Origin of the sequence: Escherichia sp. XD33 (assembly GCF_019375075.1) — a bacterium.
GTDB classification, from domain to species: Bacteria; Pseudomonadota; Gammaproteobacteria; order Enterobacterales; family Enterobacteriaceae; genus Enterobacter; species Enterobacter flexneri_A.
The window spans coordinates 230687-288357 of sequence record NZ_JAENDM010000001.1 but is presented as its reverse complement, the minus strand read 5'-3'; the positions used below and the strand labels follow the sequence as shown (position 1 = coordinate 288357).

Sequence of the window (57671 nt, the reverse complement as noted above, 5' to 3'; positions counted from 1 at the left end):
CGATATCCTGCAAACGTTGTTCTTAAATATGTTCTACGGCGGTAAGATGAAAGGTATGCCTCCGAAACTGATGAGCGATGATGGCAAACATATCGTTATTCGTCCGCTGGCCTACTGCCGCGAGAAAGATATTCAGCGATTTGCCGATGCAAAAGCGTTCCCGATTATTCCGTGCAACCTGTGCGGTTCACAGCCTAACCTGCAACGTCAGGTGATTGCTGACATGTTGCGTGACTGGGATAAACGTTATCCAGGGCGTATCGAGACGATGTTCAGCGCGATGCAGAATGTGGTGCCGTCGCATCTGTGCGATACCAACCTGTTCGATTTCAAAGGCATCACCCACGGTTCTGAAGTGGTTAACGGGGGTGATCTGGCGTTTGATCGCGAAGAGATCCCACTACAACCGACGGGCTGGCAGCCAGAAGAAGATGAAAATCAGTTGGATGAGTTACGGCTGAATGTGGTTGAAGTGAAATAACCAGGATAGCGCCCGATGCGCAAGCGTATCGGGCTACTCTTATGGAGGCCGGATAAGACGCGGCCAGCGTCGCATCCGGCAATCCCGAATAAGATGTTTACTCTTGCACCCGGCAATTCAACATTTCATTATTTTAATAACCGCACCCGGCACGTTTTTCCTTTAATCTTCCCGCCCTGTAACTGTTTCCATGCTTTATGAGCAACAGCCTGACGGACCGCGACATAGACATGCGCCGGATGCACGGCGATTTTGCCAATATCTGCGCCATCAAGCCCGATATCTCCTGTCAGTGCACCTAATACATCACCCGGGCGCATTTTGGCTTTTTTCCCGCCATCGATACACAACGTTGCCATTTCTGCTTCCAGCGTCGCAATGGAACTATTAGCTGGCGGCGTTTGCCAGTTAAGTTTTATCTGCAACATGTCAGAAATGATATTGGCCCGCTGTGCTTCTTCCGGAGCACAGAAACTGATCGCCAGACCGCTATTTCCTGCACGAGCTGTACGACCGATGCGATGTACATGAACTTCAGGGTCCCACGCCAGCTCAAAGTTCACCACCAGCTCAAGCGATTTAATATCCAGACCACGCGCAGCAACATCAGTCGCGACCAGTACACGGGCGCTACCGTTAGCAAAACGTACCAGGGTCTGATCGCGATCGCGTTGCTCCAAATCGCCGTGTAATGACAATGCACTTTGCCCTTCTTCATTCAGCGCGTCGCAGACAGCCTGGCAATCTTTTTTGGTATTGCAAAACACCACGCAAGAGGATGGCTGATGCAAGCTTAATAACCGTTGCAACAGAGGAATTTTGCCTTTGCTGGATGTCTCATAAAATTGTTGTTCAATGGGTGGCAAAGCATCTGTTGAGTCAATTTCAATCGCCAAAGGATCGCGTTGCACTCGTCCGCTGATTGCAGCGATGGCTTCCGGCCAGGTTGCCGAAAACAGAAGCGTCTGTCGAGATGCAGGCGCAAAACGGATGACATCATCAATGGCATCGCTAAATCCCATATCCAGCATGCGGTCGGCCTCATCCATCACCAGCGTATTCAACGCATCCAGTGATACCGTGCCTTTTTGCAGGTGATCCAGCAAACGCCCCGGCGTTGCCACGATAATATGCGGCGCATGTTGCAACGAATCACGCTGCATACCGAACGGTTGACCACCGCACAACGTCAAAATTTTGGTATTTGGCAGAAAACGCGCCAGCCGACGCAATTCACCTGCCACCTGATCCGCCAGTTCACGCGTAGGACACAGCACTAAAGCCTGGGTTTGAAATAGCGACGCATCAATTTGCTGTAACAAGCCGAGGCCAAAAGCCGCCGTTTTGCCGCTGCCGGTTTTCGCCTGCACGCGAACATCTTTTCCGGCAAGGATCGCCGGAAGCGCGGCGGCCTGCACCGGCGTCATGGTTAAATAACCCAACTCATTAAGGTTCGTGAGTTGGGCGGGAGGCAAAACATTCAGGGTAGAAAAAGCGGTCACAATCTATTCTCATGGTCATCGACGCAAAGTTAGCAGGCGCGTATCCTCGCAGATCTACGCTCACGATGCGACAATTTAATCGGTTCTTCATCGGGTGGTGGGTCAGGCATGGGTTGCGGGCGAGGGATCGGATCGGGCACTGGAACAGGATCGCCAGGAATCGGTTCAGGGACAGGAATTTGCAAATAAATAAGTGTCGTCATATTTCCCTCTGGTCATTGGGTGGACTCTTAAAGGGTAGACGCTGATAAATAACAGGCAAAAAAAAGCCGACTCATCAAAGTCGGCGTCGTACGAATCAATTGTGCTATGCAGTAATTCAAAAAAGGAAGTAAGACAATATGGAGCGCAACGCCCATCGCTTGACGTTGCATTCACCTGCAAGAGAGATATTGCCCTGAATGGGTAGAGAGTTTATTGACTTCGCTCAAACTTTGCGGCGTTTTTGTATACAGACAGCCGGAAAAATTGCTTTTGTTACAACCATTTACTACGATGCAACCATAAAGCAACACCACCAATAAGAACAACTAACAGAATACAAAAAATTGAAAATCCGAATTGCCACCCGCCGCCAGGGATCCCACCAAGGTTGACGCCAAATAACCCGGTCAGAAAGGTACTGGGTAAAAAGACCATTGCCATCAACGACATTGTATAGGTACGACGAGCTAAATTTTCCTGCATCACCTGAGCGATTTCATCCGCCATCACGCCAGTCCGTGCTATACAGGCGTCGATTTCGTCAAGGCCGCGCCCAAGGCGATCGGCAATATCCTGCATCCGACGGCGTTGGTCATCGCTCATCCACGGCAAACGTTCACTGGCAAGACGAGCATAAACATCACGTTGCGGTGCCATATAGCGACGCATCACAATTAATTGTTTGCGCAGCAGAGCCAGGAATCCACGCGGTGGAATTTGCTGATCAAGGAGATTATCTTCAAGGTCGATAATTTTATCGTGCAGCTGCTCGATAAATTCACTGGAATGATCGGTCAACGCATCGCACACATCCACCAGCCATCCCCCGCAATCGGTCGGACCCGTGCCCTCTTCCAGATCGCTCACCACATCGTCCAGCGCCAGCACTTTGCGTTGTCGGGTCGAAACAATTAACCGCCCGTCCATATATACACGCATGGCGACCAGTTGATCGGGGCGTTCATCGGTGCTGCCGTTTATACAGCGCAATGTAATCAGCGTGCCTTCACCGAGACGGCTGACTCGGGGACGCGTGCTCTCGCCCGCCAGCGCATCACGTACGTTATTGGGAAGCAGCGGTGTTGTCGCCAGCCATTGGGCGCTATCATGGTGTACATAATTAAGGTGGAGCCAACAGGGATGCGCTTCATCAATCACATCTGTATTTTCCAGCGGTTTAACGCCGCCTCTACCATCCAGCATCCAGGCAAATACTGCATCCGGGACATTAACGTCCGATCCCTTAATCGCTTCCACAGTGCCTCCATCATCAACGCATTATTTTGTAGTCTAGCCTTCTGGCCCTGTTACGCAACATCTCATCACCCCATTACCCTGAAATGATTAATAAAATTCTGTCTAAATTGAATACAAAAAGCAAAATGCTTTTCCGTATACAAACCGTGTGAAGTGTTAAATAGCGTCTATCATTATCAGAATTATCTGATCATATGACGTGGCTTTTTTGCGATCGGATAGCAACAAAAATTGATAAAAATAACGGGATCTCAATGATTACGCACAACTTCAATACCCTGGACTTACTCACCAGTCCTGTCTGGATCGTTTCGCCCTTTGAGGAACAGTTAATTTATGCCAATAGCGCGGCGAAACTGTTGATGCAAGACCTCACGTTTAGTCAGCTACGAACCGGACCCTATTCCGTCTCCTCACAAAAAGAACTGCCGAAATACCTCTCCGATCTGCAAAACCAACACGATATTATCGAAATCCTCACTGTTCAGCGTAAAGAAGAGGAAACAGCATTGAGCTGTCGGCTTGTTTTGCGAAAGCTGACAGAAACAGAACCGGTGATTATTTTCGAAGGTATCGAAGCGCCGGCAACGCTGGGTTTAAAAGCCAGTCGCTCGGCAAATTATCAGCGCAAAAAACAAGGTTTTTATGCGCGCTTTTTTCTGACTAACTCTGCACCAATGTTGTTGATTGACCCGTCACGAGATGGACAAATCGTCGATGCTAACCTCGCCGCGCTCAATTTCTATGGTTATAACCATGAAACGATGTGCCAGAAACATACCTGGGAAATAAATATGCTCGGGCGTCGCGTCATGCCTATCATGCATGAAATCTCGCATTTACCCGGTGGTCATAAACCTTTGAATTTTGTTCATAAACTGGCGGATGGTTCGACTCGTCATGTGCAGACCTATGCCGGACCGATTGAAATTTATGGCGACAAGCTCATGTTATGTATTGTGCATGATATTACTGAGCAAAAACGGCTGGAGGAGCAGCTGGAACATGCTGCTCACCATGACGCGATGACCGGATTACTGAATCGGCGACAGTTTTATCACATTACGGAACCAGGCCAAATGCAGCATCTCGCCATCGCTCAGGATTACAGCTTGTTGCTCATCGACACCGATCGTTTTAAACACATTAACGATCTCTATGGGCATTCTAAAGGTGATGAGGTGTTATGCGCCCTCGCCCGCACCCTCGAAAGTTGCGCTCGCAAAGGCGATTTGGTGTTTCGTTGGGGAGGCGAAGAGTTTGTCTTATTGCTACCAAGAACCCCACTGGATACCGCGCTTTCGCTGGCTGAAACTATCCGCGTAAGCGTGGCAAAAGTGAGTATTTCGGGCTTACCACGCTTTACCGTCAGCATTGGTGTGGCGCATCACGAAGGAAATGAAAGCATCGATGAACTGTTTAAACGCGTTGATGATGCTTTGTATCGGGCGAAAAATGATGGACGCAACCGCGTGCTGGCGGCATAAGCCGCGGATGCGTCTCGAGATCAACGACTGCGCTTAGCGTGGCGCTCCCAGTTTTCTTGCTTCGCCTGCGCCGTTTTACGTAGTGCGACGTAACACGCCCCGCTGCCGCCATGATGCGGTAGCGCGGTGCAATATGCCTGAACATCATCAAATTCGGTCAGCCAGCGCGCCACATAGCTGCGGACAATATTGGCATGCGATTTATCATCCCGCCCTTTACCATGAATAATCAGCACGTTACGCAAACCATCCGCCAGGGCTTGTTGAATAAAACTGAACACCATTTTGCGGCACTCTTCCACCGGCTGGCGCAAAAGATTCAGGCTCGCCTGTTGCGGATATTTACCACTGCGCAGCTTATCCAGCACCCCATGTTGCAACCCTTCCCGCCGAAACTCCAGCGGCTGACTTAGTGGGATGATGTCGAGAAATCCGGTGGTGAGGAAATTATCAAGCTGCAGCGTGTCGATACGCTGCGGCGCACGTTGGTTACGCGTTGGATGCCAGTGGACATCGGTAGCACGTTTCAGCGGCTGGACATCTTCCATGGCGTCAAGAAACAGCGATTTGTCGTCAAGGTTCATGTTACATCCTCCCGCAATTAAGAGCGCGATATGATAACCAGACCGGGTCGGTCCAACAACGTATTACCCAAATTTCCAGTAATAAGTTCCAAATATTGCCGATATTTTAAGCAAAATACTTATGCATGATTATTCATTCACGATATTAATAATGTAACTTATATTTTCGTGAAATCTGTCACTGAAGAAAATTGGCAACTAAAGGTTAAAACCGTTATAACACAGTCACCGGCGCAGAGGAGACAATGCCGGATTTAAGACGCGGATGCACTGCTGTGTGTACTGTAGAGTCTGGCGGATGTCGACAGACTCTATTTTTTTATGCAGTTTTAACTTTGCAGATAGCCGCATTCTCGCCGGAATTGCGTGATTAATGACGCGGTCAGTGGTGTCTGGCGACTATCACGCCGCTGAATCAAATAATAGGCCGCTTTCGGTAAAATTTCGCTAACCGGCAACATCACCAGCCCCTGTCCGTGCAAGGGATCGCAGCCCATTTCTTCAGGCAGTATGCTGAGAAAATCGCTTTTTGCCACCAGACTGATACAGGCTGAGAACGTCTCGCAGACTACACCGACCTGTGGCGTTTGCGCCTGATCGTCAAGCAATTCACTCAACTGTTTGTAGTAACTGCCGTGTGGCGTCGGCATTGTCCAGCTGTAATCCAGTAACTGTTTGATCGAACGGGCACCAATGGCGGGGTGTCCCGGGCGGCAAAAGATCGCGAATTGCTTTTCCAGTAATTTCTCAAAAGTAAATTCGTGGTCGTACGGTCCCTGATAATAGGTATTGATGGTGAAATCCAATTCTCCCTGACGCAATTCATTAATCATCGACACCAGTTGCTCTTCCATAATGCGTACTTTTACCTGCGGATGCTGCTGATGAAAACGAGATATGACAGCTGGCATCAGACTGCGGGAAATACTGGCCCCCATGCCGATATTAATCTGCCCTGCCAGTTGCCCTTGTCGTTGGCGAATATCCTCTTGGGCTGCGCGCAGCTCTTCAAGAATAAGACTGGCGTGCTGATAAAAACTTTCACCGGCATCAGTTAACGTCACGCCTTTACTACGGCGAAAAAAGAGTTGCGCCGCTAACCCTTCTTCCAGCTCCTGAATAGATTTACTCAGTGCCGGTTGCGACATATTCAACATTCGGCTCGCTCCGCGAATGCTGCCCTGACGAGCCACTTCAACAAAAGCCCGAATTTGATGAATTTTTACCTGAAAAGCCATGACGCCACCGATAACCGTTATTTATCAGACCAAAGAAACTGGCATCTACTTTAATGCAGATGATTGTGTCAGGGTAATTTATGAACGGTTAAAACTGTGAAAAATCAGTTAGTGATAAGTAAAAACTATCGCTACGTGAACCGGGTCACACTTTTTACTGATGACGGGAAAGGTTATGGAGTCTTTGAATCAATTTGTTAATTCGCTTGCCCCAAAATTATCGCACTGGCGACGTGATTTTCATCACTATGCAGAGTCTGGCTGGGTGGAATTCCGCACTGCCACCCTTGTTGCGGAAGAATTGCAGCAGCTCGGCTATTCACTGGCGCTGGGCCGCGAAGTAGTTAATGAAAGTAGCCGGATGGGACTACCTGATGAACTCACTCTACAACGCGAATTCGAGCGCGCTCGTCAACAGGGTGCGCTAGCACAATGGATTGCGGTTTTTGAAGGTGGTTTCACGGGTATCGTCGCCACCCTGGATACCGGTCGCCCCGGTCCGGTGATGGCTTTCCGTGTCGATATGGACGCGCTGGATCTCAGTGAAGAGCAGGATGTCAGCCATCGCCCCTACCGCGACGGTTTTGCGTCATGTAACGCCGGAATGATGCATGCCTGTGGTCATGATGGACATACCGCCATTGGGCTTGGGCTGGCGCATACCCTTAAACAATTCGAGTCCGGACTACATGGCGTCATCAAACTGATTTTTCAGCCTGCAGAGGAAGGTACGCGTGGCGCGCGGGCGATGGTCGATGCAGGTGTCGTAGATGATGTTGATTATTTTACTGCCGTGCACATTGGCACTGGCGTACCTGCGGGCACCGTGGTGTGCGGCAGTGATAATTTTATGGCAACCACCAAATTTGACGCGCACTTCACCGGTACCGCCGCTCACGCAGGCGCAAAACCAGAAGACGGTCACAATGCCTTGTTGGCGGCAGCACAAGCCACTCTTGCACTGCATGCAATCGCCCCGCACAGCGAAGGAGCTTCCAGAGTAAACGTGGGCGTTATGCAGGCAGGAAGCGGTCGTAACGTTGTTCCTGCCTCGGCGTTGCTGAAAGTGGAAACACGCGGGGCCAGCGACGTCATTAATCAATATGTTTTTGACCGTGCACAACAAGCGATTCAGGGCGCAGCAACCATGTATGGTGTCGGCGTTGAAACTCGTCTGATGGGTGCAGCTACCGCCAGTTCTCCTTCGCCGCAATGGGTCGCATGGTTGCAAAGTCAGGCGGCTCAGGTCGCGGGGGTCAATCAGGCCATTGAACGTGTTGAAGCGCCTGCGGGTTCCGAAGATGCCACATTAATGATGGCCCGCGTGCAGCAACATCAAGGGCAAGCCTCCTACGTGGTGTTTGGCACACAGCTGGCGGCAGGTCATCACAACGAAAAATTCGATTTTGACGAGCAGGTTCTCGCTATTGCCGTCGAAACGCTGGCGCGCACCGCGCTCAATTTTCCCTGGACGCGAGGTATCTGATGCAGGAAATCTATCGTTTTATCGACGATGCGATTGAAGCCGATCGCCAACGTTATACCGATATTGCCGATCAAATCTGGGATCATCCAGAAACACGTTTTGAAGAGTTCTGGTCAGCGGAGCATCTGGCTTCGGCGCTGGAATCTGCAGGCTTCACCGTTACCCGCAACGTAGGCAATATCCCAAATGCCTTTATTGCTTCGTTTGGTCAAGGCAAACCGGTTATCGCCCTGCTGGGAGAATATGACGCCCTGGCAGGTTTAAGTCAGCAAGCTGGTTGCGCGCAACCTATATCCGCGACGCCCGGTGAAAATGGTCACGGTTGCGGACACAATTTGCTGGGAACCGCCGCCTTTGCCGCTGCAATAGCCGTCAAGAAATGGCTGGAACAATATGGGCAAGGCGGCACAGTGCGCTTTTATGGTTGTCCTGGCGAAGAAGGCGGCTCGGGTAAAACGTTCATGGTCCGCGAGGGGGTATTTGATGATGTGGATGCGGCACTCACCTGGCACCCGGAAGCCTTTGCCGGCATGTTCAATACCCGCACGCTGGCAAACATTCAGGCATCATGGCGCTTTAAAGGGATCGCAGCACATGCCGCGAATTCCCCTCATTTGGGACGCAGCGCCCTTGATGCCGTAACGTTGATGACCACTGGCACCAACTTCCTCAACGAACATATTATTGAAAAAGCGCGCGTACACTATGCCATCACAAATAGCGGCGGGATCTCACCCAACGTGGTCCAGGCGCAGGCAGAAGTGCTTTATCTTATCCGCGCCCCCGAAATGACCGACGTGCAGCATATTTATGATCGGGTCGCCAAAATCGCCGAAGGTGCGGCATTGATGACCGAAACCACGGTTGAATGCCGCTTCGACAAAGCCTGTTCCAGTTATCTCCCGAATCGCACCTTAGAAAATGCCATGTACCGAGCCCTATCCCATTTTGGTACCCCGGAATGGAACTCCGAAGAACTGGCTTTTGCGAAACAAATTCAGGCTACGCTCACCTCCAACGATCGGCAAAACAGTCTGAATAATATCGCCGCAACCGGTGGCGAAAACGGCAAGGTTTTTGCACTACGTCATCGTGAAACGGTACTGGCGAATGAAGTCGCTCCATATGCCGCCACCGATAACGTGCTTGCAGCATCGACAGATGTCGGCGACGTCAGTTGGAAACTGCCTGTTGCCCAGTGTTTCAGCCCCTGTTTTGCCGTCGGTACACCGCTACATACGTGGCAACTGGTTAGCCAGGGGCGAACATCTATTGCTCATAAAGGAATGCTGCTCGCGGCGAAAACTATGGCTGCAACCACAGTCAATCTCTTCATTGATTCAGGGCTATTGCAAGAATGCCAACAAGAGCATCAGCAAGTTACGGACACGCAACCGTATCACTGCCCTATCCCGAAAAACGTGACACCGTCACCTTTAAAATAACAACAACACAAACACAACAACCGAGGAATGTCCATGAGTATGTCATCCATACCGTCATCCTCCCAATCCGGGAAGCTCTATGGCTGGGTCGAAAGAATTGGTAACAAGGTTCCCCATCCTTTTTTGCTCTTTATCTATTTGATTATCGTACTCATGGTGACGACGGCAATTTTGTCGGCCTTTGGCGTCAGTGCGAAAAACCCGACCGATGGTACGCCGGTCGTGGTGAAAAACCTGCTCAGTGTGGAAGGATTACACTGGTTTTTACCCAATGTTATTAAAAACTTTAGCGGTTTTGCCCCACTTGGCGCGATCCTGGCGCTGGTTTTAGGTGCCGGTCTGGCGGAGCGCGTCGGCTTACTGCCAGCGCTAATGGTTAAAATGGCATCGCATGTTAATGCCCGCTACGCCAGTTATATGGTGCTGTTTATTGCTTTTTTCAGCCACATTTCTTCCGATGCGGCGTTAGTGATCATGCCACCGATGGGTGCGCTGATTTTTCTGGCGGTGGGCAGACATCCAGTTGCAGGTTTACTGGCCGCCATTGCAGGCGTAGGTTGCGGCTTTACGGCTAATTTACTGATTGTCACAACCGACGTGTTGCTGTCGGGGATCAGCACGGAAGCGGCGGCTGCGTTCAATCCGCAAATGCACGTCAGTGTAATTGATAACTGGTATTTTATGGCCAGCTCCGTAGTCGTACTGACGATTGTTGGCGGCCTGATAACCGACAAAATCATCGAACCACGGTTAGGTCAATGGCAGGGAAACAGCGATGAGAAACTGCAGACATTGACCGAAAGTCAGCGTTTTGGTTTACGCATAGCAGGTGTCGTATCGCTACTTTTTATTGCTGCGATTGCGCTGATGGTGATCCCGGAAAACGGGATATTGCGCGATCCGATTAATCACACCGTGATGCCATCACCCTTTATTAAAGGTATCGTGCCACTGATCATTCTTTTTTTCTTTGTGGTCTCGCTGGCTTATGGCATCGCTACTCGCACAATTCGACGTCAGGCGGATTTACCGCATTTAATGATTGAACCGATGAAAGAGATGGCGGGATTTATCGTGATGGTTTTTCCCCTCGCCCAGTTTGTCGCCATGTTTAACTGGAGCAACATGGGGAAATTCATCGCCGTGGGGCTGACCGATATACTGGAAAGTTCAGGGCTTAGCGGCATCCCGGCGTTTGTCGGTCTGGCGTTGCTTTCCTCTTTCTTATGCATGTTTATCGCCAGCGGTTCCGCAATCTGGTCGATTCTGGCCCCCATTTTCGTACCAATGTTTATGCTACTTGGCTTTCACCCGGCATTTGCGCAAATCCTCTTTCGTATTGCCGACTCATCCGTATTGCCTTTAGCGCCAGTATCTCCTTTTGTTCCACTGTTTCTTGGATTCCTGCAACGCTACAAACCAGACGCGAAACTGGGTACTTACTATTCGTTAGTCTTGCCCTATCCGCTTATCTTTTTGGTGGTATGGCTGCTGATGTTGCTGGCGTGGTATCTTGTTGGTCTGCCGATAGGTCCGGGGATTTACCCACGTTTGTCTTAAGAGAGAACGGATGCTGAGATTACTTGAAGAAAAAATTGCCACGCCACTGGGTCCACTGTGGGTGATTTGCGATGAGCAATTTCGCCTGCGGGCGGTTGAATGGGAAGAGTACAGCGAACGCATGGTGCAGCTGCTGAACATCCATTATCGCAAAGAAGGCTATGAGCGCATTTCTGCCACCAACCCAGGCGGTTTAAGCGACAAGCTTCGTGATTATTTTGCCGGTAATCTTAGCATTATTGATACGCTTCCCACTGCCACAGGGGGGACGCCATTTCAGCGCGAAGTCTGGAAAACACTACGCACTATCCCCTGCGGGCAGGTAATGCATTACGGCCAACTGGCTGAACAATTGGGCCGCCCTGGCGCGGCGCGTGCCGTTGGTGCGGCAAACGGATCGAATCCCATCAGCATTGTAGTACCTTGCCATCGGGTTATTGGCCGAAACGGCACCATGACCGGATATGCAGGCGGAGTTCAGCGAAAAGAGTGGTTATTGCGCCACGAAGGTTATCTTTTGCTGTAAACATTAAACAATTTGTGCCAGCTTGTTCACACTTTTATGTAAAGTTACCCTTAACAACTTAAGGTTTTTCAAATAGATAGACATATATTTACATCTAATATCGGAATTCTCTGCTGTTAAGGTTTGCTTAGACTTACTTGCTCCCTAAAAAGATGTTAAAATTGACAAATATCAATTACGGCTTGAGCAGACCTATGATCCCGGAAAAGCGAATTATACGGCGCATTCAGTCTGGCGGTTGTGCTATCCATTGCCAGGATTGCAGCATCAGCCAGCTTTGCATCCCGTTCACACTCAACGAACATGAGCTTGATCAGCTTGATAATATCATTGAGCGGAAGAAGCCTATTCAGAAAGGCCAGACGCTGTTTAAGGCTGGTGATGAACTTAAATCGCTTTATGCCATCCGCTCCGGTACGATTAAAAGTTATACCATCACTGAGCAAGGCGACGAGCAAATCACTGGTTTCCATTTAGCAGGCGACCTGGTGGGATTTGACGCCATCGGCAGCGGCCATCACCCGAGCTTCGCGCAGGCGCTGGAAACCTCGATGGTATGTGAAATCCCGTTCGAAACGCTGGACGATTTGTCCGGTAAAATGCCGAATCTGCGTCAGCAGATGATGCGTCTGATGAGCGGTGAAATCAAAGGCGATCAGGACATGATCCTGCTGTTGTCGAAGAAAAATGCCGAGGAACGTCTGGCTGCATTCATCTACAACCTGTCCCGTCGTTTTGCCCAACGCGGCTTCTCCCCTCGTGAATTCCGCCTGACGATGACTCGTGGCGATATCGGTAACTATCTGGGCCTGACGGTAGAAACCATCAGCCGTCTGCTGGGTCGCTTCCAGAAAAGCGGCATGCTGGCAGTCAAAGGTAAATACATCACCATCGAAAATAACGATGCGCTGGCCCAGCTTGCTGGTCATACGCGTAACGTTGCCTGATTTTTCCGCATAACTCACTATCCTTCTGTCATATCATTAAATTTTTCTGATTTATTGATCTGGCAGAAGGTTCATCACTGTTTCATTCACCAGATATGGGTTAATCTTTTAATTACAAACTGCGTTGACAGTTGTTGTAAGGAGACCCTGTATGGCTATGTATCAGAACATGCTCGTTGTTATCGATCCTAACCAGGACGACCAACCAGCATTGCGGCGAGCTGTTTATTTACATCAACGGATTGGTGGCAAAATTAAAGCCTTTTTGCCGATCTATGACTTCTCATACGAAATGACCACCCTGCTCTCCCCGGACGAACGTACCGCTATGCGTCAGGGCGTCATCAGCCAGCGTACAGCCTGGATCCACGAGCAGGCAAAATATTATCTCAATGCTGGCGTTCCCATTGAAATTAAAGTGGTCTGGCATAACCGTCCTTTCGAAGCCATCATTCAGGAAGTGATCAGCGGCGGGCACGATTTGGTGCTAAAAATGGCGCACCAACATGACCGTCTGGAAGCGGTGATTTTTACGCCAACGGACTGGCATCTGTTACGCAAATGCCCAAGCCCGGTGTGGATGGTGAAAGACCAGCCGTGGCCGGAAGGAGGTAAGGCGCTGGTGGCGGTGAATCTCGCCAGTGAAGAGCCGTATCATAATGCGCTCAATGAAAAACTGGTCAAAGAGACGATCGAACTGGCAGAACAAGTCAACCATACCGAAGTTCATCTGGTTGGCGCTTACCCAGTAACGCCAATTAATATCGCGATTGAACTGCCGAAATTTGATCCGAGCGTTTATAACGATGCCATTCGTGGGCAACATTTGCTGGCAATGAAAGCCCTGCGGCAGAAATTCGGCATTAATGAAAACATGACGCACGTAGAAAAAGGTCTGCCAGAAGAGGTGATTCCTGATTTGGCGGAGCACTTACAGGCGGGGATTGTGGTTCTGGGCACGGTAGGACGCACCGGTATTTCAGCAGCATTTCTCGGCAACACGGCGGAACAGGTGATTGATCATCTTCGCTGCGACCTGCTGGTCATTAAACCTGACCAGTATCAGACACCCGTTGAACTGGATGACGAAGAAGACGATTAACGACTCTTCAATAACTGACAAGGCCCGAGTTATCGGGCCTATTTTTTACTTACTGCTCTTCGCCGCCAAGGAAATAAATTCCCAACGGGATTGCCAGCAACACAGTAAAGACCAGGCTATAAACAAAAATCATCGATGACTGAATCACATACATTGATGTCGTCCACTCAGACAGCGGAATATTGTACTGTTCTATAACGCCGCCGATGGTCGCGCGAGTCACAACCGACGCCGCAATAATGAAAACCGCCAACAAACCAAAGAGAAATTTCTTCCCTTTCGCTGACTTCAGTTTCGCCATAATCATGATGTAATCCTTGTGCAGACAAATTTCTTGTTACCTAAACGTAACAATACCATGACATTTCACCGTTGTCTGCTCTGAAAACCTCACCTCTTAGCTGGATTTACAATCAACGCATTGATTAGTTAGCTAATGTTGCTACTTCCTTCCCTGACTATTGATGATCTGAATGAATTGTCGCGGTAAAATAGCCCCGCCAGGGGTTTCCGGCATGACGACAATTATCTGGAGGAGCCTGATAAAACAATGATCGCTGAACTGTTTACAAATAATGCGCTTAATCTGGTCATTATTTTCGGTAGCTGCGCAGCATTGATTCTGATGAGCTTTTGGTTTCGCCGTGGAAATCGTAAAAGAAAAGGATTTTTATTCCATGCGGTGCAATTTTTAATCTACACCATAATTATCAGTGCTGTTGGTAGCATTATTGATTATGTTATAGAAAACTATAAACTCAAATTTATCACCCCAGGCGTTATCGATTTTATCTGTACGTCCCTGATTGCGGTTATTCTGACGATTAAGCTATTTCTGCTGATTAATCAGTTTGAAAAACAGCAGATTAAAAAAGGTCGCGATATCACCAGTGCGCGGATTATGTCGCGTATCATCAAAATCACCATTATTGTGGTGCTTGTTCTGCTTTATGGCGAACATTTCGGCATGAGCCTTTCTGGCTTGCTGACCTTTGGTGGTATTGGTGGTCTGGCTGTCGGTATGGCCGGTAAAGATATTCTGAGTAACTTCTTTTCCGGGATTATGCTCTATTTCGACCGTCCTTTCAGTATTGGCGACTGGATCCGTTCACCGGACAGAAATATCGAAGGTACAGTAGCGGAAATTGGCTGGCGAATTACCAAAATTACGACCTTTGATAATCGTCCATTGTACGTACCGAACTCGCTGTTTTCGTCGATCAGCGTAGAAAACCCAGGACGAATGACCAACCGCCGCATTACCACGACCATTGGTTTACGTTATGAGGATGCGGCAAAAGTGGGCGTTATTGTCGAAGCTGTACGTGAGATGCTGAAAAATCACCCGGCCATCGACCAGCGACAAACCTTACTGGTTTATTTCAACCAGTTTGCTGACTCTTCATTGAATATTATGGTTTATTGCTTTACCAAAACCACGGTATGGGCTGAATGGCTTGCTGCACAGCAAGACGTTTATTTGAAGATTATCGATATTGTACAGTCACACGGCGCGGACTTTGCCTTCCCCAGCCAGACGCTGTATATGGATAACATTACACCGCCGGAACAGGGTCGCTAAATCAGACATCACTGGCGTTATGCACAAGGGTAACGCCAGTTCCCATCACATCAATGCTTCACAATATACATAGTCCGACTGTACGCCACATCTTCAGGATTATTAATGGGATAACCTTTCAGCCACGGCTTGATTAATCGTCCATTGGTATATTGATAAATTGGTGCAATCGGTGCTTGCTCCATGAGGATTTTTTCTGCCGCGTTGTAATCGGCATTACGCGCTTTAACGGTATTTTCCGTCGATGCCTGGGCCAGAACTTTGTCATATGCCGGATTGTTAAAGCGTGAAATATTTCCTGAATGCGTTGACGTTAATAATGTCAGGAAAGTGGAGGGTTCATTATAATCCCCCACCCACGAGGCGCGGATAACATCAAAATTGCCGGTGTTACGGCTATCGATATAGGTTTTCCATTCCTGATTTTGCAATTTAACATCTACGCCAAGGTTCTTTTTCCACATCGATGCTACAGCAATCGCAATTTTTTGATGGTTTTCTGAAGTGTTATACAAAAGCGTCAGCTTCAGCGGTTTTTGCGGACCATAACCAGCTGCGCTCAACAAAGTTTTTGCCTGCGCATTCAGTTCTTCCTGACTCATTTGTTCAAACGGCGAAGGTTCCGGCGTAAATCCCGCGGTAACATCTGGTGTAAAATGCCACGCTGGCTTTTCGCCCGTCCCTAATACTTTTTCGGTCATCAGGCGGCGATCTATCGTCATACTTAATGCCAGACGAACGCGCTGATCTGCCGTCGGCCCTTTTTGCGTGTTAAACGCATAATAATAGGTCCCGAGCTGCGGCGGCGTATAAACCTGCCCCGGAATATCCTTCAACAGCTTCTGATACATATTTTTCGGGAAGGATTCGGTGATATCAATATCCCCCGCGAGGTAACGCTTAGTGGCTGCGGATTCCTGATTAATTGGCAGGAAGGTCACTTTTTGCAGTACCGTTTTGGCGTTATCCCAATAATGGGTATTCGGTACCACGACCAGTTTTTCATTGACTACGCGCTCTTTAAGAACATAAGCGCCATTGCCGATCAGATTTCCGGGTTTCGTCCACTCTTTACCGCTTTCTACGTTGGCTTTTTGCACCGGGAAGAAGGCAAAGTTAGCGGTTAAATTCACAAACCACGGCAACGGTTTATCAAGCTGAATTTTCAAAGTATGGGCATCAACTGCGGTGACGCCAAGCTGGTCAGGCGTAGCTTTACCATCAATAATCGCCTGTGCGTTGTTGATTCCCGCCAGCGCGGCAAACCATGCAAATGGCGACAATGTTTTTGGGTCCACCAGACGTTGCCAGCTGTAGACAAAATCTTGCGCCGTTACCGGTGTGCCATCCGCCCATTTTGCGTTATCGCGCAGGGTAAAAGTCCAGATACGGTTGTCATTACTTTTCCACTGAGTCGCAACGCCGGGGACAATCTCCCCTTTTTCGTTCTGATTCACCAGACCTTCAAACAGATCGCGAATGACCTGAATCTCTGGCAGGCCCACGGCTTTAGCGGGATCCAGCGACGCAGGCTCATCTTTAATGTGGCGCACCAGCTCCTGCTTCTCTGCCAGTACTGTGCCGCTCGGAACTTCTGCAGCATACGAAAGAGAAATGCTGCTGACCAACAGCGCACAACACGTGACTGAAACAGAGTGCTTCATAAGTTTCCCTCTAACCGACATTAAAATTGATGCGTAATTATTTGTTTCGCCTTAAAGAAATGCAAACAACTTCCATCAAAAAAGTGACAAAGGAAGCATCAAATGTTTTAAGTATCAATATATCAAATCAGATTTAGTGTAAATAATAGTCTCCAAAATGCGGTAAAGCACATAGAACTCCGAACACTACGTTCGGGCTTCGCACGTTCAAACCCGTTTTCGGTATCATAATCAGCATCTGTCGCCATTGTACGAAGAATAAAAAATGACCAAAACGTTGAAAGGAACTGAGAATACGTTAAGAGAAGAATTAAATTAATGTATCAGCAAGTAGTGCTAAACAGCACCTTTATACTTCAGCCTATCTATAAATAATGAGAATGCCGAGCCAGCATGTCGACGGTGTGGATAGTACAGGTGATAACCGGGTAAATCTGGTGTGAATTTATCCAAAACACGTATCAGTTTTTTTTCTTTAATAGCCCGCTCAACCTGATCATAAGGTAGATACGCCAATCCATGCCCATCAATTGCAGCATCAATGATCAGGTCTATCGTATTCAGTAAAAGCTGACCTTCCATGCGAACACGAACTTCACGTCCACCGCGTATTAATCTCCAGCGATTTGCTGTACCCGATGTGGGAAGATACAAATTAATTGCCTGATGATCTATTAATTGTGACACTGACGTTGGAACACTTCGGCGAGAAAAATAATCCGGTGAGCCAACAATAGCCATTGGTATATCTGGCCCGATTCGAATGGCGATCATATCTTTATCCATCTCCCCACCCAGACGGACGCCTGCATCAAAACGTTCAGAAACGACATCGGTCAAACCATAATCAATGGTGAGCTGAATATCAATTTCAGGATGCGATTTCAGGAATGTGCGCATTGCTGGTAACAATATCGTTTTTGCTGCATGTTCTACAGTAGTAATACGTATTGTCCCGGATGGGCGGTTCTGCAGATCGCTCAGGGATGCCATGGCTGAATCTATGTCATGCAACATAGGGCCAAGAACAGACAAAAGATGCTCGCCCGCTTCAGTTGGAACAACGCTGCGCGTGGTTCGCGTCAGAAGCCGCAATCCCAATCGTTCTTCTATACGACGCACTATCTGGCTTAAAGCTGACTGCGCCATGCTCAGGCGGGCTGCTGCACGAGTGAAGCTACGCTCCTCTGCAACGACGACAAACGCCATCAGATCAGCGATTTCTTCACGCTTCATTCAGTATCTCCATGCAATCTATTAATCATTTAAATGATAGGTCTAATCATGATTTTGGGTCTAATCAACTTAATGATCAATATCTATAGTGATATCACCAACCGTTAAAACGAACCGACAACTCCATGAGGAACGGAATGATGAATAATAAAGTCAGCTTCACTAACAGCAATAATCCAACCATCTCTTTGTCTGCAGTGATCTATTTCCCTCCAAAATTTGATGAAACCCGTCAGTATCAGGCAATTGTGTTATCTCACCCAGGTGGGGGCGTTAAAGAACAAACGGCCGGAACCTATGCCAAAAAACTGGCGGAAAAGGGATTTGTCACTATTGCTTATGACGCATCTTATCAAGGTGAAAGTGGCGGCGAGCCGCGTCAGTTAGAAAACCCATACATTCGTACTGAAGACATCAGTGCCGTGATTGATTACCTGACAACGCTTTCTTATGTCGACAATACCCGAATTGGTGCGATGGGAATTTGTGCCGGTGCAGGATATACAGCCAATGCTGCAATTCAGGATCGCCGCATCAAGGCCATCGGTACCGTTAGTGCGGTCAATATTGGTTCGATATTCCGTAATGGTTGGGAAAACAATGTGAAATCTATTGATGCCCTGCCATACGTTGAAGCGGGTTCAAACGCCAGAACCAGCGATATTAGCAGCGGAGAATACGCCATTATGCCACTGGCACCAATGAAGGAGTCCGATGCGCCGAACGAAGAACTGCGTCAGGCCTGGGAGTATTACCACACCCCTCGCGCGCAGTATCCAACAGCACCGGGTTACGCTACTTTGCGCAGCCTTAACCAGATTATTACCTATGATGCTTACCATATGGCGGAAGTGTACCTGACTCAGCCGACGCAGATTGTGGCGGGCAGCCAGGCAGGGAGCAAATGGATGAGTGACGACCTGTACGATCGAGCATCAAGCCAGGATAAACGCTATCACATTGTTGAAGGCGCAAACCATATGGATCTTTATGACGGCAAAGCCTATGTGGCTGAAGCAATTTCAGTATTAGCTCCGTTCTTTGAGGAAACTCTGTAATGAAACATATTCAAATCCGCAATAGTGATATGGCCTGGCATATTGCTGCCAATAATCTGGGATAATTTTCATGAAAAATGTACTGATTCTTGGTGCTGGCGGTCAGATAGCCCGCCATGTGATTAATCAACTGGCAGATAAGCAAACCATTAAACAAACTTTATTTGCCCGTCAGCCAGCAAAAATCCACAAACCCTATCCAACTAATAAAATGCAAACAACTTCCGGCAAAAAAGTGATACAAGATCGATGACATAGCGTTGAAGAAAAGGATTTGATAATCCGCAAAATTTGCACAACACTGCCTGTAATACTTCCTGAACCAGAGACGATCATGACCGTAACCCGCCCACGCGCCGAACGCGGCGCATTTCCGCCCGGAACAGAACATTACGGACGTTCATTATTGGGCGCGCCGTTAATCTGGTTTCCTGCCCCTGCAGCCAGCCGCGAAAGTGGTTTGATTCTGGCTGGCACTCACGGTGATGAAAACTCTTCGGTCGTCACGCTCTCCTGTGCTCTGCTGACGTTGACACCTTCTTTGCGCCGTCATCATGTGGTGCTGTGTGTGAATCCTGACGGCTGCCAGTTGGGGTTACGGGCCAATGCTAATGGTGTGGATTTAAACAGAAACTTTCCGGCGGCGAACTGGAAGGAAGGTGAAACCGTTTATCGCTGGAACAGCGCCGCTGAAGAACGCGATGTCGTATTACTGACAGGTGACAAACCTGGCTCCGAACCTGAAACCCAGGCGCTGTGCCAGCTTATACACCGCATTCAACCTGCCTGGGTGGTCTCATTCCACGATCCACTGGCCTGTATTGAAGATCCCAGACACAGCGAATTAGGCGAATGGCTGGCTCAGGCGTTTGAATTGCCTCTGGTAACCAGCGTCGGTTATGAAACGCCTGGCTCTTTCGGCAGTTGGTGTGCAGATCTGAACTTGCATTGCATCACCGCAGAGTTTCCGCCCATCTCCTCCGACGAAGCCAGCGAAAAATATCTCTTTGCGATGGCAAACTTGCTGCGCTGGCATCCTAAAGATGCAATTCGCCCGTCGTGAACTGAAGCGCCGGTTCCACATCTACCGCCAGCCAGGTCGGTCCGTCAAGATCGGCGAAACTGACCTGCGGCACCAGCGGTAAAGCGGCGCTAATGGCACGAGAGGTACACAACATGCAGCCCAGCATCAGACTGAAACCTTGTGCACGCGCTTCAGTCGCCAGCGCCAGCGCTTCCGTCAGACCCCCGGTTTTATCGAGCTTAATATTAACCATCTCATAGCGCCCTTTCAGCGCCTTCAAATTGCTACGAGTATGACAACTTTCATCAGCACAAATCGGCAACGGATGAATAAAATTCTCCAGCGCCGCATCGTCCTGCGCAGGAAGCGGTTGTTCAAGCATCGCAACGCCTAAATCCGCCAATAGCTGGCAACGCGCCGCCAACCCTTCTGCACGCCAGGATTCATTTGCATCAACGATCAGCGTCGCATCGGGCACAGCTGTGCGAATTGCCACCATCCGCTCACTGATAAGATGGTTATCCAGCTTCACTTTCAGTAATTTCGCGCCTGCCTGCCAGAGTGTTGATGCACTATTGGCCATCTGATCAGGCGTACCGATGACAACCGTCTGTGCAGTGATAACTGTCTCGGGAAGCGTTATGCCGATCAAATCAGCCAGCGATTGCTGCTGTCTTCGCGCGGCCAGATCCCACAATGCACAATCCAGCGCATTACGTGCTGCGCCGGCAGGGAGAATTTTTTGCAACTCCTCCCGTGTCAGCCCTTTCTCTAGTTGCGGCACGACGCTCATAATTTGCGCCATTACCGAGGCATCACTTTCCCCATAACGCGGATACGGCGTGCATTCGCCGGTGCCTTTAATACCCTCTTCTTCCAGTTCAACCACCACCACGCGCGCTTCACTGCGACTTCCCCGGGCAATCACAAACGGGGTATGTAAGGGCCAGGCTTCCTCGAATACCTTAACGGTTCTCATCTTTACTCCTTGTTGTCGCGGTGGTCTGCGGATTAAGCGCAAATAGCGTTTGCTGTGTTATTGACAGTTAGCATAAACTAGGTGTGACGTTAAATATATGTAAACAGGAAAGATAATCATGTCACAAACCGTTCATTTCCAGGGCAACCCGGTTACAGTCGCCAATTCCATCCCGCAGGCGGGTAGCAAAGCGCAGACTTTTACTCTCGTGGCAAAAGATCTGTCTGACGTCACCCTCGGTCAGTTTGCGGGTAAACGCAAAGTGCTGAACATTTTCCCGAGTATTGATACCGGTGTTTGCGCCGCATCAGTACGTAAGTTTAACCAACTGGCAACCGAGATCGACAACACCGTTGTGCTGTGTATCTCTGCCGATCTGCCGTTCGCCCAGTCTCGTTTCTGCGGCGCAGAAGGTCTGAACAACGTTATCACCCTCTCCACTTTCCGTAACGCTGAATTTCTGCAAGCCTACGGTGTGGCAATTGCTGATGGCCCACTGAAAGGTCTGGCAGCGCGTGCCGTTGTGGTTATTGACGAAAATGACAATGTGATTTTCAGCCAGCTGGTGGATGAAATCACCACCGAGCCGGATTACGAAGCAGCTCTGGCTGTACTGAAAGCATAATTTAATATGCCTGATGGTGTTGCACCATCAGGCATATTCGCGCTTACTCTTCGTTCTTCTTCTGACTCAGACCATATTCCCGCAACTTATTGGCAATCGCGGTATGTGAAACGCCGAGACGTTTTGCCAGTTTGCGCGTGCTGGGATAATTGCGATAAAGCTGGGTTAATACCGAGCGTTCAAAACGGCTGGTGATTTCGTCCAGCGAACCTTCCATCGCATCTTCGCCCACGGCTACCGTTGCGGCGTCATAATCCGGCAACAAAATATCCTGTGGACGCAGCTCATAACCGTCCAGTTGTGTCAGTGCGCGATAGATAGCGTTCTTTAACTGCCGCACATTTCCCGGCCACGCATAACGCGTAAGTACAGTATTCAGGTCAGCGGCCAGTTTCGGACGCGGCACGCCCTGCTCGTCGGCAAAGCGGGCGACGAACAGCTCAGTTAACGGCATGATGTCCTGCGGACAGTCACGTAGCGGCGGCAGATTGAGCGTCAACACGTTCAGACGATAATAGAGATCTTCACGGAACATGCCTTTTTGCACCAGTTCGACCAGATTCTTCTGCGTAGCGCAAATCACCCGCACATCGACATGCACCTCATGGTCTTCGCCAACCCGACGGAAAGTGCCATCATTAAGGAAACGCAGTAATTTCGCCTGCATCCGTGGTGACATTTCCCCTATTTCATCCAACAGCACCGAACCACCGTTCGCCTGCTCAAAGAATCCTTTCTTCCCTTCCGGAGCATGACCAAACAGTTCACTCTCGACCGCATCTTCCGGTATAGACGCACAGTTCAGCGCCAGGTAAGGTTTGCCCGCTCTGGGGCTTGCCTGATGGCAGGCGTAGGCAAAGAGATCTTTACCTGTACCTGTGTCACCCGTAATCAGCAGCGGCGCGCTTAGCATCGCCAGTTTCTGCGCCTGTTCGACAACATGCTTCATTTTCGGGCTGACGGCGACAATTTGACTGAAGGCGCTGACGTCCTGGGCGGCGACATTTTGCAACTGGCGGCCCATACGAATCGTTGATCGCAACATCACCACCGCACCGGTCAGGACGTGTTGATCATTTTCATCCTGAAGATAAACAGGCGTAATCTCCATCAGGAAATTCTGCCCATTAATAACGACATGCTCGTTATGCGAATCTTGCGGTTCGCTTTCCAGCCAACGTAAAAAATTAAAGCCGTTAATCAATTGTGCGGCGGTATGGTTGCGCAGGCGATCCAATTTTTGCCCAAAAAGCTGACAGCTCGCCGGGTTCGCCATATCTACTTTGCTTTTCATATCGACAGAGAGCACAGGTTCAGGCAACGCCTCCAGTAACGCGCTCAACGCCAGATGCTCACGTTCGGAAGGCATCCACGGGACAGTACGCACATCGGTAACACCCGCAATACGGCGTATTTCGGCCATCAGACTGCTGAAACTCTCAAACTCCAGTTCAGCAAAATTGAGGTAGATTCGCCCAATGGGATCAATCTCAATACCGCGTAAATCAATGCCTCTTAGCACGAGTAGATCGAGTAATTCGCGGGTCAGACCGAGTCGGTCTTCACAAAAGACTTCCAGACGCATGGGAACCTTCACCTGAAAAAAGAACAATTAATATGATGATATGACACTATTTGGATAGCAGGAAGGTTTCTGTCAACAATCATTGACACAAAGACGGAAAAACGGGCACTTCGGCGTAAAGATATCCGGTCAGCACCCGATATTGCATTATTTTTCGCTGGGCGTTTTGCCTTTTTGCAGCGTTTCTTTCACCTGACCGATAAGCTGACGACGGAAATCCCCGAGGCGAGGTTTGTCATCGTCAATCCACGGCAGCGGGCGGCAAAGCTCCATAGCTTTAATCCCGAGTCGTGCCGTGAGAAGTCCTGCACCAATCCCCTGAGCTGCGCGGGTAGACAAACGAGCAGCGAGATCTTGCGACATCCAGTCCATCCCCACTTCGCGCACCAGTTCGCTGGCTCCGGCAAAAGCGATATTCAGCAATACCAGCTTAAACAGACGCAAACGGCTGTAATACCCCAGTTCAATGCCATACAGCGTGGCGATGCGATTAATTAAACGCAGATTGCGCCAGGCGATAAACGCCATATCGACCAACGCCAGCGGGCTGACCGCAATCATCAACGTTGATTCCGCCGCCGAACGGCTGATTTCGCGCCGCGCCTGGGCATCTAAAACTGGCTGGACCAAATGCGCATACAGGCTGACCACTTCACGGTCGTTTTGCGTTTCATGGATTGAGGCATACCAGCGTTGCAGCGCCGGATGCGACTGATCAATACCCGCCTGCTGCGCCAGTTTTTCGCAAAATGCGCGGCCTTTGCCCGTGCCGTGGCTATGCAATAAATCACGCGCTTCGTCGCGTTCATGGGCGCGCTGTCGCAAGCGCCATAAGCGCCGCCACTCTGTTACCACAGAACCTACGCCAGCGCCGATAATCAATGCCCCAGCGGCACATCCACCCAGCGCCACCCAGTCCTGGGTTTGCCAGGCATTCATTGTCCACTGTACACCCTGCCCGACAACGCTTGCGCCAAACAGAGCCAGCCCGCCCATCACCATTTTGCGCCACAGGCTGCGTTTCGGACGTAACGCTGCGTCCATTACCGCTTCGACTTGCCCCTCTTCTTCCTGCGCTTCGTCGAGCGTGGCCGGGGCAAAATTTTGCGCCTGATTTTCGTCAAAGGTCTGCTGCGCCCTGAATTTAGGATTCTGATCGACCTCCAGAGGACCGTCAAAATCAATACGTGGTTTTAACGGTTCGGTCATCGCAATTTATCTCCTATTAAAAATTCCAGCGCAGCATCAAGACGAATATGCGGTAGTGGTTTGTCGACATCCATCACCTGCGGACGAAATGCCTCAAACTGGAAGCCTTGCTTATCCCAGAACGCCTGACCAGGCAAACGTGCGGGAACTTCGCCAGGATAAACAGTGAGCGGTGCGCCATCGCTAAGTCGATTACCACGCAGCGCCGGGATTTTCTCACCGTTAACATCAATAATGCCGCTGGTGGTCGCCTGAACTGACGCCAGCCCCAGGCAGTCCATGCTGATCCCTTCGAACGCCGCATTTTGCCAGGCATCCTGAATCAGTTGTTGCAGTAATGAAACCATATTAGCGTGCTGATCGATGGTCACATGGTCCGCTTTAGTGGCAGCAAACAATAGCTTATCGATAACCGGCGAAAACAAACGCCGGAACAGGGTACGCTGCCCGTAGTGAAAACTTTGCATCAGCTGCGTCAGTGCCAGACGCATATCATTAAATGCCTGTGGCCCACTGTTGAGAGGTTGCAGGCAATCCACCAGCACAATCTGGCGGTCAAAGCGCAGAAAATGATTCTTATAGAACCCCTTCACCACCTTCTCGCAGTAATAATTAAAGCGCTCGCGCAGCATTCCGGCATTGGTATGCTTATCGGCCTGCGCCAGTTTGGACTCGCCCCAGGTATCGACATCCGGCCACGGGAAGAATTGCAGCGCGGGCGCACCTGCCATATCTCCCGGCAAGACAAAGCGCCCAGGCTGAATAAAGTGCAGCCCCTGCTGTTTACAGTGGTGGAGATAATCGGTCCACGCGGCGGCAATGTCCGCCAGCCGGTTTTCGTCGGCAGGCGCTAGCGGGTCCAGCCCTTCGCTCATCATTCGCCATTTCGCCGACCATTCTCCGCGCTGACCATTGAGTAAGCCCGTCATCTGGCGCGACCAGCTTAAATAGTCCTGCGCCAGCATCGGCAGGTCGAGCAACCATTCGCCGGGATAATCCACAATTTCCAGATACAGCGTGGAGGTATCCTTAAAGTGGCGTAGCAGCGAATCATTCGATTTAAAACGTAGCGCCAGGCGGATTTCACTGACGCCGCGCGTTGGCGTTGGCCAGGCGGGTGGATCGCCATATAACTGCGCCAGCCCTTCGTCATAGGTGAAGCGCGGAATGCCAAAGTCACGCTGGGGAATGCGTTTCACGCCCAGCAGGCGCTCTTCACGCACCGCACTTAACAGCGGCAAACGTGCTCCGGCGTGAATATTAAGCAACTGATTAACCATCGCGGTGATAAACGCTGTTTTGCCGCTGCGGCTAAGTCCGGTTACAGCGAGGCGCAGATGTCTGTCGACACCCCGATTCACCAGCGCATTGAGTTCATTTTTAAGTCGCTTCATTGCTGTCCTGTGCTGCTCTGAAGACCAGAAAAAAAATCATTCGTAAGGATATGAATGTGGGGGCCAGGCCATTGATTATCAACTGCCCGTGTTGTCATCGACCGGCGAACTCCATAAGATGTGCAGCATTCACGTTCGGACGGAGTTCCTGACCTATGTCCCCTACTATTTATGATATTGCCAGGGTTGCAGGCGTATCAAAATCCACCGTATCACGCGTGCTGAATAAGCAAACTAATATCTCCCCGGAAGCGCGCGAAAAAGTGTTACGGGCCATTGAAGAATTACAGTATCAGCCAAACAAGCTGGCCCGCGCGCTGACCTCTTCGGGTTTTGATGCCATTATGGTGATTTCTACCCGTTCGACCAAAACTACGGCGGGTAATCCGTTTTTCTCTGAAGTTTTGCATGCCATCACCGCCAAAGCTGAAGAAGAAGGTTTCGACGTGATATTACAAACGTCGCACAATCCGGCAGAAGATCTGCAAAAATGCGAAAGCAAAATTAAGCAGAAAATGATTAAAGGCATTATTATGCTCAGTTCGCCAGCGGATGAGTCATTTTTTGCCCAACTCGATAAATATGATATTCCGGTGGTGGTGATTGGCAAAGTTGAAGGTCAATATGCCCATGTTTATTCTGTCGATACCGATAATTTTGGCGACAGCATTGCGTTGACCGATGCATTAATTGAAAGTGGGCATCAAAATATTGCCTGCCTGCATGCTCCGCTTGATGTCCATGTTTCGGTTGATCGCGTTAATGGTTATAAGCAGAGCCTGGCTGCGCATAATATTGCAGTGCGTGATGAATGGATTGTTGATGGCGGTTATACCCATGAAACTGCATTAAAAGCAGCACGGCAATTATTAAGCCAGTCACCGTTGCCTGAGGCGGTGTTTGCCACTGACAGCCTGAAATTAATGAGCATTTATCGTGCGGCAGCAGAGAAAAATATTGCTATTCCGCAGCAGTTAGCGGTGGTGGGTTATAGCAATGAAACGCTGTCATTTATTTTAACGCCTGCACCGGGCGGCATCGATGTTCCGACGCAGGAGTTAGGTCAACAAAGCTGCGAGTTATTATTCCGCTTAATTTCTGGAAAACCGTCACCACAGAATATTACCGTTGCCACGCATATGACGCTGAAATAAATACCAGCTACCTTGCCTGAATGCCGGATGCGATGCTAGCGCATCTTATCCGGCCTACATTTATAGATCGGATAAAGTACTCGCGCCGCATCCGGCAATTTAGCCCATTATCAGAACGAGTAATTTACGCCGACACCTGCATAATGGAATTTATCACTGTCGCCTTCGTCGTGATCCTGCCACTCAAACGCGTATTCCAGCGAAACGGAAAGTCCGTTCTGGAAATCATAACCGTAAAATAAACCTACACGGTTAAAATCATGGCCTTCACGTTCAATATCATCCTGCCAGTCCCAGTTACTCCAGCGATCCAGCCCAATGCGCGTATACGGCGTCACCGAGTGGTTGCCGAGCGTCAGCGGCAAATAGGCGCGAATTTCTTGCGTGGAAAACTCACCGTTATTGCGGCTGTCGTCCATATTGAAGCCGCGCTCGAGATAATAGTTCACTCGCAAGGCAACCGTTTCGTTGAAGGTATATTGCAGACCTGTTTCCGTTTCGACACGGGTATCAGCGTAACCGGTAGTGTTCAGATCGTTGGCAAATTTATACATCGACAACCAACCGTTGAAACGTAAATCGTCAGTCAGTTTCACATCCCAGTCTGGCGCGATTTTCCAGCGCTGCATATTCGCCGTGTCTTTACCCGGTTCATCAACGTAGTGATAACCATAATTACGGAAACCGCCGGTCAGGCCGAAACTGAAATCATCGTTTTCGAGGAACTGATAATGCACCTCCAGCTCCGGGCGATCAAACCACGTTCCACGTTTACCCGCGCTATAATCTACCGGCCCTTCCTGATAATAGGCCAGAGCAATTCTCCACGGCCCGTTGGCGGCATTAAAATAGACTGAAGGCTCCGCCAGCCCATCCATATCTTCGCCATAACCCTCGACGTTTTCTATTTCGTACATCGCGCCGATATTAAAGTGCCAGTCGTTCCTTTCCTCGGCCTGTGCGCAGGCCATTCCCGCACACATCACCAGTGCGGTACAGGGTAATAACTTTTTCATTATTGTTCCTTGTATTATCCTGGGGGAATGCCTTCCCCCTGTATTTAGCGAATTGCTATTTCCGTTTCTGCATCAAAGAAATGACATTTCGTCATATCAAAATGAATAGTGATATTTTCTCCTGCATGATAATCATTTAACGCACCAGCACGGACCACTAACTCGTGCCCCCCAACCGTGGTGTAGAGCATAAATTCCGCACCGGTTAATTCTGCCACGCTAATTTTGGCGGAAATGTTATTTTCCTCTTGCGCGTCCGGATGAATATCTTCCGGTCGTATTCCCATCACGATGGGCTTATGCAAACTTTCCTGTGTTTTCAGAACCGCTAATTTCTCTTCGGGAATGGTTAATTTAAGCGTTTCCGTAACGAATTTATCGCCATCGATCGTGCCGCGAATAAAATTCATCGCTGGTGATCCAATAAATCCGGAAACAAACATATTCGCGGGTTGGTTATAAACGGTTTTCGGCGCACCTACTTGCTGAACAATCCCGTCTTTCATAATCACAATCCGCGTCGCCATGGTCATCGCTTCGGTCTGATCGTGGGTCACGTAGATCATGGTGGTGTTCAGTTTCTGATGCAGCTTGCTGATCTCTGCGCGCATTTGCACGCGCAGCTTGGCATCAAGGTTAGAGAGCGGTTCATCCATTAAAAACACGCCCGCTTCGCGTACAATCGCCCGCCCAAGCGCCACTCGCTGACGTTGCCCGCCGGAAAGCGCCCCCGGCTTACGTTTCAGGTACTCACGCAGGCCGAGAATTTGCGCCGCCCAGTTCACCCGCTCATCAATCACCTCTTTGGCGATTTTTTGCATCTTCAGACCAAACGCCATGTTGTCGTAAACCGTCATATGCGGATACAACGCGTAGTTCTGGAACACCATCGCTATATTGCGTGCTTTGGCTGGAACGTCATTCATTCGTTTGCCGTCGATCAACAGATCGCCGCCGCTGATCTCCTCAAGCCCGGCAATCATGCGCAGGGTGGTCGACTTACCGCAGCCCGACGGGCCGACAAACACGATGAACTCTTTATCGGCAATTTCCAGGTTGAAGTCCTTCACCACATGCACCTGGTTATCGTAGATTTTTTGAATATGTTGTAACGAAAGCTGAGCCATGTTGATTCCTTTGCTATACGTTTTGCCAGAAGGCCGATAACCGCGGCCAGGTGAGTGATTCCGTTGAAGGCAACAGTAATTGCGCCCCGGTTAAGCCCGCGCCGATCCCCACCGAGCGCATACCGCTGGCGTTAATGGCGTCAATGCCCGCCTGCGCATCTTCAATGCCGATACATGCCTGCGGCGGCACGCCCAGCCCTGCACAGGCGGCGAGAAAGATTTCCGGGTCCGGTTTCGAGTTTTTAAGTTGGGAAGCATCCGCGCAGAAGGTGAAAAACTCGCGCAGCTCCAGCGCCGCTAAAATCGTCGGCGCATTCAGGGAGACAGAAGCCAGCCCAACCGAGATCTGCTGTGCACGGAGATCTGCCAGCAAAGAGCGAATGCCGGGTAGAACAGCGTTGACCGTCAACTCGCGTAGTGAGTGGACATAGAGCAGATTTTTGCGATACGCCAGTTGCGCCCTCTCCTGCGAGTTAAAGTCGCCCTCTTTGCCCCCGTGTTGCAGAATGCGCCGCAGAGACTCATCGCGGCTGATCCCTTTTAGGGATTCGTTAAACTGCGCATCAATGCTGATGCCAATTTCAGCGGCAATCTGCTGCCACGCCTGGAAATGCAGATGCGCGGTATCGGTGATTACACCATCCAGATCGAAAATTACCCCTTGCAGTTTCATTCATCCTCCTGATGTTTGGTAGCGGTCCCATTGAAGGGCAAAATAAAATCACCCAAACAGAAAACAGATTCTTCAGCCACGGTTATAAGCTGACCGTTCAAACGCAGTGAAACGGGCGCAGAAGTTCGAATCGCAATACGCTGCGCGTCAAGAGTGACCTGTAATTCGCAGCCCTGCCAGAACAGAGGGAAAGACAACTGTTGCCACTGCTCAGGTAACGCCGGATTGAGATGCAATTCACCGTCACGCACGCTCACCCCGGCAAAACCCTGAATCGCCCCCAGCCAGATAGCGCCAGTTGCGGCAGCATGGATACCATCATCACAACTATGCGGATCAGCACCAAGATCGATTTCAGTCCCCTCGCGCCAGAACTGATAACTTTGGGTCAGCAGGCCACAGCGTGCGGCAACAATGCCGTGGATTGCTTTACTTAATGACGAGTCGTGAATAGTGCGCGGTTCATAAAATTGCAGATTGGCAAGACACGATGCCGCTGAGAACTGCTCCGGCAGCATGTAATTGAGCATCACCACATCAGCTTGTTTGAGGATCTGCATCTCGTTCACTTCTGCGCGTGAATAATCCAGCAGTATGGTTTGCTTCCCCGCCGCCGCTTTGTATTTCGCCAGATTAATCGCCGGCTTAGCCATAAACGAATCATCCTGCGGCAAAACGCCGTCGGGCTGAATTTCTGGCATCCATAGCTCTTTGAGGAACATTTCGGCGCGATGGATAAACGCATCGTCGCTACAGCCGAACTGGCGGGCAATATTCAGCGCCTGTTGAACGTTGTAGCGGGCCATATAGCTGGTGTATGCATTATTATTGACATGTTCGGTATATTCGTCTGGCCCAATAACATCATGAATTTCCAGATGATCGTTAACTCTCACCGCGCGGCTAATCCAGAACTTTGCCGTCTCCAGAAGTAGCGCCATGCCTTCATGAGCAATGAAACTTTCATCCCCCGTTGTCTGCCAGTATTGAATAACCGCCCAGGCGATATCGGCGACCAGATGATGTTCCGCCTGCGCCGAGGCCACTTTTTGCCGCAGCCCGGTGCGAATGTTAATGGCGGCAAATTCCGGCGTCTCTTCTTCGCCGCTGCGCGCGCTTTCCCACGGAAATAGCGCGCCCTGCCAGCCGTTGCGTCGTGCTTTCTCCTGCGCGCCTGGCAAGTTGTGCCAGCGATAACGCAGTAAACTTCGGGCAACCGTTGGATCGCTAAACAGATGGAACGGCAGCAAAAATACTTCTGTATCCCAGAAAACGTGGCCTTTGTAGCCTTCTCCGGTTAAGCCTTTTGCCGCAATACTGCTGCGCTCGTCGTGAGCAGGCGTCATGATGCGCAGATGATAAAGCGCATAATCTAACGCTTGCTGATCGTGCGCATCGCCGCCGTTTACCGTGATACGACGTTTCTGCCACCATTGACGCCAGTTTTCTGTTGATGCTGCAAGAAGTTGGTCGTAACTCTGTTGCGCACACATTTCAAGCTGGCGAAGCGACGCGCTGCCCCACTCGTCTAAAGCAGCTTGCCTGTCATCCCGCCAGTCGATCCACACCAGTTTTTGCAACGTCACTGTCTCGCCCGCATGAAGCTGCGCACTGGTATGTTGCAGTAAACGGCGCTCTTTGGCGGTATAGCATTGCTGCACATCACCGCTCACCTTACAGCAACAGCTGATGGCCACATCACTGCGTCCATCCTGGGTGGTGTAGATCCCCTGCATCAGATGCTGACCAAACACCCGCACCTGGGTTTCGTCGAGATGTTGGCGACCGTGGTTGGTTTGCGTGGCGTCAATGCCTGTTGAAATCAGCACTGACGTGTCGGCGTCCAGTGGAGTAATAGTGATTTCCAGCGCAATGAGCGGGAGTTGGTCTGCCGAAACAAAGCGACGACTGGCGATGGTGTAACCTGCGCCGTTGCTGGTACGCCAGACAACATTGCGGCGTAATTCTCCACTGGCAAAGTCAAGCTCACGCTGCCAGGCTTCGTGGGATAACGAGAAAACCTCACCATTTATGGCAATCTCCATCCCCACCACATCAGGCAAGTTCACCAGTTCGTTGATTTCACCTTTACCCGCCCGATGATAAAGCCCCGCCAGATACATGCCGCGCGTCTGGCGCGTGTAATCTTCTTCATGGCTGGCGCGAAGCCCAAGATAGCCGTTCCCCTGCGCCATCAGCGATGCATACTTGTTCAGGGTATGCTGGCTGAAATGGGGTTCTGATAACGTTACTGGCCTGGTCATAATTCCACACGCGTCCCTGTTTCTGCGGATTGATACAACGCCGCCACCAGTTGCTGGATGATGTACCCCTGCTCGGCGTCGGCTATCATCACGGGCTTGCCCTGTACGTGATTGATAAAGGCTTCCATGCTGCGCAAATGGCGGTTGTCGTCTGCCATTTCCCGTTGCATCAGCGTCATTAATTCACCGTTGTTATCGGTGTAGATATGTGCTGGAAACAGCGTCGCACCAGCTTTATCACCACAAAAGCTGACGTTCATAATCGACTGTTCGCGGATGTTGAGTGCAAATGACGTTTCCAGCCACAGAATGCCGCCGTTATGAAATTCAATGGTGCCAAACAGCGAATCTTCGACGCTGTAAGTTGCCGGATCCCACTCACCAAATTGACCACAGCTCTTTTGCGTGCCGATCTTTTGAAAGCTATGCGCATTCACGCTTTTCACCGCCGGAAAGCCCAGCACATACATCGCAGCATCCAGCATATGAATGCCGATGTCGATCAGCGGGCCACCACCCTGCAGTTCTTTATTGGTAAAGACACCCCAGCCGGGAACGCCGCAGCGACGCAGGGCGCGGGCGGTGGTAACGTAAATCTCTCCCAAAACGCCGTTGGTCACCTGTTCACGCAGCTGTTGCGTATCGAGCGCAAAACGATGGTGAAAGTCGTAGGCCAGCACCTTGCCCAGTTTGCGCGCGGTATCGCACATTTCCCGCGCCTGTTCTGGCGTCATGGCGGGCGGTTTTTCGCACATCACATGGCAGCCCGCTTCCAGTGCCATCAGGGTATGTTCGTAATGAAAACGGTTAGGTGAGCAGACGCTAACCACATCAGGTTTCACCGCCAGCAGCATGGCCTGCGGATCGTCCCACACGGATGCATTCCCGTATTTTTCTGCCAGCGCCTGCGCCTGGGAAAGGCGGCTGTCACAGACAGCCACCAGTTCCAGATCGTTGCGGGTGCAGTAGTACGAAGCATGAACCTTATCCGCCACCTGGCCTGCGCCTATTATCGCGACCCGCAGCGGAGAGCTTGTCATTGCACTTTTCACAAAGACCTCTTAGCAGGTACGCAACCAGGCCAACGAATCACGGTACGCCTGGGCAGGATCTTCCGCCCGGATACGCCCTTCGTACACTACATAGCCCTGATAGTTATCCGCGCGCAGCTGTTCAAACAGCGCGTGGAAATCCAGGGTGCCGCTGCCCGGCTGGTAGCGATGGTTATCCGCAATATGCACATGACCGAGCAGGTCGCGGTTGTCATGCAGCGCCTGCGCCAGGTTATCTTCTTCGATATTCATGTGATAGAAATCGCCGATAATCTGTACATGTTTAAGATCGTTTTCGACGATGTAACGGCGGGCATCGGCGAGGGTGTTGATCATATGATCCTGATAGCGGTTTAACGGTTCGAGATACACCACGGTTCCGGTACGCGCGGCGACCTGTTCCAGTACGCGCAGGGAATCACTCACCATTTTGCGGTCGCCGTCCAGGCTACGCGGCGAGGTCATCGGCGGTAAGCGGAAGGTAAACATGCCCCACGCAGCCGGAACGACGATGCCTTTACCGCCCACTTCTGCCAGCGCTTCGAGAATGCGCTCGATCTGCTTTAAGCCATTAAGACGACGCTCTTCGATAAAGTCTCCAATCCATCCGTCATAGCCACCGCAGGCGGTGGTCACCGGTAAACCGGTTTCTTTGATCGCCGCTTTGACTTCTTCGATGTTGTTAACCAGCAGTTTGCCGTCAATCTCAAAACCATCGAAGCCCATCTCTTTGATATAACGAAATTTCTCCAGAATGTTTTCCGGAAAGAACGCCTGATTCTGTGTGCCGATTTTCATTTTTTTCATTCCTTTGAATTAAAACGTAACGCCCATTTTGATGCTCTGTTCCGGATGCTGGTCGACATACTGCATATAGCTTTCCGGGCTATTGGCAAAGGTCACCACCGGGTCGATTAAATCTTCGCAATTGAGATAACCGTTCATCAGCAGTTCCCAACAGGTTTCTTCAATACGCTTGCGGCTCCAGCGCGGATAATCCGGGTTCGGTTCGCTGCACGCGCGAGAGAAGACAATTTTGGCGTTATTGAAATGCGCTTCGCGTCCGAGGTTAAAACCTTCGGCAAACGGCTTGGCAAACGCGACATAGGAGATGGTGCCGCCATAAGCCAGACCGCGGAGCGCCGATTGCAGCGCGTCGGCGTAGCCGCTGGTTTCGATAATCACATCGGCACCCTGCTTGCCGGTCAGCGTTTTGATCTCTTTACCTACATCAGTGCCGATGGGGTTAAGGCAGAAATCCGCGCCGTGGCGACGGGCAATATCACAGCGATGGGCGATAGGATCGACGCCAATCACCACAGAAGCGCCAGCGCGTTTAGCCAGTTGGATGGCAATTTGACCGATTGCGCCAAGCCCTACCACCACCACAAAATCCCCTACGCGCACGTTGGCATCGCGCACGCCGCTCATGGCAAACTGCGCCGGGTCGTAGCAGACGGCGTTTTTCCAGGAGCTGCCTTGCGGCATTTTGCGCAGCTTGTAGTTATTCACTGCGTTAATGATGACCGTCTCGGAGAGCGGGCCGTAGCCGCATACGCTGTCGCCCACCGCGTAGTCGGTAACGTCGCTGCCGCACTCGATAATGTCGCCAACCACCATGTTGCCAAGCTGGAATTTGCCAAACTCAATGCCGCGCGGCGCATCTGCCGGACGCGGAGTGAACATCTGCCATTCGCCGTTAAAGTCTTCATCAATAAACGGGCTGGCGGCGCGGAAGTCGACCACTTCCGTTCCGTGTTTCGGTGCGCCGAAACGCACGCGGATCTTCACTTCATTAGCTAAAATCGCCCGATCTTCATACTCAACCAGCGCAGCAACACGCGGTGCTGTGGCTACTAACTTTTTCATTTAAAACTCCTTGTAAAGAAACTGGCCGCTTTAGCCCTTCACGCCACCGGCGGTCAAACCACTCTTAATAAAACGTTCCGAAAGCGCATACATAATCACCACCGGCAATGCGGTCACCAGTGAGGCCGCCATCATCCGTCCCCAGATGTAATCTGGCGTACTGAACAGCGCGTTCAGGCCCACCGGTAAGGTGAAATTGCTGGCGCTGGAGAGGAAAATCGACGCAAACAGATAGTCGTTCCACGCCACCATAAAGCAGTAGACGAACACGGATATCAGCCCGGACATCGCCAACGGCACGGTGATGCGGAAGATAATTTGCAGACGGTTGAGGCCATCCATCATCGCCGCTTCTTCGATCTCATCGGGGATGGTGTCGAAGTAGCTTTTCAGCATAAACACGGCGGTGGGCAGAGTTTGCGTCACCATGGTGATGATCAGCGCCATCTCAGTGTCGTAAATGCCAAGCGCGGTGATGATTTTGAAAAGCGGCACCACCAGCAAAATGCCAGAGAACATATACACCGTGTAAAAGCTGGCGTTGATGGTCATCCGACCTTTAAAGCGCAGGCGGGAAAGCGCGTAAGCCCCAAGAATGCCGAGGAATACCGCCACCACGGATGAAACCACAGACACCACCAGACTGTTACGGAAGTAGTCGACAAACGGGAAAATCATCGGGTTAAAAATGTCGACGTAATGCTCCAGCGTCCACTGCTGCGGCAGCAGCGTAGGATGCAGTGAGATCGCCTCTTTCGCGCCCTTGAACGAGGTCATCAGCATCACAAAAAATGGAAACAGCGTGATGATGAGAAACAGCGCCAGCCCGCAGTAAAAACCGATGCGACTGAGTGTGCGTTTATTTGTTGCCATTGAGGTTCACCCGTTTCCTGGTCAGCAGAATGACAGCGAAAATAATGATGAAGAGCACCACCGAGATCGCCGCCGCTTTTCCTAAATCATTAAAGGCAAAGGCGGTTTTGTAGAGATATACACCGAGAATATCGACCTTGGTCGTCAGCAAATAAACATCCGCGAACATGTAGAACATCCAGATGGTGCGCAGTGTCACCACCGTCGCCAGGACCGGCATAATTGCGGGCAGCGTGACGATACGAAACCGTTGCCAGGCATTAGCGCCATCCATCTCTGCCGCTTCGTACAGCGATTTGTCGATGGTCTGCAAAATCGCCAGAAACGAGATAAAGGCATACGGGAAGTAGCGCCAGATGGCGAACAGCACCACCAGCACAAAGCTACTGCCCGGATTATCGAACCACAGCGGTGCCTGCTCATAGAGATGCAGAAGATCGACGCCGAGGTAGTTAACAATGCCGTAGCCGTTGTTGAACATGTATTTCCAGGCGAACACCAGCGAAATGGACGGCGTTACGTAGGAGAGGATCACCAGCGAACGCGCGGTTTTGCGCAGGCGGAACTCGCGGTTGAAAAACATCGCCACCGCCAGCCCGAGCACGGTGCTGCCCGCCACCACCAGCGCGGTATACCAGACCGTCATCCACAGCGAATGCCAGAAGTCGGGATCGGAGAGGATACGCACATAGTTGCTCACCCCAACAAACGTTGACTCGATGTTGGGATTGAGCGGCAGACGTAAAAAACTGATTTCGATATTCGACACCATCGGCCACGCCACCAGACCGCCCAGCAGTAATAAGCTGGGCGCGAGAAGCAGCAGCGCAAAGGGCATATCGGAACGACCTGAAAAAAGCCTGTTCATTGCGGATTCCTGTCCTGGGTTTAGTGCTGTTCGATCAGTTCATCCAGTTTTTTCTGGCTCGCTTGCAGCGTAGTAGAGAGATCGGCTTTACCCACGGTGACGTTATGCACCATTGAACTCACCACGCCAGAACCCGTCACATCACCCATGCGGGTAAAGTTTTTATCCCCTACTGCGCCAAAAACCTGAATATTTGGCAGTTCACCGATTAGCTGATTCGGTAGTTCACCCAGCGCCTTAATAACGTCGTTGTCTTTCCAGGTGGCGGTAGTCACCACCGCTTTATTCACCGGCAGCGCAGCACCTGGCGACATCATCACCCAGTCGGCAATGTTGTCTGCCTGCTCCATAAAGGTGACAAATTTTTCTGCTGCTTCCGTCTCTTCGGTCTTTTGCCCGGCGGTAATGGTCAGCGAGGTCAACATGCCGTAGACCGCAGAGTTTTTCTCGGTTGGCACCACGAAACCGACGTTTTTCGGGTCGCCTTCTTTAATCACAGCCGGAAGGATATAGGTGGAGTAAATCGCCATCGGCGCGGTGCCGTTCATAAAGGCGTCTTTCACTTCCATGATGTCGTTAGAACCCGGCATAGTGTTGGCAGCAAGGTCGCGGTAATAGGTCAGTGCCTGCATCATCTCTGGTGTATCAAGGGTGATTTTGCCTTCGGCGTTAAAGACGTTAGCCTGGTTGGATAACGCAAACTGGGAGAAGGATTGTTCCGTCAACACGCTTTCTGCTGTAGGCAGCGCAATGCCGTATTTTTTATTCGCCGGGTCATTCAGTTTCTGTGCAACGTCCAGCAGCTGTTGCCAGTTTTTCGGCTCCTCAAGCCCCGCTTTTGCCAGCACATCTTTGCGATACCAGATACCGCCAATCCAGGCGCTGACAGGAACACCGGTCCATGCGCTACCATCTTCGGTACGCACAATACGCAGTACGCCATCGTAAAACGCGCCTTCACCAACGTTGCTGATGACTGTGGCAACCGCTTTGCGATCGATAAGCTGCTCTTTGTCCATCACTTTGGCGTAGTCATGGCTGGTTTCGATCACTTCCGGCAGCGAACCGCTACGTGAAAGAGTAATGACTTTAGTGTTATAGGCATCTTCTTCCACGGGCACTTGCTTAACGGTGATGCCAGGGTTTTCTTTTTCAAAACGGGCAATCAATTTACTGATAACGGCCTGGCGCTCCTGCTCCACCGAAGAATGCATAAATTCGATGGATACATTCGTTTTATTTTCTTCTTTACAGCCTGAAATCAGGGCGCATGAAACCAGTGCTGATAACAGCACGATTTTTGATTTAATCATGAGATGTTCCTTTTTATTTAATCCACATAACCTGCCAGGGGCGCAGCGTTATTTCATTACCCAATATATCAACTTCACTAATCAGATCCCGACCATGCAGATTAGTAATATTTACATGCTGAATATTTTTACTGACATTAAACAATCCAGTCAGACAATTACCATCAGCGTTACTTCTTTGAATACGCATTACGGATGAATTAATCGTATCAATGGTAAAATTATTATCCGGATGAAACTCGTTATGGCTGCGACGAAGTGTAATTAAACGCGACAACTCATGATATACCGCATGCCTTAATGTAGCTTCATCGTTCAGTTCTCGGGTTATCTCTTTACTGTGATATTTTTTACGGTTAATCGCACGGTTATATCCGAGTTTTTCGACACCTGCGTAATCATTACGCGAGCCAAGAATACTTTGAATATATATCGCTGGCACACCGGGGAAACTTAACAAAATCGCATGGGCAAGGATAAACCTGGCGCAACGTTCTTCATCGCTACTCTCACGGCGGCTTAACGCATCCATATAGGTCACATTTATTTCATACGGACTGCGTGTACCGTCGGGATTATTTTTCCAGTTTACTAATGCACCTTCCTGCTGTAACGCCTCGACCAGCTCTAATATTTCGCTTTCAGGCAACAAGCCCCGTAGCGGGTTTAGCCCGATGCCATCGTGAGAGGCGAGGAAGTTAAACCAGGTGGTGTTGCTGGAAGGTAGTGTCAGGTTTTGCGCCCACGCACAAAGCGCCTCAACGTTCTGTTTTTGCACCGCATGCAGCACCAGTGGCGGCAGCGAGAACTGGTACACCATATGTGCTTCGTCATCGCCTGCGCCAAAGTAAGCAATGTTGTCTTTATGCGGAACATTGGTCTCGGTAATGATCACTGTACCTGGCGCAACGTTATCAATAATCGACCGTAACAGTTTGATAATCAGATGTGTTTTTTCCAGATGGATGCAGCTTGTTCCCGGCTCTTTCCACATAAAGCCAACGGCATCCAGGCGGACATACTCAGCACCTTTCGCAAGGTAACAGAGTAAAACATCCACCATCGCCAGCAACACTTCAGGGCTACGGTAATTCAGGTCAATTTGATCGTCACTAAAGGTGGTCCATAAATGGCGCGTTGAATGATCGCGCATCTGGAATGGCGTTAATAACGGTAACGCACGCGGGCGAGTGACGGCGCTGAGATCGGTTTGCGGGTCAACGGCAATAAAAAAATCTTCAAAACCTGGATGCTGTTGTAAATAGTTTTTAAACCATTCACTTTTTGCCGACATATGGTTGCAGACAAAATCAAACATTAAATGACTGCATTCACCGAGTTGCTGAATATCCTGCCACTCCCCCGCTTCACTGGCGACCTGATGATAATCAATTACCGAAAAGCCATCATCAGATGACCATGGATAAGACGGCAACAAATGAACATGTGAAAAAATGCTTTGCAGCCATTGATGGTAAAACTGATTAAATGTGGGTAATGGTTTTAAATCATTGCTGTGAAATTGATCGGCATAGGTAATTAACACGACATCACTTTCATCCCAGTGTTTTTTACGTCGCTGTGTAATTAATCGTTTCGCACTCTCAAGACGCGTTACAAGTTTCTGTAAATGAGTTGCGGTAAATGTTCCACCGTAGATTTCGTCCAGGTAATCCGTAATTTTCTGTTTCATGTTGCCTTTCCGTGGTAGCGGTCCCATGAAACGAGAGACTACTCCGCAGAAAATAAACTGTCAATTGAGCACAAGGGTTTTAGTCACGCAGGAAATCATTTTTTACCAGGGAAAAAGCGTATTTGTGAGCTGACGCAAATAATCTATGGGGATGTAAATAAGGTGTGACAGAAAAAAAAACGGCGCATAAGCGCCGCTCATGGTGAATTCTTTTAACCTTTGACCTTCGGCATTGCGATGTCTTTCAGGCCACCGGCGTTCTCAACGTGGGTATATCCCATCTCGCTAAGGATCTCTTTTGCTTGCCCTGACTGGCGTCCGGCATTGCAATACACTTTCACGGTGTCGTTTTTATCCGGAACGGCGGTGGCAATGCGCTCTTTCACTTCCTTCAGGGGAATATTGATGGCCCCCTGAACGTGCTCTTGCTGATACTGCTCTGGAACACGAACATCGATCCAGTGTTCAGCGGCGAAAACGGGCAGTGAAAACACCAGTGCCAGAGCAAGTAAGCCTTTTTTAAACATGTAAGCGTCCTTCTATGGATGAAAATTGCCATCCATTATACGCCTGAGATTTAACAATTTTTGCGAAACTCCCCTCACCTTTTATAACGCTGTGCCAGTTTATTAGCAGCCCGACTTAACAGCGGTTCCAGCGCCACAGCCAGCAACATTTTCAGCGGTCGGCGAGCAACTGATTTTATCGCCCAGCCCGCCACACCCGCCGGGCCATAGCGCAGTGCGGTAAGAAGTACCAGCTTGCCTGCTAATTTGAAACCAGGCTTTACCTTTTGCCCGGCCTGTTGCCAGCGAGTATTCATAACTTTCCTCACAGTTGACGGAAACGGCTACGTAACGTGAAAGTATCGGAAGTGACATAACGTTCCATCTCGCGTAAACGCGTTTCACTTGCCGCCAGTTCACGGTCGACTTCATCCAGCAATTCGCTGCTGGAAGGTAGCTGCTCACCAAAGGCCATGTTGTCCGGCATTGGATCAAGCGCAAATGACAAAATGATGTAAGCAACCAGGGTAAACAGCGCCAGACCGAAGAAAATCGACAGCACCACCAGGATACGCACCAGTTTTACCGGTACATCAAAATAGTTGGCAATCCCGGCGCAGACGCCGCGGACCATGCCCTGCTGTGGAATACGCCATAATTTTTTATTGAGATTAATGCCCGCCATTAGCGATCCCTCCAGTTCGGATGTTCTGCATCAAGAATAGATTCCAGCGCCTGAATACGTTCGCGCATCCGTTTTGCTTCATCAGCCAGTTGCGCTAATCGCTGCTGCTCACTTTGCGACAATTCACTGCGACCAGAACGATTGCTGTAATGCAGCCATAACCAGATCGGTAAAACAAACAGCACAAAAATGGTTAACGGAATAGCCAGAAATAGCGCGCTCATAAGTACTCCTTAGACGATGAGCGGCGGCGCGTTCGGACGCCGCCTGGATGTTATTATTGATTGTCTTGCTTCATTTTGGCTTTTAATTGTGCCAGTTGTTCGCTGATTGCATCATCGGCTTTCAGTTCGGCAAACTGATCGTCCAGCGATTTTTGTTTACCGAAGCTGTGGCTTTCTGCTTCCGCTTCCATCTGGTCAATACGACGTTCGAAAGATTCGAAACGAGCCATTGCTTCATCCAGTTTGCCACTGTCCAGCTGACGACGCACATCGCGCGACGAGTTTGCCGCCTGATGACGTAACATCAATGCCTGCTGGCGAGCGCGTGTTTCGCTCAATTTGTTTTCCAGCTCGCCAATCTCTTTCTTCATGCGTGCCAGCGTATCGTCCACCAGCGTCACTTCATGTTCCAGGGACTTAATCAGATCGGTCAGTTTCTGTTTTTCAATTAACGCTGCACGTGCCAGATCCTCTCTCTCTTTCAGCAGCGCCAGTTCGGCTTTTTCCTGCCATTCAACCTCACGCGCCGACGCTTGTTCAATACGGCGAGTCAGCTGTTTCTTTTCTGCCAACGCGCGCGCCGAAGTAGAACGTACTTCAACCAGTGTATCTTCCATCTCCTGGATCATCAGACGAACCAGTTTCTGTGGATCTTCCGCTTTCTCTAACAGAGCGTTGATGTTGGCATTCACGATGTCGGCAAAGCGAGAAAAAATACCCATAATGTTGTCCTCTTGATTTCTGCGTTCAGGATTGTCCTGCTGAACTGTTAATACAATTTGCGTGCCAATTTTTTATCTTTTTGATTTATAAAGATCTGATTGAAGAACCAACAGCAACATGCCAGGATGAGTTAGCGAATTACACTAACAAGTGGCGAATTTCATCATGGCAGAATACAAAGATAATTTACTTGGTGAGGCGAACAGCTTTCTCGAAGTGCTGGAACAGGTTTCGCATCTCGCACCGCTGGACAAACCGGTGCTCATCATCGGCGAACGCGGCACCGGTAAAGAGCTGATTGCCAGCCGCCTGCATTATCTCTCCTCCCGTTGGCAAGGGCCGTTTATTTCCCTTAACTGCGCGGCGTTAAATGAAAATCTGCTGGATTCCGAACTGTTTGGTCACGAAGCGGGGGCGTTTACCGGTGCGCAAAAACGTCATCCAGGGAGATTTGAACGTGCCGACGGCGGTACGCTATTTCTTGATGAACTCGCTACGGCACCGATGATGGTGCAGGAGAAATTATTGCGCGTGATTGAGTACGGTGAACTGGAGCGCGTTGGCGGCAGCCAGCCATTGCAGGTGAATGTGCGGTTGGTATGCGCGACGAATGCCGATCTCCCGGCGATGGTCAATGAAGGCACTTTTCGCGCTGACCTGCTCGACCGACTGGCTTTTGATGTTGTACAACTGCCACCACTGCGCGAGCGCGAAAGCGACATAATGTTGATGGCAGAATACTTTGCCATCCAGATGTGTCGGGAAATCAAGCTGCCTCTGTTCCCGGGGTTTACGGAGCGCGCCAGAGAAACATTGCTGAATTATCGTTGGCCGGGAAATATTCGTGAATTGAAAAACGTGGTGGAACGTTCAGTGTATCGCCACGGCACCAGCGATTATCCGCTTGATGACATCATTATTGATCCCTTTAAACGGCGTCCGCCTGAAGACGCTATCGCCGTTTCAGAAACCACCTCGCTTCCAACACTGCCGCTGGATTTACGTGAGTTTCAGATGCAGCAGGAAAAAGAGTTGCTGCAACTCAGTTTGCAACAAGGGAAATATAACCAGAAGCGCGCGGCTGAATTACTGGGGTTAACTTATCATCAGTTCCGCGCGTTGTTGAAAAAGCACCAGATTTAGCGAAGTTGAGCAATACAACTTGCCGGATGCGGCGTGAATGCTTTATTCGGCATACATAATCAATACGTCGTTTGCAGGCCTGATAAGCGCAGCGCATCAGACATTATTGCGTTGGGCTATTAATCGCTCAGCGCATCCTGCAAAATTTTCATTGCCGCATCGAATTGCGCATCCGGGATGGTCAGCGGATACAGGAAGCGAATCACGTTGCCGTATGCGCCACAGGTCAGCAGGAGCAGCCCCTGCGCCAGCGCGCGTTGCTGGATTTTCTGTGCAATCGCCGCTGACGGCTCGCCCGTTTGCGGATCGTTAAACTCTACCGCAATCATCGACCCCAGGCCGCGTACCGCAGCAATGGCCGGAACGCTTTCTTTGGCATCAATCAACGTGTTTTTGAGACGCTGGCCCAGTTGATTCGCGCGTTCGCAGAGTGATTCATTGTCGATAATATTGAGCACCGCGTGCGCGGCAGCCACCGCCAGCGGGTTACCGGCGTAGGTGCCGCCAAGCCCGCCCGGCGCGGGTGCGTCCATAATATTCGCGTTACCGACCACGCCCGAAAGCGGCATCCCGCCCGCGAGGCTTTTCGCCATCGTCATTAAATCCGGCTTATCGGCGTAATGATCCATGGCAAACAGCTTACCGGTACGCGCAAAGCCGCTTTGCACTTCATCAGCAATCATCACAATACCGTGCTCGTCGCACAGGCGGCGAATAGCGGCAACCAGCTCTTTTGGCGCAACGTTGAAACCGCCCTCGCCCTGCACCGGTTCGAAAATAATCGCCGCCACCTGCTTCGCTTCGATGTCTGATTTAAACAAGCGTTCGATGGCGTCGAGGGAGTCCTGTGTTGAAATGCCGTGTAAATCTGACGGATAAGGTACGTGATACACCGAACCAGGGAACGGGCCGAAGCCGATTTTGTACGGCGCAACTTTTCCGGTCAGCGCCATGGTCATATACGTACGACCGTGAAAGCCGCCGCTAAACGCAATCACGCCAGGGCGTCCGGTATGGGCGCGAGCAATTTTCACCGCGTTTTCCACCGCTTCCGCACCGGTGGTGAAGAACGCGGTTTTGGCCTGCCCGCTCACCGGGGCAAGGGCGTTGATTTTCTCCGCCAGGGTGACGTAGCTTTCATACGGCACAATCTGATACGCGGTGTGGGTAAACTGTTGCAGTTGCTGCTCCACCGCCGCGACCAGATCAGGGTGGCGATGCCCGGTATTCAGCACCGCAATGCCTGCGGCGAAATCGATGTACTCGTTGCCCTCAACATCCTTCAGCGTAGCGTTTTCAGCCGACTGGGCGAAGAAGTTACACATCACGCCAACCCCGCGCGGGGTGGCAGAAAGACGACGCTGATGGAATTCATTGTTGCTCATGTTTCACACCTTTTGACTCTTCACTGTTAATCGGAAATTAAACGCCCAGACGATCGCGCAGGCTGTAATACGCCGCGCCCATCGCGGTAAACGGTACGCGCAGCGTGCGCCCGCCGGGGAACGGGTAATGCGGCAGATTGGCGAAGGCATCGAAACGTTCGGCGTCGCCGCGCAGCAGTTCGGCAATCAAACGTCCGGCGAGATGAGTACAGGTGACGCCGTGGCCGCTGTAGCCCTGCATGTAATAGATGTTGGTATCGAGGCGACCAAACTGCGGCATACGCGACAGGGTCAGCAGGAAGTTGCCCGTCCAGCGATAGTCGATTTTCACGCCCTTCAACTGCGGGAAGGTTTTCAGCAGTTTCGGCACCACAAGACGCTCAACGTCATCCGGGTCGCGCGCGCCATACACTACGCCGCCGCCGTACAGCAGGCGGTTATCGGCGGTAAGACGGTAGTAATCAAGCAGATAATTACAGTCTTCCACGCAGTAGTTTTTCGGGATCAGCGAACGGGCTAAATCTTCCGACAGCCGCTCGGTGGTGATCACCTGCGTACCGCATGGCATGCTGCGTTTCGCCAGCTCCGGCTCCACTTTATCGCCCAGGTACGCATTCCCGGCGACAATCACATACTTCGCCGTCACCTGACCTTTGGCAGTACGCACCACGGCGGGCGTGGTGTGCTGGATCTGCGTGACCGCAGAAAGCTCATACACGCGCCCGCCGTTCAGGCGGATGGCATCGGCTTCACCAATGGCGAGGTTTAGCGGGTGAATATGCCCACCGCTGTGATCCAGCAGCGCACCAGTGTAGCGATCGCTGGCTACTTCACGGCGAATGGCGTTAGCGTCCAGCAGCTCCAGCTGTTTATTGCCGTAGCGTTCCCAGTTCTCTTTCTGCTCTTCGAGTGTGGCGAGCTGTTTATCATTCATCGCCACAAACAGGCCGCCGGGGCGGTAGTCGCAGTCAATCTGATAGCGTTTGATACGTTCGCGGATGATCTCGCCACCCTCGAACATCATGCTGCCGAGCATACGGGCGGTGTCCATGCCGTAGCTTTTTTCGATCACGTCGATGTCGCGGCTGTAGGAGTTCACAAGTTGCCCGCCATTGCGCCCGCTTGCGCCAAAGCCGATGCGTGAGGCTTCGAGAACCACTACGTCAAAGCCCGCTTCCGCCAGATGCAGCGCGGAGGAGAGCCCGGTATAGCCGCCGCCAACCACGCAAACGTCGCAGGTGATTGACTCATTCAGTGTGTCGAATGGTGCATATTTATTCGCACTGGCGGCGTAGTAACTGCTGGTATGTTCGGTCATTTCAGGCCTCCAGGCTTATCCAGATGGTTTTCAGTTCAGTGAATTTTTCAAGGGCATGCAGGGATTTGTCGCGACCGTTGCCGCTCTGCTTATAGCCGCCAAACGGCACGGTCATATCGCCGTCGTTGTAGTTATTGACGAAGACGGAACCGGCTTTCAGGCGTCGGCTCATGCGGTGCGCGCGGGAGAGGTCGCGCGTCCATACCGCCGCGCCAAGGCCGTACTGGCTGTCGTTGGCAAGCTGTAGCGCCTGTTCTTCTGATGTGAAACGCGTGACCACCAGCACCGGACCGAAAATCTCTTCGCGACTTAAGGACGCATTCGGGTCCACATCCACAAAGATGGTCGGGCCGATGGCGGCAGCCAGCCCGGCGTTACGGCCATCCAACAACAGTTGCCCTTTGCTTTCGCCTTCCCGAATAAAGCTATGGACCGAGTCGGCGTGGGCGCAGTCGATTAAGGTGCCCATGGTGGTTGCGGGATCAAGTGGATGGCCCGGCTGCCAGTTTTGCGCCTGCTGTTTTAACAGGGCTAAGAATTCATCGGCGATGCTCTCTTCCAGCAACAGGCGCGTTCCGGCGATGCACACCTGTCCCTGGTTGTAGAAAATGCCTGCTGCGGTGGCGCTTGCCGCCTGTTGCAAATCCGGGCAGTCAGCGAAAACGATGTTGGCGCTTTTGCCGCCCGCTTCCAGCCAGACGCGTTTCATGTTGCTGTCGCCCGCATCTTTCAGCAGCTGTTTCCCGGTACGGGTTGAACCGGTAAAGGCAATGGCGTCGATATCGTTATGACGCGACAGCGCCTGCCCGGCTTCATGACCAAAACCCGTCACCACGTTCAACACACCATCCGGCAAGCCTGCTTCTTTCGCCAGCCCCGCGAGACGAATCGCACTGAGCGGTGATTTTTCAGACGGTTTTAGAATCACGCTGTTTCCCGCCGCCAGCGCCGGGCCGAGTTTCCAGCAAGTCAGCAACAGCGGGAAGTTCCACGGCACGATGGCGGCAATCACGCCGACCGGTTCACGCACGATCATCGCCAGCTCATGGCTACTGGTGGTCGCCACTTCGCCATACACTTTGTCGATCGCTTCGGCGTACCAGCGAATGGCGCGCGCCGCGCCGGGAATATCATCACGCAGACTGTGACGAATCGGTTTGCCGGTGTCGAGAGTTTCCAGCAGTGCCAGCTCTTCGGCGTGGGCTTCCATTAAATCGGCGAGTTTATTCAGTACCGCTTTACGTTTAGCCGGAGAAGAGAGTGACCAGTCGCCGCGTTCAAATACGCCGCGTGCTGCGCTCATCGCACGGTCGATATCGACGCTCTTGCCGCGGGCAATTTTCGCCAGCGGTGCCTGGGTGACCGGATCAACGGTTTCAAAGGTTTCATTTTCCGCCGCAGCAGTATATTCACCGTTAATAAATAAGCGGTTTTCAATGGCGAGACTTAACGCTTTATCCTGCCAGTAAGCCAGATGATGAAAATTCATTATGACTCCTGTTTCACGTCTATCAGATATATGCAGTTTGTGAACGTCAGGGCGCAGAGATCCCCGGGCCGTATGCCCGTTTATTTCTGGCGACATTCTTTATATACACTTCATCCTTCAAGCCGCCTCTGCCTTGGCTGCGTTCGCTCCCCCGAATCACTTACCTGAGTAAGCTCATCGGGATTCGCTCACTTGCCGCCTTGATGCAACTTGAATGATTTTGTGTATAGATTGCCGGGCGCATTGCGCTTACCCGGCTTACAGAACAAAAAGATTAAAACGTGGTGGGCGTATGGGCGCTGATAATTCGGCAAATACCTGCCGACGTATTACTGAAACTGTGCGGGATGCCGGTATTAATGGCATAACTTTGCCCCGCGACGAGGTGGTAATCCTGACCATTAATCGTCAGAACAATTTCACCTTCCAGTACAGTGCCTATTTCCTCACCCTGATGCTTAATTCTTTCCCCAGTGGTTGTGCCCGGCTGGTACGTTTCAAAGATCATCGCCAGCGTGCGATTCGGGTTACCGTTATGAACCAGCTTCATTGACACACCCTGACTACCCATCTCAATTAAGTCGTCCTGATTAATGACGACCTGCGGCTCATCAGGTTTTTCCGGCTCGGAAAAGAATTCCGAGAGTGACAGACCATACACCTTCAGCAGCTTTTGCAGCGTACTGATGGCAGGGCTGACTTTATCTTGTTCTATCGTACTGATAGCACTGTGAGTCAGCCCGGAGAGTTCGGCGGCACGACGTTGTGAAAGCCCCTGCTGCTGGCGGATTTCCGACAAGCGTTTTCCTGGCGCCAGTCCCTCATCACTCATATTTGCATTTCCTTAAACTGTAGTGGTCAGAGTCGCTGTTTTTCAGCGATATGGTGCTGACAAGCGGTGATAAAGCCCTCGAACAATATACGCGAAAGCGCGTACTCGCTACTGTTCCATTCCGGGTGCCACTGTACGCCCAGCGCAAAAGGATGATTGATGACGCTAACCGCCTCAACTAAGCCATCCGGCGAGCGAGCTTCAACACGCAACCGTGGGCTAACGACCTTCGCCCCTTGTCCATGTAGAGAGTTTACCCAAAAGTTGCTACATTCAGGTAACAACGCAGACAGTAATCCCCCCTCTTCAACCTGAACTTCATGCGACGGTGCATATTGCTGTTCCACCGGCAGTTCGGGATCTTCCCGATGTTCCAGCAATTCAGGCTGTTCGCACAGCTTGCGATGCAACGAACCACCGGTTGCCACCACCAGTTCTTGTAAACCCCGGCAGATGGCGAAAATGGGGATGCGCCTTTCGAGTGCGGCATTAATTATCGCCATGCTCAGAAGATCACGCCCGGGATCGGCGTCAGGCTCATCGCCGTTTTCACCATATAGGTGCGGCTGCACATTGCTGGGACTACCAGGAAGATAAATGCCATCGAGTTTCGGCAAAAGTTGTTCAAGTAACGACGGTTCCGCCAGCGCATGTGGTAGCGCAATTGGCAAGCCGCCTGCGTGGATGATGGCATTCAGGTACTTTTCTTGCAGAGTCTGGGTCGCATGACCCTTAAGCCTGTTCCTGCACATTATGACACCGATAACCGGATTGTTCATTATATTTTCCATGCTCAATCTCACAAAGTGGACTAAATTATCGCCATTACTGCGCTTTAAATGACCTTTATGTTCAATATTTTTTCAATCTAGCAGTGGGTTTTCATTTTTGCAAACTCAATTTAACATTTGACAAACATTTAGTTTGCATACAGATTCGAATGGTGGTCATTATATTTTACGCTTTGATAACGAGCGGAAAACAAACCAAAGGCGAAGAATCATGGAAACCAATATCGTTGAAGTAGAGAACTTTGTTCAGCAGTCAGAAGAGAGGCGGGGTAGCGCCTTTACGCAGGAAGTGAAACGCTACCTGGAGCGCTACCCGAATACGCAATATGTTGATGTTTTACTTACTGATTTGAATGGTTGCTTCCGTGGAAAACGTATCCCTGTTGCAAGCCTGAAGAAGTTGGAGAAAGGGTGTTATTTCCCGGCCTCGGTGTTTGCAATGGATATTCTGGGCAACGTAGTAGAAGAAGCGGGTCTGGGTCAGGAAATGGGCGAGCCGGATCGTACTTGTGTTCCTGTTCTCGGTTCCTTAACCCCTTCTGCCGCCGATCCAGAGTTTATCGGTCAGATGCTCCTGACCATGGTCGATGAAGATGGCGCTCCCTTTGACGTTGAGCCGCGGAACGTTCTTAACCGCCTGTGGCAGCAGCTACGCCAGCGCGGATTGTTCCCGGTTGTAGCGGTAGAGCTGGAGTTCTATTTACTGGATCGTCAGCGCGACGCTGAAGGGTATCTGCAACCGCCCTGCGCGCCCGGCACCGATGACCGCAATACACAAAGCCAGGTTTACTCCGTTGATAACCTCAACCACTTCGCCGACGTGCTCAATGATATTGATGAACTGGCGCAGTTACAGTTAATTCCCGCCGACGGTGCGGTCGCCGAAGCCTCGCCGGGTCAGTTTGAAATCAACCTTTACCATACCGATAACGTGCTGGAAGCCTGCGATGATGCGCTGGCGCTAAAACGCCTGGTGCGTCTGATGGCAGAAAAGCATAAGATGCACGCCACTTTTATGGCGAAGCCGTATGAAGAGCACGCGGGCAGCGGGATGCATATCCATATCAGTATGCAAAATAATCGTGGCGAGAACGTGCTTTCTGACGCGGAAGGCGAAGATTCGCCGCTGCTGAAAAAAATGCTCGCCGGAATGATCGATCTGATGCCGTCATCAATGGCGTTGCTGGCACCAAACGTGAACTCGTATCGCCGCTTCCAGCCGGGGATGTATGTACCGACGCAGGCGTCGTGGGGCCATAACAACCGCACCGTCGCCCTGCGTATTCCATGCGGCGATCGTCATAATCACCGCGTGGAATATCGCGTGGCGGGTGCCGATGCCAACCCATATCTGGTGATGGCAGCGATTTTTGCCGGTATTTTGCACGGTCTTGATAACGAGCTGCCGTTGCAGGAAGAAGTCGAAGGCAACGGGCTGGAACAGGATGGCTTACCCTTCCCGATTCGCCAGAGCGATGCCCTGGGTGAGTTTATCGAGAATGATCACCTGCGCCGCTATTTAGGCGAACGGTTTTGCCATGTCTATCACGCCTGTAAAAATGATGAGCTGTTGCAGTTTGAGCGCCTCATCACAGAAACAGAAATTGAGTGGATGTTGAAAAACGCGTAATACCCCTTGCGGGGTTGTTTCATCGGCCTGAGCGGAGCCAGGCCTGACATTTGCTGGTAATCCAGACATTTTCCGGATGTCGCGTTATGGAGCGCAGGCGGCAACGGGCTTCCGTTAACGATTAAGACTGTGACGAGGAAATGAGATGATGCCGATGATTAAATCCCCGCATGGCGAGGGAGGCTGCGTATGCGCCCCTCCTGCGACTGACTGGACTCCGCCCCCTTTGCTTCCCTTGCTAAACAGGTTTGATTTCAGGTCGACACGACCGCAAACCTTATTACGCAGGGGAGGCAGCAATTATGGCTATTAATTCACCACTGAATATTGCTGCGCAACCCGGCAAAACCCGTCTGCGAAAATCACTGAAATTGTGGCAGGTGGTAATGATGGGTCTGGCCTATCTCACGCCGATGACTGTGTTCGATACTTTTGGCATTGTGTCAGGCATTAGCGACGGTCACGTTCCGGCGTCCTATTTGCTGGCGCTGGCGGGCGTGCTGTTTACCGCTATCAGCTACGGCAAACTGGTTCGCCAGTTTCCGGAGGCCGGTTCGGCCTATACCTACGCGCAAAAGTCGATTAACCCGCACGTCGGATTTATGGTCGGCTGGTCATCACTGCTGGATTATCTCTTTTTGCCGATGATCAACGTTTTGTTGGCGAAAATCTATCTCTCCGCCCTCTTCCCGGAAGTGCCGCCGTGGGTGTGGGTGGTAACCTTCGTCGCCATTTTAACCGCCGCGAATCTGAAGAGCGTCAACCTGGTCGCTAACTTCAATACCCTGTTTGTGTTGGTGCAAATCTCCATCATGGTGGTGTTTATCTTCCTGGTGGTTCAGGGACTGCATAAAGGAGAAGGCGTTGGCACGGTCTGGTCGTTACAGCCGTTTATCAGCGAGAACGCGCATCTGATTCCGATTATTACCGGGGCGACGATCGTCTGCTTCTCTTTCCTTGGTTTCGATGCAGTGACCACACTTTCGGAAGAGACACCAGACGCCGCACGCGTGATCCCGAAAGCCATCTTCCTGACGGCGGTCTATGGTGGCGTTATCTTTATCGCGGCGTCGTTCTTTATGCAGCTGTTCTTCCCCGATATCAGCCGCTTTAAAGACCCGGACGCCGCACTGCCTGAAATTGCACTCTACGTCGGCGGTAAGCTGTTCCAGTCGATTTTCCTTTGCACCACGTTTGTGAACACGTTAGCGTCTGGCCTGGCCTCACATGCCAGCGTGTCACGTCTGCTGTATGTGATGGGGCGCGACAATGTGTTTCCGGAGCGCGTGTTTGGCTATGTGCATCCGAAATGGCGGACTCCGGCACTGAACGTCATTATGGTCGGGATTGTCGCGATGTCGGCGCTGTTCTTCGATTTAGTTACCGCCACAGCGTTAATTAACTTCGGCGCGTTGGTAGCGTTTACCTTCGTTAACCTGTCGGTGTTCAACCACTTCTGGCGGCGCAAAGGAATGAATAAAAGCTGGAAGGAACACTTCCACTATTTATTAATGCCGCTGGTTGGCGCGCTGACGGTGGGCGTGCTGTGGATTAACCTCGAAGCCACCTCGCTGACGCTGGGTCTGGTATGGGCTTCGTTAGGCGGCGCATATTTGTGGTATCTGATTCGCCGCTATCGCAAAGTGCCGCTGTACGAAGGTGACAGAACGCCAGTGAGCGAAACGTAATAGTCGGATGCGCGCCGCATTATCCTGCCTGAGGGTAATGCGCCGCGCCATTAACTATAAAAAGATGTATGACCCGGATCACGAGTGCTATCATCCGCCCTTATGCTTAGCGCATTAACCCCAGGGGCAAATAATGAACCACGATATCCCGCTAAAATATTTTGATATTGCCGATGAGTACGCGACCGAATGCGCAGAGCCTGTCGCAGACGCTGAACGCACACCGCTGGCCCACTACTTCCAGTTACTGCTCACCCGTTTGATGAACAATGAAGAGATCAGCGAAGAAGCCCAACATGAAATGGCTGCTGAAGCGGGGATTAATCCCGTACGCATTGATGAGATCGCAGAGTTTTTGAATCAATGGGGTAATGAGTAATTATTTAATTGCAGACGATCGGTCAGTATCGTTGTCCGGATAAAGCGTTCACTCTGCATCCGGTTAAAATGACACGCATTGCAGCGTGCTTTAATGGGTTTCTCACGATCGTACCGCTCTGCTCCTCGCTAAGTTGTTCTGTGAGTTATAGTTATAGAGAAATCACGGGTACGAATGTTGAACAGATGGCGACGCCATCTGTTCAACGACCAACCACACGGCCCTCATTACGACCCCTGAACACAAACGGTAATGGCAAATGTCATTAAATATTAGTAAGATAGCCTCTTTACATAAAATCCCTTAATATTATGCGCCAGGTATTATCGTCTCTTTTGGTGATTGCTGGACTTGTGAGTGGTCAGGCAATCGCCGCGCCTGAATCTCCCCCGCATGCTGATATCCGCGACAGCGGTTTTGTCTATTGCGTCAGCGGGCAAGTCAACACCTTTAACCCATCCAAAGCGAGCAGTGGGTTAATTGTCGATACCCTTGCCGCCCAGTTTTATGATCGACTGCTGGATGTCGATCCCTATACCTATCGCCTGATGCCGGAACTTGCCGAAAGCTGGAAAGTACTCGACAACGGCGCGACCTATCGCTTCCACCTGCGTCGCGATGTTCCGTTTCAAAAAACCGACTGGTTTACTCCCACTCGTAAAATGAATGCCGACGATGTGGTGTTTACCTTCCAGCGAATTTTTGACCGCAACAACCCGTGGCATAACGTCAACGGCAGCAACTTCCCCTACTTCGACAGCCTGCAATTTGCCGATAACGTGAAAAGCGTCCGCAAACTGGATAATCATACCGTTGAGTTCCGACTCGCCCAGCCGGATGCTTCTTTTTTGTGGCACCTCGCAACCCATTATGCTTCGGTCATGTCGGCAGAATATGCCCGGAAGTTAGAGAAAGAAGATCGCCAGGAGCAACTCGACCGTCAACCGGTCGGCACCGGTCCGTATCAGTTGTCGGAATACCGCGCCGGGCAATTTATTCGCCTACAACGTCATGATGACTTCTGGCGCGGTAAACCGTTAATGCCGCAGGTAGTGGTGGATTTAGGCTCCGGCGGCACCGGACGTCTGTCGAAACTCCTGACCGGGGAATGCGACGTTCTGGCCTGGCCTGCTGCCAGCCAGCTATCCATTTTGCGTGACGACCCGCGCTTGCGTTTAACGCTGCGTCCTGGGATGAACGTCGCCTATCTGGCATTTAACACCGCCAAACCGCCGCTAAATAATCCCGCTGTCCGCCATGCGCTGGCACTGGCGATTAATAACCAGCGCCTGATGCAATCCATCTATTATGGTACGGCTGAAACGGCGGCCTCTATTTTACCGCGCGCCTCGTGGGCCTATGACAACGAGGCTAAAATTACTGAATACAATCCGGCGAAATCGCGCGAACAGTTGAAGTCGTTGGGGCTGGAAAATTTAACGCTGAAACTGTGGGTGCCCACACGTTCGCAGGCGTGGAACCCCAGTCCACTGAAAACTGCCGAACTGATTCAGGCGGATATGGCGCAGGTTGGCGTAAAAGTGGTGATTGTGCCGGTAGAAGGTCGCTTTCAGGAGGCGCGGTTGATGGATATGAGCCATGATCTGACGTTATCCGGTTGGGCGACGGACAGTAACGACCCGGACAGTTTCTTCCGTCCGTTACTGAGCTGCGCGGCAATTCATTCGCAGACCAACCTCGCCCACTGGTGCGATCCGAAATTCGACAGCGTATTGCGTAAGGCGCTCTCTTCGCAGCAGCTGGCGGCGCGTATTGAAGCCTATGACGAAGCGCAGAGTATTCTGGCGCAGGAATTGCCCATTTTGCCGCTGGCGTCGTCATTGCGTTTGCAGGCCTATCGGTACGATATCAAAGGTCTGGTACTTAGCCCGTTTGGTAACGCCTCCTTTGCTGGGGTGTATCGCGAGAAACAGGATGAGGTGAAAAAACCATGATTATCTTCACCTTACGCCGCATTTTGTTATTGATTGTCACCTTGTTCCTGCTGACCTTCGTTGGCTTCAGCTTGAGCTATTTCACCCCTCATGCGCCGTTACAAGGCGCGTCACTGTGGAATGCCTGGGTGTTCTGGTTTAACGGCCTGATCCACTGGGATTTTGGTGTTTCCAGCATTAACGGTCAACCGATTGCCGAACAGTTAAAAGAGGTCTTCCCGGCGACGATGGAACTGTGCATCCTCGCCTTCGGTTTTGCGCTGATTGTTGGCATCCCCGTGGGGATGATTGCCGGGATTACGCGCCATAAGTGGCAGGATAACTTGATCAACGCCATCGCCTTACTGGGCTTTTCAATCCCGGTGTTCTGGCTGGCGCTTCTGTTGACGCTGTTTTGTTCACTCACGCTAGGTTGGTTGCCCGTTTCAGGGCGTTTCGATCTGCTCTACGAAGTGAAACCGATTACCGGTTTTGCGTTGATTGATGCCTGGCTTTCGGACTCACCATGGCGGGATGAAATGATCATGAGCGCAATCCGCCATATGATATTGCCCGTGATCACCCTGTCGGTTGCGCCAACAACTGAAGTGATCCGCCTGATGCGTATCAGCACTATCGAAGTGTATGACCAGAACTATGTAAAAGCGGCGGCGACCCGCGGTTTGTCGCGCTTTACTATTTTGCGTCGCCACGTTCTGCATAACGCGTTACCGCCGGTTATTCCTCGCCTGGGCTTACAGTTTTCCACCATGCTGACGCTGGCGATGATCACCGAAATGGTTTTTAGCTGGCCGGGTTTAGGGCGCTGGTTAATTAACGCCATCCGCCAGCAGGATTACGCAGCCATTTCCGCCGGAGTGATGGTGTGTGGCTCACTGGTCATTATTGTTAACGTGATTTCTGATATTTTGGGTGCCATGGCTAACCCTCTGAAACATAAGGAATGGTATGCCTTACGATAGCGTATACAGCGAAAAGCGCCCGCCGGGCACGCTGCGTACCGCCTGGCGCAAATTTTATAGTGACGCCTCTGCGATGGTCGGCCTGTACGGCTGCGCGGGGCTGGCTGTACTGTGTATTTTTGGCGGCTGGTTTGCGCCTTACGGCATCGACCAGCAATTTCTCGGTTATCAATTATTGCCGCCGTCATGGTCGCGCTATGGCGAAGTTTCTTTCTTCCTGGGGACTGACGACCTCGGACGCGATGTTTTAAGCCGTTTACTGAGCGGAGCTGCGCCAACCGTGGGTGGCGCATTTGTGGTGACGCTTGCCGCGACGATCTGTGGCCTGGTACTGGGCACCTTCGCCGGGGCGACACACGGCCTCCGCTCAGCGGTGCTTAACCATATTCTGGATACCTTACTGGCGATCCCTTCGCTGCTGTTGGCAATTATCGTTGTAGCGTTTGCCGGACCGAGTTTGTCCCACGCTATGTTTGCTGTCTGGCTGGCATTGCTGCCGCGTATGGTACGTTCGATTTACAGCATGGTGCATGACGAACTGGAAAAAGAGTACGTTATCGCCGCCCGTCTGGATGGCGCATCAACGCTGAATATTCTCTGGTTTGCTGTGATGCCAAACATCACCGCCGGGCTGGTCACCGAGATCACCCGCGCACTGTCGATGGCAATTCTCGATATCGCCGCGCTGGGCTTTCTCGATCTCGGCGCACAACTCCCCTCGCCTGAATGGGGAGCGATGCTCGGTGATGCGCTGGAACTGATTTATGTCGCCCCGTGGACTGTCATGCTGCCAGGTGCGGCAATTATGATTAGCGTGTTGTTGGTTAACCTCCTTGGCGATGGCGTTCGTCGTGCGATTATTGCGGGGGTGGAATAATGCCATTACTCGATATTCGTAACCTGACCATTGAATTTAAAACCGGTGATGAGTGGGTTAAAGCCGTCGACCGGGTAAGTATGACCTTAACCGAAGGTGAAATCCGCGGTCTTGTTGGTGAATCCGGTTCCGGCAAGAGTTTGATTGCGAAAGCGATTTGTGGGGTGAATAAAGATAACTGGCGTGTTACTGCTGACCGTATGCGTTTTGATGATATCGATTTGCTGCGTCTCTCCGCACGCGAACGGCGCAAACTGGTTGGCCATAACGTGTCGATGATTTTCCAGGAACCGCAGTCGTGTCTTGACCCTTCAGAACGTGTGGGCCGCCAGTTGATGCAAAACATCCCAGCCTGGACCTATAAAGGCCGTTGGTGGCAGCGTTTTGGCTGGCGCAAACGCCGTGCCATTGAACTGCTGCACCGCGTGGGGATTAAAGATCACAAAGATGCGATGCGCAGTTTTCCCTATGAGTTGACCGAAGGTGAATGTCAGAAAGTGATGATAGCCATTGCACTGGCGAATCAACCGCGTCTGCTGATTGCTGACGAACCGACCAACTCAATGGAGCCAACAACCCAGGCGCAAATCTTTCGCCTGCTGACGCGTCTCAACCAAAACAGCAATACCACTATTTTGCTTATCAGCCATGACTTACAAATGCTTAGCCAATGGGCGGATAAAATTAACGTGCTTTACTGCGGTCAAACAGTGGAAACCGCGCCGAGTAAGGAGTTGGTGACGATGCCACATCATCCTTATACCCAGGCGCTGATCCGCGCGATACCAGACTTCGGCAGCGCGATGCCGCATAAAAGTCGCCTCAATACGCTGCCCGGCGCTATCCCACTGCTGGAACAGTTACCGATTGGTTGTCGTCTGGGGCCACGTTGCCCGTATGCACAACGAGAATGCATTGTGACGCCACGTTTGACGGGGGCGAAAAATCATCTCTATGCCTGTCATTTCCCGCTGAACATGGAGAAAGAGTGAGATGATCGAAACGCT

57 protein-coding genes and 1 pseudogene (2 of these 58 running past the window's edge) are annotated in these 57671 nt (G+C 51.1%); 24 read left to right on the top strand and 34 right to left on the bottom strand.

What is annotated here, in order from left to right; translation table 11 throughout:
- Window positions 1-481 carry the 3' portion of a tRNA 2-thiocytidine(32) synthetase TtcA gene (gene ttcA, locus K0778_RS01490; RefSeq protein WP_063084835.1) on the top strand. Its footprint begins 455 nt before the window's first position, so 481 of the gene's 936 nt are visible here — the last part of the coding sequence; the start codon falls outside the window, past its left edge; its stop codon occupies window positions 479-481.
- Between the two features lie 128 nt (window positions 482-609).
- Here the strand turns inward: ttcA and dbpA are convergent, their stop codons facing one another.
- From dbpA to ydaN, 4 genes are all read right to left on the bottom strand, one after another.
- Window positions 610-1983 (bottom strand): ATP-dependent RNA helicase DbpA, encoded by a 1374-nt coding sequence (gene dbpA / locus K0778_RS01485; RefSeq protein ID WP_063084836.1) that lies wholly within the window; start codon window positions 1981-1983, stop codon window positions 610-612.
- A 29-nt stretch (window positions 1984-2012) separates the two neighbouring features.
- On the bottom strand, window positions 2013-2186 hold the full coding sequence (gene ynaL, locus K0778_RS28275; RefSeq protein ID WP_001296046.1) for a protein YnaL: 174 nt from the start codon (window positions 2184-2186) through the stop codon (window positions 2013-2015).
- Window positions 2187-2460: 274 nt separating this feature from the next.
- Complete coding sequence (gene zntB, locus K0778_RS01480) at window positions 2461-3444, bottom strand: zinc transporter ZntB (protein WP_000387388.1); 984 nt, start codon at window positions 3442-3444, stop codon at window positions 2461-2463.
- 13 nt (window positions 3445-3457) lie between these two features.
- Complete coding sequence (gene ydaN / locus K0778_RS01475) at window positions 3458-3505, bottom strand: protein YnaN (RefSeq protein WP_211180494.1); 48 nt, start codon at window positions 3503-3505, stop codon at window positions 3458-3460.
- Window positions 3506-3698: 193 nt separating this feature from the next.
- On the opposite strand from ydaN, the gene dgcM reads away from it, so the two are divergent.
- Window positions 3699-4931, top strand: a complete 1233-nt coding sequence (gene dgcM, locus K0778_RS01470; RefSeq protein WP_000628058.1) for a diguanylate cyclase DgcM — start codon at window positions 3699-3701, stop codon at window positions 4929-4931.
- Window positions 4932-4951: 20 nt separating this feature from the next.
- On the opposite strand, the gene smrA is transcribed toward dgcM, so the two are convergent.
- Window positions 4952-5515, bottom strand: a complete 564-nt coding sequence (gene smrA, locus K0778_RS01465) for a DNA endonuclease SmrA (RefSeq protein WP_001046829.1) — start codon at window positions 5513-5515, stop codon at window positions 4952-4954.
- A gap of 329 nt (window positions 5516-5844) precedes the next feature.
- Window positions 5845-6753 carry a LysR family transcriptional regulator gene (locus K0778_RS01460; protein ID WP_000885446.1) on the bottom strand — a complete coding sequence of 303 codons (909 nt, stop codon included), beginning with the start codon at window positions 6751-6753 and terminating at the stop codon, window positions 5845-5847.
- 175 nt (window positions 6754-6928) lie between these two features.
- Here K0778_RS01460 and abgA point away from each other — a divergent pair, with 175 nt between their 5' ends.
- From abgA to uspE, 6 genes are all read left to right on the top strand, one after another.
- Entirely contained in the window at window positions 6929-8239 is a 1311-nt protein-coding gene (gene abgA, locus K0778_RS01455) for a p-aminobenzoyl-glutamate hydrolase subunit AbgA (RefSeq protein ID WP_000444949.1), read from the top strand.
- Window positions 8239-9684: a p-aminobenzoyl-glutamate hydrolase subunit AbgB gene (gene abgB, locus K0778_RS01450; protein ID WP_001156412.1), complete on the top strand. Its 1446-nt coding sequence runs from the start codon at window positions 8239-8241 to the stop codon at window positions 9682-9684. The genes abgA and abgB overlap by 1 nt, the downstream gene beginning before the upstream one ends.
- A 33-nt stretch (window positions 9685-9717) precedes the next feature.
- A complete protein-coding gene (gene abgT / locus K0778_RS01445) occupies window positions 9718-11244 on the top strand; it encodes a p-aminobenzoyl-glutamate transporter (RefSeq protein ID WP_000062967.1) in 1527 nt (508 codons plus the stop codon).
- Between the two features lie 10 nt (window positions 11245-11254).
- Window positions 11255-11770 carry a methylated-DNA--[protein]-cysteine S-methyltransferase gene (gene ogt, locus K0778_RS01440; protein ID WP_000945021.1) on the top strand — a complete coding sequence of 172 codons (516 nt, stop codon included), beginning with the start codon at window positions 11255-11257 and terminating at the stop codon, window positions 11768-11770.
- A gap of 194 nt (window positions 11771-11964) precedes the next feature.
- On the top strand, window positions 11965-12717 hold the full coding sequence (gene fnr / locus K0778_RS01435; RefSeq protein WP_000611911.1) for a fumarate/nitrate reduction transcriptional regulator Fnr: 753 nt from the start codon (window positions 11965-11967) through the stop codon (window positions 12715-12717).
- A 151-nt stretch (window positions 12718-12868) separates the two neighbouring features.
- On the top strand, window positions 12869-13819 hold the full coding sequence (gene uspE / locus K0778_RS01430; RefSeq protein WP_063084837.1) for a universal stress protein UspE: 951 nt from the start codon (window positions 12869-12871) through the stop codon (window positions 13817-13819).
- Window positions 13820-13868: 49 nt separating this feature from the next.
- On the opposite strand, the gene K0778_RS01425 is transcribed toward uspE, so the two are convergent.
- A complete protein-coding gene (locus tag K0778_RS01425; protein WP_000605090.1) occupies window positions 13869-14126 on the bottom strand; it encodes a DUF2534 family protein in 258 nt (85 codons plus the stop codon).
- Between the two features lie 243 nt (window positions 14127-14369).
- Here K0778_RS01425 and ynaI point away from each other — a divergent pair, with 243 nt between their 5' ends.
- Complete coding sequence (gene ynaI / locus K0778_RS01420; RefSeq protein ID WP_063084838.1) at window positions 14370-15401, top strand: low conductance mechanosensitive channel YnaI; 1032 nt, start codon at window positions 14370-14372, stop codon at window positions 15399-15401.
- Between the two features lie 50 nt (window positions 15402-15451).
- On the opposite strand, the gene mppA is transcribed toward ynaI, so the two are convergent.
- On the bottom strand, window positions 15452-17065 hold the full coding sequence (gene mppA / locus K0778_RS01415) for a murein tripeptide ABC transporter substrate-binding protein MppA (RefSeq protein WP_000683020.1): 1614 nt from the start codon (window positions 17063-17065) through the stop codon (window positions 15452-15454).
- A 336-nt stretch (window positions 17066-17401) separates the two neighbouring features.
- Window positions 17402-18301, bottom strand: coding sequence for a DNA-binding transcriptional regulator PgrR (gene pgrR, locus K0778_RS01410; protein WP_000817708.1), 900 nt, complete (start codon window positions 18299-18301; stop codon window positions 17402-17404).
- A 137-nt stretch (window positions 18302-18438) separates the two neighbouring features.
- Between pgrR and K0778_RS01405 the strand changes: the two genes are divergently transcribed.
- From K0778_RS01405 to mpaA, 3 genes and pseudogenes are all read left to right on the top strand, one after another.
- The gene (locus tag K0778_RS01405) at window positions 18439-19359 is read left to right on the top strand and encodes an alpha/beta hydrolase (RefSeq protein ID WP_001300523.1); all 921 of its coding nucleotides are present in this window, start codon (window positions 18439-18441) and stop codon (window positions 19357-19359) included.
- A 70-nt stretch (window positions 19360-19429) separates the two neighbouring features.
- Window positions 19430-19567, top strand: a pseudogene (locus K0778_RS01400) (NAD-dependent dehydratase); the annotation flags it as partial.
- Window positions 19568-19693: 126 nt separating this feature from the next.
- Entirely contained in the window at window positions 19694-20422 is a 729-nt protein-coding gene (mpaA, locus tag K0778_RS01395) for a murein tripeptide amidase MpaA (RefSeq protein WP_063084839.1), read from the top strand.
- On the opposite strand, the gene ycjG is transcribed toward mpaA, so the two are convergent.
- Window positions 20397-21362 (bottom strand): L-Ala-D/L-Glu epimerase, encoded by a 966-nt coding sequence (gene ycjG / locus K0778_RS01390; protein WP_001261211.1) that lies wholly within the window; start codon window positions 21360-21362, stop codon window positions 20397-20399. The genes mpaA and ycjG overlap by 26 nt on opposite strands.
- 118 nt (window positions 21363-21480) lie before the next feature.
- On the opposite strand from ycjG, the gene tpx reads away from it, so the two are divergent.
- Window positions 21481-21987 (top strand): thiol peroxidase, encoded by a 507-nt coding sequence (gene tpx, locus K0778_RS01385; protein ID WP_000084387.1) that lies wholly within the window; start codon window positions 21481-21483, stop codon window positions 21985-21987.
- A gap of 43 nt (window positions 21988-22030) precedes the next feature.
- On the opposite strand, the gene tyrR is transcribed toward tpx, so the two are convergent.
- The 3 genes from tyrR to K0778_RS01370 all read right to left on the bottom strand — a co-directional run bounded on the left by tyrR (window position 22031) and on the right by K0778_RS01370 (window position 26175).
- Window positions 22031-23572, bottom strand: coding sequence for a transcriptional regulator TyrR (gene tyrR / locus K0778_RS01380; protein ID WP_001300658.1), 1542 nt, complete (start codon window positions 23570-23572; stop codon window positions 22031-22033).
- A 147-nt stretch (window positions 23573-23719) separates the two neighbouring features.
- Window positions 23720-24781: a YcjF family protein gene (locus K0778_RS01375; protein WP_000138728.1), complete on the bottom strand. Its 1062-nt coding sequence runs from the start codon at window positions 24779-24781 to the stop codon at window positions 23720-23722.
- Entirely contained in the window at window positions 24778-26175 is a 1398-nt protein-coding gene (locus tag K0778_RS01370) for a YcjX family protein (protein ID WP_000825777.1), read from the bottom strand. The genes K0778_RS01375 and K0778_RS01370 overlap by 4 nt, the downstream gene beginning before the upstream one ends.
- A 155-nt stretch (window positions 26176-26330) precedes the next feature.
- Here K0778_RS01370 and K0778_RS01365 point away from each other — a divergent pair, with 155 nt between their 5' ends.
- The gene (locus K0778_RS01365) at window positions 26331-27329 is read left to right on the top strand and encodes a LacI family DNA-binding transcriptional regulator (RefSeq protein ID WP_000075375.1); all 999 of its coding nucleotides are present in this window, start codon (window positions 26331-26333) and stop codon (window positions 27327-27329) included.
- Between the two features lie 110 nt (window positions 27330-27439).
- On the opposite strand, the gene ompG is transcribed toward K0778_RS01365, so the two are convergent.
- From ompG to pspA, 16 genes are all read right to left on the bottom strand, one after another.
- Window positions 27440-28345, bottom strand: coding sequence for a monomeric porin OmpG (ompG, locus tag K0778_RS01360; protein ID WP_000735257.1), 906 nt, complete (start codon window positions 28343-28345; stop codon window positions 27440-27442).
- Between the two features lie 44 nt (window positions 28346-28389).
- Entirely contained in the window at window positions 28390-29472 is a 1083-nt protein-coding gene (locus tag K0778_RS01355) for an ABC transporter ATP-binding protein (RefSeq protein ID WP_000057985.1), read from the bottom strand.
- 13 nt (window positions 29473-29485) lie between these two features.
- Window positions 29486-30145 (bottom strand): beta-phosphoglucomutase, encoded by a 660-nt coding sequence (gene pgmB / locus K0778_RS01350; RefSeq protein WP_000775794.1) that lies wholly within the window; start codon window positions 30143-30145, stop codon window positions 29486-29488.
- Window positions 30142-32409, bottom strand: a complete 2268-nt coding sequence (gene ycjT, locus K0778_RS01345) for a kojibiose phosphorylase (RefSeq protein WP_063084840.1) — start codon at window positions 32407-32409, stop codon at window positions 30142-30144. The genes pgmB and ycjT overlap by 4 nt, the downstream gene beginning before the upstream one ends.
- Window positions 32406-33461: a Gfo/Idh/MocA family protein gene (locus tag K0778_RS01340; protein WP_001300711.1), complete on the bottom strand. Its 1056-nt coding sequence runs from the start codon at window positions 33459-33461 to the stop codon at window positions 32406-32408. The genes ycjT and K0778_RS01340 overlap by 4 nt, the downstream gene beginning before the upstream one ends.
- 9 nt (window positions 33462-33470) lie before the next feature.
- Complete coding sequence (locus K0778_RS01335) at window positions 33471-34259, bottom strand: sugar phosphate isomerase/epimerase (protein ID WP_000690229.1); 789 nt, start codon at window positions 34257-34259, stop codon at window positions 33471-33473.
- Between the two features lie 18 nt (window positions 34260-34277).
- A complete protein-coding gene (locus K0778_RS01330; RefSeq protein WP_000737347.1) occupies window positions 34278-35330 on the bottom strand; it encodes a zinc-binding alcohol dehydrogenase in 1053 nt (350 codons plus the stop codon).
- A 30-nt stretch (window positions 35331-35360) separates the two neighbouring features.
- Complete coding sequence (locus K0778_RS01325) at window positions 35361-36203, bottom strand: carbohydrate ABC transporter permease (RefSeq protein WP_000224659.1); 843 nt, start codon at window positions 36201-36203, stop codon at window positions 35361-35363.
- Window positions 36190-37071, bottom strand: a complete 882-nt coding sequence (locus tag K0778_RS01320) for a carbohydrate ABC transporter permease (protein WP_001080778.1) — start codon at window positions 37069-37071, stop codon at window positions 36190-36192. Before K0778_RS01320 ends, K0778_RS01325 begins: the two co-directional genes overlap by 14 nt.
- Window positions 37072-37091: 20 nt before the next feature.
- Window positions 37092-38384, bottom strand: a complete 1293-nt coding sequence (locus K0778_RS01315; protein WP_000597460.1) for an ABC transporter substrate-binding protein — start codon at window positions 38382-38384, stop codon at window positions 37092-37094.
- Between the two features lie 13 nt (window positions 38385-38397).
- Window positions 38398-40077, bottom strand: a complete 1680-nt coding sequence (ycjM, locus tag K0778_RS01310; RefSeq protein WP_063084841.1) for a glucosylglycerate phosphorylase — start codon at window positions 40075-40077, stop codon at window positions 38398-38400.
- A 212-nt stretch (window positions 40078-40289) separates the two neighbouring features.
- Window positions 40290-40604, bottom strand: coding sequence for a thiosulfate sulfurtransferase PspE (pspE, locus tag K0778_RS01305; protein ID WP_000473109.1), 315 nt, complete (start codon window positions 40602-40604; stop codon window positions 40290-40292).
- A gap of 74 nt (window positions 40605-40678) precedes the next feature.
- Window positions 40679-40900 carry a phage shock protein PspD gene (pspD, locus tag K0778_RS01300; protein WP_001295585.1) on the bottom strand — a complete coding sequence of 74 codons (222 nt, stop codon included), beginning with the start codon at window positions 40898-40900 and terminating at the stop codon, window positions 40679-40681.
- 8 nt (window positions 40901-40908) lie between these two features.
- Window positions 40909-41268, bottom strand: a complete 360-nt coding sequence (gene pspC / locus K0778_RS01295) for an envelope stress response membrane protein PspC (protein ID WP_000907387.1) — start codon at window positions 41266-41268, stop codon at window positions 40909-40911.
- The gene (gene pspB, locus K0778_RS01290) at window positions 41268-41492 is read right to left on the bottom strand and encodes an envelope stress response membrane protein PspB (protein WP_001274963.1); all 225 of its coding nucleotides are present in this window, start codon (window positions 41490-41492) and stop codon (window positions 41268-41270) included. The genes pspC and pspB overlap by 1 nt, the downstream gene beginning before the upstream one ends.
- Window positions 41493-41545: 53 nt before the next feature.
- Window positions 41546-42214 carry a phage shock protein PspA gene (gene pspA / locus K0778_RS01285; RefSeq protein ID WP_000511025.1) on the bottom strand — a complete coding sequence of 223 codons (669 nt, stop codon included), beginning with the start codon at window positions 42212-42214 and terminating at the stop codon, window positions 41546-41548.
- A 166-nt stretch (window positions 42215-42380) separates the two neighbouring features.
- Here pspA and pspF point away from each other — a divergent pair, with 166 nt between their 5' ends.
- Window positions 42381-43358 carry a phage shock protein operon transcriptional activator gene (pspF, locus tag K0778_RS01280; protein WP_001301108.1) on the top strand — a complete coding sequence of 326 codons (978 nt, stop codon included), beginning with the start codon at window positions 42381-42383 and terminating at the stop codon, window positions 43356-43358.
- 119 nt (window positions 43359-43477) lie between these two features.
- Here the strand turns inward: pspF and puuE are convergent, their stop codons facing one another.
- From puuE to puuD, 5 genes are all read right to left on the bottom strand, one after another.
- A complete protein-coding gene (gene puuE, locus K0778_RS01275) occupies window positions 43478-44743 on the bottom strand; it encodes a 4-aminobutyrate transaminase (protein WP_063084842.1) in 1266 nt (421 codons plus the stop codon).
- Window positions 44744-44780: 37 nt separating this feature from the next.
- Window positions 44781-46061, bottom strand: coding sequence for a gamma-glutamylputrescine oxidase (puuB, locus tag K0778_RS01270; RefSeq protein ID WP_000134870.1), 1281 nt, complete (start codon window positions 46059-46061; stop codon window positions 44781-44783).
- 1 nt (window position 46062) lies between these two features.
- Window positions 46063-47550, bottom strand: a complete 1488-nt coding sequence (gene puuC / locus K0778_RS01265) for an aldehyde dehydrogenase PuuC (protein WP_001009090.1) — start codon at window positions 47548-47550, stop codon at window positions 46063-46065.
- 274 nt (window positions 47551-47824) lie between these two features.
- Window positions 47825-48382: an HTH-type transcriptional regulator PuuR gene (gene puuR / locus K0778_RS01260; RefSeq protein WP_001278727.1), complete on the bottom strand. Its 558-nt coding sequence runs from the start codon at window positions 48380-48382 to the stop codon at window positions 47825-47827.
- Between the two features lie 26 nt (window positions 48383-48408).
- On the bottom strand, window positions 48409-49173 hold the full coding sequence (gene puuD / locus K0778_RS01255) for a gamma-glutamyl-gamma-aminobutyrate hydrolase (RefSeq protein WP_063084843.1): 765 nt from the start codon (window positions 49171-49173) through the stop codon (window positions 48409-48411).
- A gap of 211 nt (window positions 49174-49384) precedes the next feature.
- Here puuD and puuA point away from each other — a divergent pair, with 211 nt between their 5' ends.
- From puuA to sapF, 9 genes are all read left to right on the top strand, one after another.
- The gene (gene puuA / locus K0778_RS01250; protein WP_001300763.1) at window positions 49385-50803 is read left to right on the top strand and encodes a glutamate-putrescine ligase; all 1419 of its coding nucleotides are present in this window, start codon (window positions 49385-49387) and stop codon (window positions 50801-50803) included.
- Window positions 50804-50951: 148 nt separating this feature from the next.
- Window positions 50952-51116 (top strand): protein YmjE, encoded by a 165-nt coding sequence (locus K0778_RS01245; RefSeq protein ID WP_120795382.1) that lies wholly within the window; start codon window positions 50952-50954, stop codon window positions 51114-51116.
- Window positions 51106-52491, top strand: coding sequence for a putrescine/proton symporter PuuP (gene puuP / locus K0778_RS01240; RefSeq protein WP_000996861.1), 1386 nt, complete (start codon window positions 51106-51108; stop codon window positions 52489-52491). The genes K0778_RS01245 and puuP overlap by 11 nt, the downstream gene beginning before the upstream one ends.
- Before the next feature lie 133 nt (window positions 52492-52624).
- Window positions 52625-52870, top strand: a complete 246-nt coding sequence (locus tag K0778_RS01235) for a YmjA family protein (protein WP_001015099.1) — start codon at window positions 52625-52627, stop codon at window positions 52868-52870.
- Between the two features lie 311 nt (window positions 52871-53181).
- The gene (gene sapA, locus K0778_RS01230) at window positions 53182-54825 is read left to right on the top strand and encodes an ABC transporter substrate-binding protein SapA (RefSeq protein WP_063084844.1); all 1644 of its coding nucleotides are present in this window, start codon (window positions 53182-53184) and stop codon (window positions 54823-54825) included.
- Window positions 54822-55787 (top strand): putrescine export ABC transporter permease SapB, encoded by a 966-nt coding sequence (gene sapB, locus K0778_RS01225; protein WP_000583277.1) that lies wholly within the window; start codon window positions 54822-54824, stop codon window positions 55785-55787. Before sapA ends, sapB begins: the two co-directional genes overlap by 4 nt.
- Window positions 55774-56664, top strand: a complete 891-nt coding sequence (gene sapC, locus K0778_RS01220) for a peptide ABC transporter permease SapC (RefSeq protein ID WP_001146163.1) — start codon at window positions 55774-55776, stop codon at window positions 56662-56664. Before sapB ends, sapC begins: the two co-directional genes overlap by 14 nt.
- Window positions 56664-57656, top strand: a complete 993-nt coding sequence (gene sapD, locus K0778_RS01215; protein WP_001128858.1) for a peptide ABC transporter ATP-binding protein SapD — start codon at window positions 56664-56666, stop codon at window positions 57654-57656. Before sapC ends, sapD begins: the two co-directional genes overlap by 1 nt.
- A 1-nt stretch (window position 57657) precedes the next feature.
- Window positions 57658-57671, top strand: the beginning of a protein-coding gene (gene sapF, locus K0778_RS01210; RefSeq protein ID WP_000573407.1) for a peptide ABC transporter ATP-binding protein SapF. It continues 793 nt past the right edge of the window; 14 of the gene's 807 nt are visible here — the first part of the coding sequence; the start codon lies at window positions 57658-57660; the stop codon falls past the right edge of the window.

Excerpts from the sequence above, each read along its gene's own strand:
- sapA (WP_063084844.1), top strand. The coding sequence starts at position 53,182 with ATGCGCCAGGTATTATCGTCTCTTTTGGTGATTGCTGGACTTGTGAGT.
- pspA (WP_000511025.1), bottom strand. The coding sequence starts at position 42,214 with ATGGGTATTTTTTCTCGCTTTGCCGACATCGTGAATGCCAACATCAAC.
- K0778_RS01245 (WP_120795382.1), top strand. The coding sequence starts at position 50,952 with ATGCCGATGATTAAATCCCCGCATGGCGAGGGAGGCTGCGTATGCGCC.
- tpx (WP_000084387.1), top strand. The coding sequence starts at position 21,481 with ATGTCACAAACCGTTCATTTCCAGGGCAACCCGGTTACAGTCGCCAAT.
- pspE (WP_000473109.1), bottom strand. The coding sequence starts at position 40,604 with ATGTTTAAAAAAGGCTTACTTGCTCTGGCACTGGTGTTTTCACTGCCC.
- fnr (WP_000611911.1), top strand. The coding sequence starts at position 11,965 with ATGATCCCGGAAAAGCGAATTATACGGCGCATTCAGTCTGGCGGTTGT.
- puuD (WP_063084843.1), bottom strand. The coding sequence starts at position 49,173 with ATGGAAAATATAATGAACAATCCGGTTATCGGTGTCATAATGTGCAGG.
- K0778_RS01235 (WP_001015099.1), top strand. The coding sequence starts at position 52,625 with ATGAACCACGATATCCCGCTAAAATATTTTGATATTGCCGATGAGTAC.
- K0778_RS01460 (WP_000885446.1), bottom strand. The coding sequence starts at position 6,753 with ATGGCTTTTCAGGTAAAAATTCATCAAATTCGGGCTTTTGTTGAAGTG.
- dgcM (WP_000628058.1), top strand. The coding sequence starts at position 3,699 with ATGATTACGCACAACTTCAATACCCTGGACTTACTCACCAGTCCTGTC.
- abgT (WP_000062967.1), top strand. The coding sequence starts at position 9,718 with ATGAGTATGTCATCCATACCGTCATCCTCCCAATCCGGGAAGCTCTAT.
- K0778_RS01425 (WP_000605090.1), bottom strand. The coding sequence starts at position 14,126 with ATGATTATGGCGAAACTGAAGTCAGCGAAAGGGAAGAAATTTCTCTTT.
- K0778_RS01335 (WP_000690229.1), bottom strand. The coding sequence starts at position 34,259 with ATGAAAATCGGCACACAGAATCAGGCGTTCTTTCCGGAAAACATTCTG.
- uspE (WP_063084837.1), top strand. The coding sequence starts at position 12,869 with ATGGCTATGTATCAGAACATGCTCGTTGTTATCGATCCTAACCAGGAC.
- K0778_RS01330 (WP_000737347.1), bottom strand. The coding sequence starts at position 35,330 with ATGAAAAAGTTAGTAGCCACAGCACCGCGTGTTGCTGCGCTGGTTGAG.
- pspF (WP_001301108.1), top strand. The coding sequence starts at position 42,381 with ATGGCAGAATACAAAGATAATTTACTTGGTGAGGCGAACAGCTTTCTC.
- puuR (WP_001278727.1), bottom strand. The coding sequence starts at position 48,382 with ATGAGTGATGAGGGACTGGCGCCAGGAAAACGCTTGTCGGAAATCCGC.
- ynaI (WP_063084838.1), top strand. The coding sequence starts at position 14,370 with ATGATCGCTGAACTGTTTACAAATAATGCGCTTAATCTGGTCATTATT.
- puuC (WP_001009090.1), bottom strand. The coding sequence starts at position 47,550 with ATGAATTTTCATCATCTGGCTTACTGGCAGGATAAAGCGTTAAGTCTC.
- pgmB (WP_000775794.1), bottom strand. The coding sequence starts at position 30,145 with ATGAAACTGCAAGGGGTAATTTTCGATCTGGATGGTGTAATCACCGAT.
- pgrR (WP_000817708.1), bottom strand. The coding sequence starts at position 18,301 with ATGAAGCGTGAAGAAATCGCTGATCTGATGGCGTTTGTCGTCGTTGCA.
- K0778_RS01370 (WP_000825777.1), bottom strand. The coding sequence starts at position 26,175 with ATGAAGCGACTTAAAAATGAACTCAATGCGCTGGTGAATCGGGGTGTC.
- K0778_RS01365 (WP_000075375.1), top strand. The coding sequence starts at position 26,331 with ATGTCCCCTACTATTTATGATATTGCCAGGGTTGCAGGCGTATCAAAA.
- pspC (WP_000907387.1), bottom strand. The coding sequence starts at position 41,268 with ATGGCGGGCATTAATCTCAATAAAAAATTATGGCGTATTCCACAGCAG.
- K0778_RS01355 (WP_000057985.1), bottom strand. The coding sequence starts at position 29,472 with ATGGCTCAGCTTTCGTTACAACATATTCAAAAAATCTACGATAACCAG.
- pspD (WP_001295585.1), bottom strand. The coding sequence starts at position 40,900 with ATGAATACTCGCTGGCAACAGGCCGGGCAAAAGGTAAAGCCTGGTTTC.
- tyrR (WP_001300658.1), bottom strand. The coding sequence starts at position 23,572 with ATGCGTCTGGAAGTCTTTTGTGAAGACCGACTCGGTCTGACCCGCGAA.
- sapD (WP_001128858.1), top strand. The coding sequence starts at position 56,664 with ATGCCATTACTCGATATTCGTAACCTGACCATTGAATTTAAAACCGGT.
- puuP (WP_000996861.1), top strand. The coding sequence starts at position 51,106 with ATGGCTATTAATTCACCACTGAATATTGCTGCGCAACCCGGCAAAACC.
- abgB (WP_001156412.1), top strand. The coding sequence starts at position 8,239 with ATGCAGGAAATCTATCGTTTTATCGACGATGCGATTGAAGCCGATCGC.
- ynaL (WP_001296046.1), bottom strand. The coding sequence starts at position 2,186 with ATGACGACACTTATTTATTTGCAAATTCCTGTCCCTGAACCGATTCCT.
- puuB (WP_000134870.1), bottom strand. The coding sequence starts at position 46,061 with ATGACCGAACATACCAGCAGTTACTACGCCGCCAGTGCGAATAAATAT.
- smrA (WP_001046829.1), bottom strand. The coding sequence starts at position 5,515 with ATGAACCTTGACGACAAATCGCTGTTTCTTGACGCCATGGAAGATGTC.
- K0778_RS01325 (WP_000224659.1), bottom strand. The coding sequence starts at position 36,203 with ATGGCAACAAATAAACGCACACTCAGTCGCATCGGTTTTTACTGCGGG.
- K0778_RS01315 (WP_000597460.1), bottom strand. The coding sequence starts at position 38,384 with ATGATTAAATCAAAAATCGTGCTGTTATCAGCACTGGTTTCATGCGCC.
- sapB (WP_000583277.1), top strand. The coding sequence starts at position 54,822 with ATGATTATCTTCACCTTACGCCGCATTTTGTTATTGATTGTCACCTTG.
- puuA (WP_001300763.1), top strand. The coding sequence starts at position 49,385 with ATGGAAACCAATATCGTTGAAGTAGAGAACTTTGTTCAGCAGTCAGAA.
- K0778_RS01405 (WP_001300523.1), top strand. The coding sequence starts at position 18,439 with ATGATGAATAATAAAGTCAGCTTCACTAACAGCAATAATCCAACCATC.
- K0778_RS01320 (WP_001080778.1), bottom strand. The coding sequence starts at position 37,071 with ATGAACAGGCTTTTTTCAGGTCGTTCCGATATGCCCTTTGCGCTGCTG.
- abgA (WP_000444949.1), top strand. The coding sequence starts at position 6,929 with ATGGAGTCTTTGAATCAATTTGTTAATTCGCTTGCCCCAAAATTATCG.
- puuE (WP_063084842.1), bottom strand. The coding sequence starts at position 44,743 with ATGAGCAACAATGAATTCCATCAGCGTCGTCTTTCTGCCACCCCGCGC.
- ogt (WP_000945021.1), top strand. The coding sequence starts at position 11,255 with ATGCTGAGATTACTTGAAGAAAAAATTGCCACGCCACTGGGTCCACTG.
- ompG (WP_000735257.1), bottom strand. The coding sequence starts at position 28,345 with ATGAAAAAGTTATTACCCTGTACCGCACTGGTGATGTGTGCGGGAATG.
- mpaA (WP_063084839.1), top strand. The coding sequence starts at position 19,694 with ATGACCGTAACCCGCCCACGCGCCGAACGCGGCGCATTTCCGCCCGGA.
- ycjM (WP_063084841.1), bottom strand. The coding sequence starts at position 40,077 with ATGAAACAGAAAATTACGGATTACCTGGACGAAATCTACGGTGGAACA.
- sapC (WP_001146163.1), top strand. The coding sequence starts at position 55,774 with ATGCCTTACGATAGCGTATACAGCGAAAAGCGCCCGCCGGGCACGCTG.
- pspB (WP_001274963.1), bottom strand. The coding sequence starts at position 41,492 with ATGAGCGCGCTATTTCTGGCTATTCCGTTAACCATTTTTGTGCTGTTT.
- K0778_RS01375 (WP_000138728.1), bottom strand. The coding sequence starts at position 24,781 with ATGACCGAACCGTTAAAACCACGTATTGATTTTGACGGTCCTCTGGAG.
- mppA (WP_000683020.1), bottom strand. The coding sequence starts at position 17,065 with ATGAAGCACTCTGTTTCAGTCACGTGTTGTGCGCTGTTGGTCAGCAGC.
- ycjG (WP_001261211.1), bottom strand. The coding sequence starts at position 21,362 with ATGAGAACCGTTAAGGTATTCGAGGAAGCCTGGCCCTTACATACCCCG.
- ycjT (WP_063084840.1), bottom strand. The coding sequence starts at position 32,409 with ATGACCAGGCCAGTAACGTTATCAGAACCCCATTTCAGCCAGCATACC.